Raw genomic sequence first — 55422 nt, 5'->3', positions numbered from 1 at the left:
GCCAGTATGATGCCTTGCAGGCCTTCTACCTGGAAGGCCTGACGTCAGCGGAAGCGGCGCCACGTTTCGGCTACTCGCCGCGGAATGTTAGGCGAATTCCGGTCCGTGGAAATCCAGGCTAGCGTGCTCTGGAATACTGGGTCGCCCGATCGAGTCGGGCGATGACATCGGGTTTGGTTCCGTTGGCATGGTCACGACTTCACCGCGCCGGCGGTCAGGCCGCCGACCATGTAGCGCCTGAAGGCGTAGTAGATCGCGGCCGGCGGCAGCGCGTAGATGAAGCCGGTGGTCATCAACAGTTCCCAGGGCGAATCGTCGGCGGCAAGGAAGTTGCCGAGCGCGACCGGCAGGGTGATGTCCTTGTCGTTTGACAACAGCAGGAAGGCGTAGAGATATTCGTTCCAGGCGAGCAGCAGCGCGTAGGTGCCGATCGCCACCAGCGACGGCATCATCAAGGGGATGTAGACCAGCCGGAACAGTTGCAGCGTGGTCGCGCCATCCATGATGGCCGCCTCGTCAAGTTCGACCGGCAGCTTGTCAGAGGCCTGCTTGAGCACCCAGATCGCATAAGGGGAAGCGATCGTCACCATCGCCAGGATCAGCGCCCATTGGTTGTTGAGCAGGCCGTAATTGCCCATGGTCCGGTACATCGGAACCGCCAGGAAGGCAGCGGGAATAAAGTAGGTAAAGAGCGCCAGATTCATCACCCAGCGGCCGCCGGGAACGCGCAGCCGCGAGATCGAAAACGCCGCCGCGGTGGCAATAAACAGCGTGAGCGCGCCGACCGTGACCGCGATCACGGTCGAATTGAAGAACTGAACCCAGAAATCCCTCAGGAAATAATGCTGCTGGCGAAACACGATTTCGAAATTATGCAGCGTCGGATGATCGGGCCATAATTTGCCGGCGAAGGCATCCTCCTTGGGCGAGATCGCGAACAGGAACATGTGATAGATCGGCAGCATGGTCCAGATCAGCACGGGAAAGCCGATCAGCAGCAGACGCGCTTCGACGGTCGCCTCGCGCAGGGAGGGGAGCTTCATCGCGACAGCCGTTTCATCATGAAATAGACCAGGGGAAGCACCAGCGGCAGCGCGCACACGATCGCCGCCATCGACAGATCGAGCTGGTCGAGCCGGAGGTAGCGGATGCCCAGCGTCGCCAGCACATGGGTGAGGTCGGCGGGTCCGCCGCCGGTCAGGAGGTAGACGCTGTTGAAGTCGCCGAGCGTCCAGATCATCGAGAGCAGCGTGCAGGTGACATAGAGCATCTGCACCGAGGGCCAGGTGATGAAGCGGAATTTCTGCCACCAGCTGGCGCCGTCGACGTCGGCCGCCTCGAACAGATCGCCTGGGATCGCCAGCCGCCCGGTCATCAGGATCAGGGTCCAGAACGGCAGCGATTTCCAGATATGCACACCGATCGCCATGGTCAGCGCGACGGCGGGATCGTTGAGCCAGTTCGGACCATCTTCGCCGGTCAGCTTGAAGATGGTCTGGTTGACCATGCCCCATTCGGGATTGAACATGAAGCGCACCGACAGGATGGTCGGGATCGAGGGTACCGCCCAGGGCAGGATGAACAGTACCGACAGCCATTTGATCCAGCGGCGTTCCTGGATGAAGAAGCCGGACAGGAACAGCGCCACCACCATCTTGAAATTGATGCCGACCAAGAGGAAGATCAGCGTATTGACCGCCGCGCGCGCGAAAATCGGATCGTGGTAGAGCGCGACATAGCTTGCGGGATGGCGCGCCAGCCACAGCCCGTAGCCGACCGGATAGATCACGAAGGCCGCGAACACGAGCATATAGGGCAAAAGTAGCGCGATGCCCCAGACCTGCGGCGTCGTCAGACGCGTCGACAGCGGCCCGCGGGGGACTGCTTCCTCAGCTGTTGTGACCGTCACCGTTGCCATGGCGCGCCCTCGTTCGACCTCATCCTGAGTTCCCCATCGGCGGCGGCGACCCTCTGCGCATGAAAGTCAGCTCCCATTACGGCGCAGAATTTGAATTTCAATTTCACTTTTGCATTAGAGTCATCTTCTCCCCTCCCCCCGCGAAGCGGTTGGGGGGGTCGGGGGTGGGGGGTGGGGGGTCTATCGGCAGGAACCGCTGCTTCGGCGAACGCCGCGCCACCCCCCACCCCCGACCCCTCCCCACCACGCGCGATGCGCGTGGGGGGAGGGGAGATTATGACTTCATGCTGAGTTACCACCGGCAGCGCCGAGTTGGAATCTCATTCTCACTTTCGTATTAGTTCGCCACTGGCCTTTGGCCGACCCCCTGCCGGCATCGTTGACGTCAACCCGCGACCTGCTTGATGCGGGCAATCAATTCGTCGACCGCCTGATCCACCGGCACCTTCTCGCTCACCACGCGGTTCATGGCCTTGGCCCAGACGTTCTCGTTGTTCAGGACCGTGAATTTGTAGTTCTTGGTGAAGTCGAACGGCTGCGTGCCGCCCGTGAACTGCGCATAAACCGCGCGGCGATGGCGGTCGGCCTGCCAGAACGGGCTCTGCTGTCCGGCTGTCGTGACCGGGAACCAGCGGCCGAGCGCGCCTTCGACGTAAGGCTGCAGGTTTTCCTCCTGCAGCAGGAACTTTACAAATTCCTTGGCCTGCGCCTTGTTTTTCGCGGCGGTGAAGATCACGCCGGTCTTGACGTCGGAGCGATACTTGATCGGCGTGCCATCCGGCTTGTTGGGGAAGGAAGCGGTGATGATGTCTTCCTCATAGGCCTTCTTGCCGGCGGCGCGCTGTTCCGGGGTCAGCGCCGGATTGGTGGAATCCTCGAACCACTTCGCCGCGATCGAGATGGTGAAGTTGTGGGTCATCACAATCGTCTTGTTGTGGAAGGCGACGTTGTTGTCCGGGTCCTTCCAGGTCGTCGAGGACGGCGGCGTGCAGCCCCGGATGTAGATGTCGGTGTAGTCCTTCAGCGCATGGATCAGGCCGTCCCGGACCTTGGGATCGTCGACCAGAAGCTTGCCGTCGTCGTCGACGAGCTTGACGTTGTAGGCATCCATGAAGGTGTAGAACGACTGGAACGAATCGGTCGATTCCACGCCCATCGGCTGGCCGATGCCGTAGATGCGCTGGCCGGTGGCCTTGCGAATCCCCGGCTGCACCTTGTCGCACCAGAACGACCAGTAGTCGGCCCACCCCGTCGGGATGTCGCTGACCTTGAAGCCGGCCTTTTCCAGCATGTCCTTCCAGATCTGGACGTGCATGCTCTGCTGCTTCAACGGGAAGCCGTAATAGGCCTTCTTCTTGGTCTGATCGTTATAGAGCAGCGCGGTCTCCAGCGTGTTCGGCGCGAACGCCGATTTCATCGGCGTCAGGATATCAGTGAGATCCTCGAGCTTGCCCTCGAACGCCCATTTGCCGGCGGCCTGTACGTCGTAGCTGTCGGAATAGGCGACGTCCGGCACCGTGCCGGAGTCCAGCGCCGCCACCGTTTTCGGGATCATGTCCTGGATGGCATATTGCGACAGCTCGACCTTGATGCCGGTCTTGGCCTCGAACTTCCTGATCGCCTCCAGCAGCGCGTCGTCCTCGGACTTGTAGAAGCCCTTGCCGAACCAGACCGTAATCTTATCCTGCGCCATTGCCGGCGCGGCCGCGTGGCACAGCCCAATCGCGGCGGCGAGCACGACGGCGAGCGCCCGTATTCCCCTTGATGTCACGTCATTCTCCCTGATGCGCCGATTTTTTTAACCAGCTGGGTAAAAGCCTACTGCATTCCGGCGGGCCGATCCAGACGGCGCATTCATCTATTCGGTGCGCGAAGGGTCATCGTACAGACCAGGCCGTCCGGCCGGTAGTCGAGATCAACCGTGCCTTCCGGTTCGTGGGCCAAACCGCGCTCGATCACCCGCGAGCCAAATCCTTTGTGTGCCGGGGGCGTGACGGGCGGCCCGCCCTTCTCTCGCCAGCGCAAGAGAAGCCGAACCCCCACCGGCGCCGGCTCCGCCGTCCACTCGATCAGGATTGATCCCGCTCCGCTGGAAAATGCACCGTACTTCACGGCATTGGTCGCAAGCTCATTGAATACAATGCCAAGCGCCAAGGCTGCTTGTGGCGCGAGACGGATGTTCTCGCCCATAACGACAATTCGCTCCGCCCGGCCGTCTGCGACAGCGAAAGGCTCCATGGCATCGTTGATCACATCGCACAACCCTGCACTGTGCCAATTTTCTCGCGTTAACAGGTCGTGCGACCGGGACAGCGCAAACAACCGGGACTCGATCGATTCCCGGATCATCCTGGGATCGGAAGCGGTTCGCAAAGTCTGCCAGACGATCGATTGCACCGTCGAAAGGATGTTCTTCACGCGATGGTTCAGCTCGCCGATAAGCATCCTGGACTGAGCTTCGTCCTCCTTGTGTCTGGTGAGGTCAACGAACGACGCAAAATTCTGAACGACAATACCGTTCTCGTCCCGAACCGGGCTGACGAAGATAGTGGCCCAGAATTCGCTGTTATCCTTCCGGCGGTAACGAATTTCCGATCCACCGTCCGTATTGCCCTTAAACTCGGCGGCAATATGCGCCAGCGCCTCCGTATCGGCAGGCTGCGCCATCAGGAAATTAAAGCTTTGGCCGAGCACCTCTTCCCGGCCGTATCCCGTCAAGGAAAGAAAGCTGTCATTGGCAAAGATGATAGGATTGCCGAATTCCTTTGCATCCGTAAACACCATCGCCATTCGCGTGGTTTCGGCGGCAACGACGAACGGGCCAAGGTTCTTCCGAAAGCCGTCGACTGCGGCTTCGGCGACTTTCTGCTCGTTGGACTTGTTTGCTGTCTCAGACACAGAGTTCGATCCGGTTATTGGCAGCCACGCGACACGAATCTTACCGTGTTGCTCGGCGGCAACCAGCGCTGCTTTGCCCTGCGATATCGGCATTCAGTTCGTCCCCGCGCCGGGGCGGTTTTTTGGGTTCGGAAAGCTTTGCGATGGAAGAACGAGGGAACGGACCGATTGAACATGACGCTTCCCTTGATGCGGCGGGAGCGCAACGCTCCCAGTCACCGCCGGGACGGGCGGTGATCGATCCAGCATGACGTTTCGGGTCCCGACTGGTTGGCCAATATAGCTCATTCTCAAAAATTTAAAGCTGCCACCAAACCAGGCGACCGATTCCGTCGGCATGATCTTTTCCAATGTGATCGCCTTTCTATAAGCTGTCTAGCTTCAACCCGGTCCGAAAAGCTGCAATTGCTCTTGGTACTAAAATAAGGTTTCCACCCGCCGCCTACACTCTAAGATTGCAAGAACCTTCGATTCGATCTGAGGGGAGGGAACTCGTGGGGAAGCCCGCCAAGGACATGTTCGACCCCAAGGTCTTCCTCGCCAAAGTTGGGATGGGGAAGGCGATTCTGGGATACCGGAAGAATAAAATTATTTTCGCGCAGGGAGAGGTCGCGGAATCGGTTTTTTACGTTCAAAAAGGCAGGGTCAAGCTCACTGTCATATCCGAGCAAGGCAAGGAAGCGGTGGTCGGAATTCTAGAGCCCGGACAATTCTTCGGCGAAGGGTGCCTGAATGGCCGTCCGCTTCGGATCGGCACCTCGATGGCGATGGAGGACTGCGTCATCACATCGATTACCAAGGACGCGATGAACGCCGTCCTTGATGGCGAGCCGAAATTCTCCGAGCTGTTCATGGCGTATCTCCTGACCCGGAATGGTCGGATCGAAGAGGATTTGGTCGACCAGCTGTTCAATTCCAGCGAAAAGCGGCTAGCGCGTCTGCTGCTGTTGCTCGCCCATTTCGGAAAAGATGGCCCGCCGCGACCTGTTCTTGCCGCGATCAGTCAGGAAACACTGGCGGAGATGATCGGCACCACCCGATCCCGCGTGAGTTTTTTCATGAACAAATTCCGGAAGCTGGGCTTGATCGACTACAACGGAACAATAAAGGTCCATAACTCGCTGTTAAACGCCGTTCTGCACGACAAGCCGCACATTGCAGCCGACCGGGCGGTCGACAGGGAATAGTGCATGAAGGCGGAAACGGCGGGCTGTTCAGCCCATCCGGCCAGCCCTGCTCTTGCTTCGTCCCCTGCCTCCTTGACCAATTCGACGGCAAGCGTCCGCAGGAGCGGGTCGTCTCGACAATCAGGATGACCGGCGCAGGTCTGTCCCCACCGCGTCCATCATGTCAATGAAGCAAATAATTGGGGGGTGCGGGGTCATCGGACAGCCCCGGAACCACTTGATCAGTCCAAGCACCTGCCATCCGAAGGCAATGCGCCTTGAAATCCGGGTTTAGGGTTTCTCGGGAGAGTTGCAGCAAGTCCGACGCCAGACGCAGGCACTCTAATTCACGCTTTTGCTCGTCGTTGGACTCAGACACGGCGCACCTCCTTGGCAGGGGTGAGTTGTCGCACGCCGTGCGGCGCCTTGTCTGTGGTGCACGCCACAGAGCACCAGGCAAGAGTTTGCCCGAATTCATCTGCAGTCGCATAGCGCCTGCCGCAATGGACGTCTCCCGCCGTTGAGCGCCGACGGTCTGGCGAGCTCACCAAGAGCATACCGCTAGCTTTCGGACCCCGGGGACGCAGCCCGGCGGCAAGAGCCCCGCAGCGCGTCTGGGACACCAGCCTGCCTTACACGTTTCATCCGAGCGGACCTTCGGGGGCTTGCCAGGCACGTCCGGCCAAGCGACACTTTGCTTCGATCGGACGCCATCAGCTGGTGCACGGTCTCGCTCGGACGCCAAGATCCGAAAATCAGGGAGGCCAGAGAAATGCTCTCATCCGTTCGCTTGCCCGGTTTTACCGTCGCCGCAACGCTGCTTCTCGGCATTCCCTTTGCGTTCAGCCAGGAACAAAACCTCGCCAAGCCGAGCGAAGTTGGCTTCGCCAGCGCAGGCCTTGCCCGCATCGACGCCTATATCAAGAACGAGATCGCCGCAAACAAGATTCCGGGTGCGATCATGATGATCCAGCGCAACGGAAAGACCGCCTACTTCGAAAGCTTCGGCGTTCGGGACCCCGGCACCAAGGAGCCCATGACGCCCGACACCATCTTCCGCATCTACTCGATGTCCAAACCGATCACGACGGTGGCCGCGATGATGCTGGTCGAAGAGGGCAGGCTGCAGCTCGACGATCCCCTGTCGAAATACATCCCGGCATTCGCGAATGCCAAAGTGGGCATCGAGAAGGCGGAGGATGGAACGACCACCCTGGACATGGTCCCGGCCAGGCGTCCCATCACCATCCAGGACCTGATGCGACACACTTCCGGTATCACCTACGGCTTCTTCGGCGAGGGCATGGTCAAGAAGGCCTACGTCGACGCTCACCTGTTTGCCGGCGACGTCGACAATGCCGCCTTCGCGGAACGTATCGCCAGCTTGCCCCTGGCCTATCAGCCGGGCACGACCTGGGACTACAGTCACTCGACCGATGTCCTGGGCCGGGTGATCGAAGTAGTCTCCGGGAAATCGCTCTACCAGTTCGAAAAAGAACGGCTGCTCGATCCGCTCGGCATGAAGGACACGAGCTTCTACGTCACCGATGCCGCCAAGAAGGCGCTGGTGGCGGAGCCCTTCCCGAACGATCGGAAGATCGGCAACGATGCCGAAATGGATGATCCGCGCGTCGCGAAGAAGTGGGAGTCAGGCGGCGGAGGCATGGTGTCCACGATCCCTGACTATGCGCGTTTCGCGCAGATGGTACTCAATGGCGGCACGTTGGACGGCAAGCGATATCTGAGCCCGAAGACGATCGCCTACATGGGATCGAACCATATCGGCCCCGGCTCCGGCGTGATTCCCGGCCCCTACTATTTGCCGGGGGCGGGCTTCGGGTTCGGACTGGGCTTTGCCGTCCGCACCGAGGCCGGTGTGAGCCCGGCGGAAGGCTCGATCGGCGAGATGAACTGGTCCGGCGCGGGCGGCACGACTTTCTGGATCGACCGCAAGGAAAACATGTTCGTGGTCTTCATGGCGCAGACGGTCTCGCAGCGAACGAGGATCAGAGTGGCTCTGAAGAACCTCGTGTACGGAGCCTTTGACGAGTAAGTCATGACCGCGGGCGCCGGGCGCGACAGGGGGCGCTCACAAAGAAGTGAGGCGGCATGGGGAGCCAGCGTGTCGCCTTTCGCGCCTTCTCATTCGTCCTGTGTCCAGAGAGCTGGAACGGAGACATGGAATGAACAATTCTCGCTATCGCTGGGTCATTGTGGCGGCCGGCGGCCTGTTGGGCTGTGTTGCAATCGGCGGCATGTTTTCGCTGCCCGTTTTGCTGCAGCCGATGGCGCGGGATACCGGCTGGTCGGTCGCCGGTGTATCCAGTGCCATGACGATCGGCTTTCTTGCGATGGCCTCCACGAGCATGATCTGGGGGACGTTGTCGGATCGGGTCGGGGCGCTCCCGGTGGTGCTGACCGGCTCAATCGTCATCGCGGCAAGCCTGGCGCTGGCGAGCCGTGCGACCTCATTGATCGAATTTCAGCTGCTCTTCGGCCTGCTTTTGGGAGCGGCGACTGCCGCCATCTTCGCGCCGATGATGGCCTGCGTCACCGGCTGGTTCGACACCAATCGCAGCCTTGCGGTGTCGCTGGTGTCGGCCGGCATGGGGATGGCGCCGCTGACCATGTCGCCGCTCGTGGCCTGGCTCGTCTCCAGCCATGACTGGCGAACCACGATGCAGATCCTTGCCGTCGTCGTCGCGGCCTTCATGATTCCGGCCGCGCTGCTGGTGCGCCGCCCGCCCGCGCTCGCGGGCGGTGCCGTTGCGTCAGGCGATGTCCGGCCGCAATCGGAGATGTCGCTCTCGCAGGCTCTCAGGTCGCCGCAGTTCATCATCCTCATCGCGACGAATTTTTTCTGCTGCGCCACGCATTCCGGTCCGATCGTCCACACCGTGAGCTACGCCATCAGTTGCGGCATCCCGATGCTGGCCGCGGTTTCGATCTACAGCGTGGAAGGGCTGGCGGGATTGGGCGGCCGCATCGCCTTCGGCCTGCTCGGCGACCGTTTGGGCGCCAAGCGCGTTCTGGTCGGGGGGCTGCTGGTCCAGGCGTTCGGTGCGCTGGGCTACGTCTTCGTGCGCGAGCTGTCCGCGTTCTATGCGGTCGCCGCGTTGTTCGGCTTCGTCTATGCCGGCGTCATGCCGCTCTACGCGGTGCTGGCGCGGGAAAATTTCCCGTTGAAGATGATGGGCACCGTGATCGGCGGCACCGCGATGGCGGGCAGTCTCGGCATGGCCACGGGACCGATTGCCGGCGGCCTGATCTACGATACCTTCGCGAGCTACGCGTGGCTCTATATCGGCGCGTGGGGCATGGGCCTCGGCGCGTTCCTGATGGCCTTGAGCTTCCGGCCGTTTCCAAATGCGCAGGCTGCGCCAGTGCCGGCGTGATCCGAGCCGGGCCTGGATGACGCATCCGCATGACCTGACTTCGCGCGCCGCCCGGCGCTTCGATCGCAACCCCAATCAAGGAGCCTCCGATGACTGAGCCGTTCATGGTCCGGCAAGAGACCCAGATCGCAGCTTCGCCCGCGACCGTCTTCGCCTTCCTGACCGATCCCGAAAAGATCATCCGCTGGATGGGCACCGACGCGGAGACCGAGATACATCCGGGCGGGCTCTATCTCCTCAAGGGTGTCAACAACCGCCGCGTGGCGCGCGGCACGTTCCGCGAGGTCGTGCCGGTGCACCGGCTAGCCTACAGCTTTGGTTGGGACGGCGATGAGGAGGTGCCGCCGGGATCGGGTCTGATCGAGATTGACCTGATCGATCGGGACGGCGGCACTTTGCTGCGCATGACCCATAGCGGTCTTCCCAACGCGGCGCAGCGCGCCGGCCACGCCAAGGGTTGGGCGCATTACGTTGGCAGGCTGGGGATCGCGGCCGCAGGCGGAAATCCCGGCGCCGATCCTGGCCCAGGGAAGGGCGAAGCGTAGCGCGACATCCGATCGGCGGCTGCGTGAATGCGCCGGTCTGCGGCCGTCCGCCGGGCAGCGGAGCCGTCGACACCAGCAATCACGCGGCCGCGGCCATCGGCCAGCGCGTGCCGGTGTCGGCGGGCTTGCGCGGTTGCCGGTCGTATGCGGGAGCGTCGCAGAGCGCGAAGTAGGCTTCGAGCTCCCTCAGGGCGAGATGCTCCCACGCCTCGGCCTGCTCCAATAGAGTGCGGCTCTGATGCGGACGAAAGGCCGCGGTTTGACGGTACAGCGAAGCGATCGCGCGATATCGGCGGACGTTTTCGTGGATGGCTTTTCCACTCACAGCCATGACATTTTCCCCAGTCCCAGTCTGCAGTGATCGGAAGTCTCGATTCAACGTTTTTCCATTTCGTTAGCGCGCCCGGCAAAAGACGAAAATGGTTTCCGAATGATTGACGAGCGATTCCGTGAAACCTATCGATTCAGGCCAGGGGCGTTGTGCTCTCACTCCCTCTCCCGCTCTTCGCGGGGGAGGGTGGGGTGGGGGCGCTACTCGGGGACTGCCGACTTGTCCGCCGAAGCCTCTGGCGAAGGCGGATGTGGCTTTCCCCCACCCCAGCCCTCCCCCGCGAAGAGCGGGAGAGGGGGCGCAGCATCGCGAGCATTTTACATTGGCGGCATGATCAGAACATCAAAATCACTGCACTGGAGGCATCAATATGATTTTGTCCAACTTGAACACGGTGCAACTGCTATGACCAAAGCCGGCCTCTCCGATATCTACCGAAACTACATTGCCTGCCTGAACAAACAGGACTGGCCGAATCTGGGGCAGTTCGTTCATGAGCAAGTTCGTTACAACGGCGAGCGGATCGGGTTATCAGGCTATCGCGAGATGCTGGAGGGAGATTTTCGTGCGATTCCAGACCTCTATTTTGACATCCGTCTGCTGATTTCCGAACCACCTCGTCTAGCGAGCCGTCTGAGCTTCGACTGCACGCCGAAAGGAATCCTGTTTGGCCTCCCTGTCAACGGCAAGAGAATAGCGTTCACCGAAAACGTATTCTATGAGTTCCGAGATGAACGGATCGAGAAAGTATGGTCGGTCATAGACAAGGCCGCTATCGAATCCCAGCTTTAGTGCTTCTCCCCTCCCTCCGTCCGGCGTTGCGCAGCGAAGCCGGATGGCGGGGAAGGGTCGGGGGTGGGGGCGCCACGAGCACCGCCGCCGGCGAGAGACCCCCCACCCCCGACCCCTCCCCGCCGCTTCGCGGAGGGAGGGGAGCAGAGAGTCTTCGCCCATCACGCTTTTGCCGGCGCCGCGGCCGCTCCGATTTCCGCCAGCGTTGATCAAGTGGTCGTTGAGCGATCGAGCTTCGCGACGAGGCTGTGGAAGATGGCTTCGAAGCCGGGATCATGGTTTTCGGGATGGGCGCGGATCATCTCAATGACCTTTCGATAGCAATCAGCCGCTTTCTGGTTGTCGCCTCTTGCCTGGTAGACCATGCCGAGGCGGTCCCAGCCGTCATGCGCCTCGGGGAAGCGTTCGAGCAGGTGGCGGGCGACCCCCTCGGCTTCGTCGAGCCTGCCCTCGTCGATAAGATCGATGGCGGCATCGGAATTCGCGGTGAGCTCGTCCTCGCCCTCGTCCTCGGCATCGTCGGTGTCGATGTCGAATTCGTCGAAGCTGTTGACGATGTCGACGTCGACGATGGGGCGCCATGCGGCAGCGGCAAGGCGTTCGCGCTCAAGATCGGCCGCCACATCCTTGTCGAGGCAGCAGCGTTTGTACTTCTTGCCGCTGCCGCAGGGGCAGGGATTATTGCGTCCGGGCTTGGCCATCACGGTCTCCCCTTCGACAGCAAGGAGGCATCCGATCCGCCTTACGGCTTACGAACGCGCAACGTAATCGTCAATCCGGCTTCGCCGCGCCCACCGCCGCCGGCTCACTCGCCGGCGCCGCCGCCGCATCCGGCACCGCCGCCGGCTTCGCCCCGCCCCCCGTAAACCGCTCCAGCACCGAGCGCACCGCATCGCGCGTCTTGCGGTCCTTGAGCGCGTCGAGCAAGGGCGCGGACGCCGGCGAGCGCCGTATCAGGCTTTCCGGATCCGGGAAGATCAGGGGATCGTCCCACGGGCCCTGCACCACGAACGGCAGATCGAAAGTTTGCCCGCCTGATGGCGCCGACGTCAGGCTGGCGATGCCCTTGAGGTCGTATTCGCGCGCCGGCACCGAGGAGGTGCCGGTCAGGGTGATGCGCGTCGCCGGGCCTTCGACGCGGACATCCTGGGCGGTGGCGATCCCGTCTGCGAATTTCACCGCGATGGTCATGGTGTCGTAGGGCGTCGCGCCGCCGCGAAAACTGCCGGTGCCGGACAGCGGCTGGCGTTGCAGCCGCCGCAGCAACTGCTCGACATTGAAGCCTGCGATGGCGCCGTCATGGCCGGTCAGCGTGGCGGTGCCGTCGAGCGATTGCGCCAGGCCGAACGGGCTCGCCCCCGAGGCGGTCAGCGCGAGGTTGAGGTTGCCGTGGCCGGTCAAGTTGTTGATGCCGAACAATTCGCCGGCGCAGGATTGCAGATCGACGTCGGTGAACTGCAGCTGCGCCTTGATGTCGGCGACCGCATCCGAGCGCGCTATTCCGAACGAGCCCTTGGCGACCCCGCCATACACCTGCGCCTCGCCGACGGAGAGCGCCAGCGCGCCGCCGCGCATATTGGCGCCGACCGCGGTGCGGCCGAGTTTGGTCGAGCCGACCGTCACCCGCGCCGCCGACAGGCGCATGTCGAGGTCAGTGGATGACAGTGCGTTGACATCGAACAGCTGCCGGTTCCAGTCGTGGGCGCCACCGGCGAGCAGGCGGAAGGTCGAGATGTAGGGCGTGAAGTCGAGCGCGTCGGCGGCCAGCGTCGCCTGCAGCGTCTGGCGGCCATTATTGGCGAAAGTGATCACGCCTTCGGCGACGTTGCCGTCGAGTTCGACATTGACGTTGGTCAGCGCGATCGACGGGCCGACGACGTTGGCGCGCGCCTTCAGCGCGAAGCGGCCGAACCCCCCGCTGCCTGGTTGGGCCTGGCCGGTCCAGCGCAGGGCGTCGCGCAGGGACGGGCTGTCGATGGTCAGCGTGCCTTCCATCATCATGCTGGTGCGATCGGCGATGGCGCCGTCGAAAGCCAGTTTTACGGGCGCGCTGGCGAGCCGCGCCTTCAGGCCGGAGCGCTCGCCCGACAGCGCTGCGATGAAGTCGGCGATGCTGATCGAGCCATCGACGCGCTCGCCGCGCCAATTGAATTGCCCGGTCGCCGCGAACGAACGCGAGATCGAGGGCCAGGCCAGGGAAAGGTCGATATCGTCAAGCTTTTCGGAGGCGTGATGGGCGGCGTCCTGGTAGCTCATCACCCCGTCCTGGACTCTGATTTCCGAGAACGACACCTGGCTGTCGGCGCCCGGTGTCATGGTGCGCGCGATGGTCTCGAGGAATGGCGTCCAGTTGCTGTCGCCATTGGCCTCGCGGATGACGTGGATCTGCGGGCGCAGCATCATGACGTCGGCGATCTCGAAACGCTGCAGCAACAGCGGCAGCAAGCGCAGATTGGCGGTCAGAACGTCGACGTTGAGCGCAGGCGCCAAGGTGCCGCCGCCCTTCAGGCCGACGTCGTGGAAGGACACGTAGCTTCCGGGAAAGACCGACACATCGATATTGCCCTTGACCACGAGATCGAGGCCGGTCACGGCCCGGATTTGCGCCTCGACGGCCTGGCGCAGGGCGTCCCGATTGAGCAACCAGGAGGTCGCGATCAGGCCAACCAACACCACGCCGAGAAAGGCCGCGATCGGCGTCCCCAGGCGTTTCATTCCTTGGGCCATCGTCAATGACATAATCCTGGTCGGGTTGATGTCGTCGGGTTGTTGCTTGAAAAAACGGGCGAGCCGGCTAGGCCCATGCCACCCGGCGCAACTTGAGGGCTTTTCTTGACGCTTTCAAGGCCATGCCCCACGTTACCCGCTGGCGCCCATGCCCGTCATTGACGCATTGCGAAGATTTCGCCTAATAATCCCAGGTAGCATCCTCTCGCGGCGCCTTTCCTCCATTCAGGTCGCATTTTCATGAACAAGGTCTACCCCGACGCCAAATCGGCACTCGACGGCATTCTCAGAGACGGCATGATGATCATGTCCGGCGGTTTCGGTCTTTGCGGGATCGCCGAAGCGCTGTCAGAGGCGATCCGGGACTCCGGGGTGAAGAACCTGACCGTGGTCTCCAACAACGCCGGCGTCGACGGTATCGGGTTAAGCCGGCTGCTGGAGACGCGGCAGATCAAGAAGATGATTTCGTCCTATGTCGGCGAGAACAAGCTGTTCGCCCATCTGTTCCTCGCCGGGGAACTTGAGCTTGAATTCGCTCCGCAGGGCACGCTGGCCGAGCGTATCCGCGCCGGTGGCGCCGGCATTCCGGCCTTCTATACCAAGACCGGCGTCGGTACCCTGGTGGCCGAGGGCAAGGAAGTGAAGGAATTCGACGGCGAGAAATACCTGATGGAGCGCGGCCTGTTCGCCGACCTCGCCATCGTCCACGCCTGGAAGGGCGATACAGCAGGCAATCTGGTCTACCGCAAGACCGCGCGCAATTTTAATCCGATGATGGCCACGGCTGCGAAAATCACCGTGGCCGAGGTCGAGCACCTGTTGCCCGCCGGCCAGATCGATCCCGATCAAATCCATACCCCCGGCATCTTCGTCAAGCGCATCATTCGGGTCGGAACCGGCCTGAAACGCATCGAGCAGCGCACCACGCGCAAGCGCGAGGCCGCGGCTGCCGCAACCGGAGAGGAAGTCTGATGGCCTGGACCCGCGATCAAATGGCTGCCCGCGCCGCGAGGGAATTGCGCGACGGCTATTACGTCAATCTCGGCATCGGCATTCCGACGCTGGTTTCCAACTATATTCCGGCGGGCGTCGACGTGCAGCTGCAGAGCGAGAACGGAATGCTCGGCATGGGGCCTTTTCCCTATGAGGGCGAGGAAGACCCCGATCTGATCAACGCCGGCAAGCAGACCGTGACCGAATTGCCGACGACCAGCTATTTCTCCTCGGCCGATTCCTTCGGCATGGTGCGCGGCGGCCATATCGACCTGTCGATATTGGGCGCGATGCAGGTGGCGCAGAACGGCGATCTCGCCAACTGGATGATCCCCGGCAAGGTGGTCAAGGGCATGGGCGGCGCCATGGACCTGGTCGCCGGCGTCAAGCGCGTGGTGGTGGTGATGGAGCATTCCGCCAAGGACGGCGCCAAACTCCTCAAGCAATGCAACCTGCCGCTAACGGGCGAGCGGGTGGTGGACATGGTGGTGACCGATCTCGCCGTATTCACCATCGACAAGCACGGCCAAAGCGGCATGGCCCTGATCGAACTCGCCGACGGCGTCACGCTGGACGAAGTCAAGGCCAAGACCGAAGCCGAATTCCGGGTGGCGCTGGCGAATACCTGACTTGTTCACAGCTGCTTGAGATATTCGATCAGCGCCCAGCGGTCGTCGTCCGACAGCGCCGTGCCGTAGTCGTGCCCGGAATTGCTGTTGCCGGGCGCGGCGCTTGCGCCGACCACCAGCGTGCCGTCCTTATAGGGCGAGCTGTCCGTGACATAGCCGACATTCACGGGATCATAGGTCTTGCTGCCGACCATGAAAGACGGTTTCCTTTGGGCCGGCGGCGTCAGCAATTCCCAGAGGTTCGGCACCGAGCCGTTGTGAAGGTACGGAGCGGTCGCCCAGATGCCATGCAGTACCCGCGATTCATAGGCCGGCGCCTGGTCCGGTGCCGGCAGCCTGAACATGTTGGCAAGCCGCTCTGCAATGTGGGCCTTCAGGTTTGCGCGCGCGGCGGGGTCCAGCAGCAGCAACGCCGAATCAGCATTTTGTGAAATCTGCAGCAGCTCCAACTGATCTTTTCGGATCGCCTGCCAGACACCGCCATTGGGGTTGGCAAGCCTGGGCGGCAACGGGAAGGCCTCGTCGATCAATGCTCCCACCACGGCGGTTGCTAGGATATCGACCGTCAGTGCGGGATTTGCCAGCGTCGATCCCGGGGGATTGGGCGACAGCGCGCCGGCCAGTACGCCGGATTGCGACGACCTCCCGGCACCGCTGAATGCCTTGGGGTCGGTCCCGACCGCGTTGACCGGCGTCAACCATCTGTCGTGAGGCAAGGGCTTCTCGGCGTGACATCCGCTGCAATATTGCGCGAACAGCCCTTGGCCGCGGTCAACCAGATCCTGCTTGAGCGCGAACGGCCAGGGCGGAGGCTTCAGGATTGCGATCTTTTCCTCGAGATGTTGCAGCCCGGCGAATTTTACCGAGTTCCGGCTGTAGTCGACCAGGGGCGCCGCCGGCAGCTTCCTTGGGCTGAAGTCGGCAAACACGCCGAACACTTCCCCTGTGTTTCGTCCCAGCGCGTTGACGAAGAGGCCGTTGGGAACGCCGCCATTCCACTGCGTCCTGTCCTGCCGCGACGCGTTCCACAGGAACGGATAGCTGACGGGCGCGTCTGCGACCTTGAAATTGGCGTCGATGCCGAGATCCTTGCCGGCGACCCGGTTGAAGATCATGCCGAATGCGTCGAGGCGCCCCGGCCCCCATGGCGATGCCGGCAGGCTTTTGTCCATGAAGGCGCCGAATTGATCGGCCCAACCGGCGAAGTCGGTCTTGAGTGCGTCGGCCCGCGCCAAGGAGAAGCGCGAGCCCAGGACGGCCCGGGCGAATTGCTGGAAGCGATTGGAGTCCTGCAGCGTCGCCTTGGCAGCGGCCGAAAGCTCGGTCAGGAAAAGCTGGAAATCGGCCGTGGCCGGTGCGCCATCGATGCGAAGCCGTTGCGTGACGGCGCCGGTTTGATACGCGATCTCCGCGGTGTGGCACGCCGCGCAGGTCATGCCGAGGAAACCGGATGCGGCGTCGCCGTCGATGACGAATCCGACCGGCAGCGCTTCCGGATTGGCCGCGGATTTATCATTTCCGAGATATCCGTAGCGTTGCAGATGATCGCCGCCGAACGGCGCGTCGGCATCCAGACGGCGCAGCGCCTTGAACCAGGCATAGGGCATCATGTGCGATCCCTGGCTGGTCGTGTAGAAGACCTGCCGGTCCTCCGCCGTCCAGCCCTGCCGGGCATATTGCAGAGCGGGAGTCTCTGCGGGTTCGGCCAAAGCCGGAGCGGCAATCCCCATCATCGCCGCCAGCGAAAACATCAAAATCCTGAAAAATGCCTTCATGAAACCGCCTCGAAATATCCGAAAAAGCCAAACGTTGGCGTGCTGAGTTCTGTGGGCAGGCGAGAAACTACCAGAAGTAGTGCAATGCTGAAATCGATCTTTTCTGATTGAATCAGAACCGAGACTAATGATGATTGCGCGCAATCGGCGTTACCATCACCAAGGAGGCAAGGCGGTGGACGTCCTCGGCGTGACAAAGTTCGGTCCCGGGATTGAGCAGCGCTGCGGAACCGCCGGCAACGCCGTAGCGCAGGGCCATACCGAGATCCCGATTGTTCGCAAGGCTCCATAGCATGGCCCCCAGAAAGCTGTCGCCGGCACCGGATACGCTAAGCGGCGCGATAGGCAGGGCATTGGCACGGAGGGCCAGGTCGCGAGTCATGAGAAGGGCGCCTTCTGGCCCCATCGAGAGAGCAATGACCTCGATGCGATAGCGATCGAACAGACGGCGTCCCGCTTCGAGGAGCGTGGCTTCATCGGTGGAGGTAATTCCTGCCAGTTCCCGAAATTCGCGAAGGTTGGGCTTCATGAGATAGAGGCCTGCTTCCAGGGCGGCCTCCAGGAAAGGGCCGGACGTATCCACGATGGTCTTGCTATGGGCTTTCGACGCCAAAGCGACCCTGCCAAAAAAATCATGCGGGACGCCAGCAGGCAGGCTGCCACTGGCAATCACATACGCAGGCCGAGGCGTGATACGCGCAATCGATTCCAGACATTCTTGCCATTCAATATCGCTCAGCCTTGCACCCGGGAAGACAAGGCGAAATTGCTCCCGGGTTGTTTCGTCGAACAGCGTAATATCCTCCCGCGTGTCGTTCGACATTGGGATTGCAATGCTGCGCACGCCTTCGCGCTCAACCAGCGTCACAAGTAACTGTCCGGTAGCGCCACCGGCCGGGTAAATTGCGGTCGCGTCGATGCCGAGCCGTTTGAGCACCCGTGCCACGTTGATGCCGCCTCCCCCTGGATCACGCAGCGCCGGCGCGCAGCGCATTTTGGAAAACGGCACCATTTTTCTCACCGACGTCGAGACGTCGACGGCGGGGTTCATGGTGAGGGTGACGATCCGGGCCGGCGGGATTTCAGCCAACGCCCTCGACCTCCGCCAAAGCCTTCAGGCCGACGAAAGCGGCGTCCTCGTCCAGAATGAGATAGGCCGGGATCGGCGCGAGGTATTTGCGGAACCGCCCTTTTTCCTCAAAGCGCGCACGAAATGCGGAGCCGGCCAAATATTGGGGGATGCGCTGCAGGATGCCTCCGGCGATGAATACTCCGCCCCTTGAACTGAGCGTGAGCGCGAGATTGCCGGCGACAGTCCCAAGCATCGCGCAAAACATGTCGATGGCAGCGCGGCTCGTCGGACAGGTGCCCTCGATCCCGGCCTGGGTAATCTCGGCGGCACGGCGCCGTGGCAGCATCAGATTGTCCAGGGCAGCGAGAGCCTCGTGGAGATTTTCGAGCCCATTGCCCGAAAGAACCCGTTCAGCCGAAACATGTCCAAACCGTTGCCGCAGATAGCCGATGACGGCGTCCTCCCGTGGCGAGCAACCGGCCAGTGTGACGTGGCCGCCTTCGCCGGGAAGCACGAGGTGACCCGTTGCATGCGGTATGTTGGCTCCGACGCCGAGGCCAGTGCCGGGACCAACCGCCGCCAGAGGTGCCCCCACGACCGGCTGCCCGCCGCCTAACTGCAGGAGCTTGTCGCGTGAAAGGCGGGGGAGGGACCAAGCCACCGCTTCAAAATCATTGATCAGGCGCACGGTGGAAAATCCGCAGGAGGTGCGCAACTCCGCGGCATCGATGACCCAGGGACTGTTGGTAAGGACACAGCGGCCGTTCTCGACCGTGCCGGCAACGGCAAGAAATGCGGCGCGGATCGTGCCAGCCTCCGGCATCCTGCCCAGATAGACGCTGAGTGCCTCGCCAAAGCTGCCGTAGGCGCTGACAGCCATATGAGCAACTGTGCCCACAGTTCCCTCAGCCAACAGCGCGAAGCGCGCGTTGGTCCCGCCGATGTCTGCAAGCAGCACCGTCTGGCTGGATCGTCCTGGGGAGGCTGTAGAGGCTGTATTCATCGCTGGCGTGCCCTCTTGATCAGATCGGCGTACCAGCGAAACGAGGATTTGGGAATACGCCGCAGCGACGAATCATCAGGCCCAGGCAGCGCGCTGCGAGCGATAGCCGATCTGGCCACCGGGGGCAGGACCACTTGCGGTGCTACATCCTTCAGGTTCCGACACCGCAAACGGAGGAATGAAAAAGAGATTGATCGTGAACGGGTCCGCATCCCAGCAATTGCGTCTCCATGCACCGCCGCCATTGGCGCCAACGTAGAAGTTGCTCCAGTCATAAACTGCGGCAACCGCCGGGGGTGCCTTCGTGTAAGTACGGGCCGCAAGATCGGCAGCAGAAGCACTGACGCCAAGCGTGCAAACAGCAAAAGCAAATTTATTCATGAACGCGCCCCATCTGGGTGACCACCTTCGTCGCGATCGGGAACCGATCGGTCGAGGCGGCTTCACTCAAGCCGGGCGATCTTGCGTGGCTGCGCCACGTCCGGCCTGTCAGGGCGACACGGTGCTGGCCCGGATCCTGCTTTGACAGGGTGGTCCTAACCTGATCCATTTCCGATCGCTCTGGCCTTCGCGACGGCAAGGGCACCGGGGGACGAGAATTCAAGCACCCAGCGAGGAGCCTAATCGATGCAAGAATCGATGCAAGAGTCGATGAAAGAACGGGAACTTCGAGGCCTGATTGCAGAGGTCAAGACCGGTCGACTGTCGCGGCGTGCCTTCGTCCAGCGGATGGTCGCCGTCGGCCTGACGGCGCCGATGGCCGGCATGATGCTGAGCCAGGCCGGGGTGGCGATGGCCGAGACCGCGATCTCCTATAAGCCGACCAAGGCCGGCGGAGGCGGCGCGCTGAAGCTTTTGTTTTGGCAGGCGGTGACCTTGCTCAACCCGCATTTCGCCGTCGGCACCAAGGACCAGGAAGGCTCGCGGATCTTCTACGAGCCGCTGGCGGGTTGGGACAATGATGGCAATCTGATTCCGATCCTTGCCGCCGAGATTCCGAGCAAAGAGAACGATGGTCTCACCGAGGACGGCCTCTCGGTCGTCTGGAAGCTGAAGCGAGGCGTCAAATGGCATGACGGCATGCCGTTCACGGCGGACGATGTCGTATTCAACTGGGAATATGCGCGAACGCCCGAGACCGCGGCGGTCTCGATCGGCAGCTACAGGGATATCAAGGTCGAAAAAATCGACGATTTCACCGTTCGCGTGAGCTTCGCCAAGCCGACGCCGTTCTGGGCCGACGCCTTTGTCGGCTCGTACGGCATGATCATCCCGAAGCACCTGTTTGCGGATTACATCGGCGGCAAGTCACGCGACGCGCCGGCCAACCTGAAACCGGTGGGCACCGGCCCCTACCTTTTCGTCGATTTCAAGCCGGGCGATGTCGTCCGCGCCAAACTCAATCCCGACTACCACGTCCCCAACCGGCCCTATTTCGATACGGTGGAACTCAAGGGTGGCGGCGATGCGGTGTCGGCCGCGCGCGCGGTGCTGCAGACCGGCGAATATGATTATGCCTGGAACATGCAGGTGGAGGATGAAATTCTGAAAAGACTCGAGGGCGGCGGCCGAGGCAGAGTGAGCATTGTTCGCGGCGGCAATGTCGAGTTCATCATGCTCAACGTGACCGATCCGGCGGTCGAGGTTGACGGCGAACGCGCGAGCCTGAAGACCACGCATCCGCTGTTCAGCGACCCGGCGGTGCGCGAGGCCATTAACCTGTTGATCGATCGCGGCTCGATCGAAAAATTCATCTACGGCCGTACCGCCATCGCCTCGGCGAACTTCCTCAACAACCCGGAACGCTTCCGGTCGAAAAACACCAAATTCGAATTCAACATCGAGAAGGCCAATCAGGTTCTTGAAACCGCCGGCTGGAAAAAGGGCGCGGACGGCATTCGTGGCAAGGACGGCAAATCGCTGAGGTTTGTGTTCCAGACTTCCATCAATGCGCCCCGACAAAAGACCCAGGCCATCGTCAAGCAGGCGTGCCAGAAAGCGGGCATCGACATCGAGCTCAAGTCGGTCGTGGGATCGGTGTTTTTCTCGTCCGACACGGCCAACCCAGATACCTACGGGCATTTCTACTGCGACGCGCAGATGTACCAGACCACCATGACGCAGCCTGATCCGCAGTTCTTCATGAATCAGTGCGTGTCATGGGAAGTGGCGACCAAGGCCAACAAATGGCAGGGGCGCAATATCTCCCGCTGGCAAAACAAGGACTACGACGAGGTCTTTCATCAGGCCGACCGCGAGCTCGACGCGGTGAAGCGGGCGGCGATGTACATCAAACTCAACGACCTGGCGGTCGGTGACCAATATATCCTTCCTGTCGCCAACCGGCTCAATGTCACGGCCCTGAACGCCAATCTGGCCGCGCCCATCAGCGGCTGGGACAACGACCTCTGGCAGATCGCGAACTGGTACCGGGAAGCGTGAGACCCGATGTGAGATTTGCGCTGCGAACAACCTGAACAGGCGGTGGCGGGTCGACGATGGGAAAATACATTGTCAGGCGTCTGCTCATCGCTGTTCCCAGCCTGCTCGGCATCAGTCTCATTCTCTTTGTCCTGCTGGCGCTGGCGCCGGGAGATCCGTTCGGCGAACTCGCCACCAACACCAATATTCCACCCGAAGTCCGGGCGGCGCTGCGGGTGAAATTCGGGATCGACGATCCCATTCTGGTTCGCTATCTGCGCTGGCTGGTGGCGATGCTGCACGGCGACTGGGGCTTTTCGTTCGCAAGCCGCATCGACGTCGACAAGTTGATCCTGCAGCGCGTCCCGACCACCTTGTTCGTGGTCGGCTCGTCGCAGCTTCTGGCATTGGCGATTGCGCTCCCGGTCGGCGTTTATGCCGCGATGCGGCCCTATTCGATCTTCGATCAGATCGCCAACACGCTGGCCTTTGTCGGGTTTTCGCTGCCGACATTCTTCACCGGGCTGCTGCTGATCCTGATCTTCAGCGTCAATCTTGGCTGGCTGCCCTTCGTCTATCGCGTCGATATCGCCGCTACCGGCTGGCACTGGTATTTCGAATATTTCAGGCAGGCCATCATGCCGGTCGCGGTACTCGGCCTGTTTCAGGCCGCATCCTACACCCGTTACGTGCGCTCGGCCGTGCTTGATGTCATTGGCCTCGACTATGTCACGACGGCGCGCGCGAAGGGCCTCAATGAAGGCAGGGTCATCATCAAGCACGTGGTTCGCAACGCCCTGATTCCCGTGGTGACGCTGGTCGCGCTGCAAATGCCAGCCGTGTTCGGCGGCGCCATCATCACCGAGCAGATCTTCCGCATCCCGGGCATCGGTTCGCTGCTGATCACGGCGATCCTCGCCAATGACACACCTGTCATCATGGCGGTGACGTTCGTGTTCGCCTGTCTCGTTGTCGTCTTCAACCTCTTGGCCGATATCATCTATGGCTGGCTTGACCCACGCATCTCCTACCGTTGACATGGCCGTCCCGCCCGGGGGTCGAAAGCGCCACCTCTCGCCCGGCTTTGAGGCGTGGCGAAAGTTTCGCCGCCATCGCATGGCCGTCGTGAGCGTGGTGATCCTGACCATGCTGACGTCGGCCGTGGTGCTCGGGCCGCTGGTCTGGCGCGTGCCGATCAACGAAATCGATTTTACCGCGCGGCTCAGTACGCCGAACTGGCAGCACCCGTTCGGCACCGACGATCTCGGCCAGGACCTGTTGGCGCGCATGCTGTACGGCGGACGCATTTCGCTCGCGGTCGGTTTCGCGGCCATGGCCGTCGCCATCACCGCCGGTACGCTGATCGGCGCGATATCGGGCATCTCCAGGGGCAGCGTCGATGCCGTGCTGATGTGGATCACCGACCTGTTCCTGGCGTTGCCGCAACTGCCACTTTTGTTGCTGGTGATCTATCTGTTCCGGGATTTCCTGAAGAATCTGGTCGGCCCGGAAGGCGGGCTCTTCATTCTGATCGTCCTGGTGATCGGAGCCTTTCGCTGGATGCCGGTGGCGCGCCTGGTGCGGGCGCAGTTCCTGTCCTTGCGCGAGAAGGAATTCGTCGAGGCGGCCCGCGCGCTCGGCGCCACCACGCCGCGCCTGGTGATCAGGCATATCCTGCCGAATTCGCTCGGACCGGTGATCGTCGCCGGCACCATCGACGTCGCGGCGGCGATCATTGCGGAATCGACGCTGTCATTCCTGGGCCTCGGCTTTCCGCCGGATATTCCGACCTGGGGCCGTCTGTTGTTCGATGCCAAGGATTATCTGGACATCGCGCCGCATTGGGCGCTGTTCGCTGGCGCCGCGATTTTCCTGACCGTGCTGGCCATCAATTTCATCGGCGACGGATTGCGCGACGCGCTTGATCCCAGGAAGGTCATGTGATGTTGCCTGTGGAGCGAGCGTCGATCCGCGACGAGAAGCCGTCGGGCGAACCCGCGCTCTTGGATATCAGGGGATTGAAGACCCATTTCGCCACCGACGACGGCGTCGTGCAGGCGGTGGATGGCGTCGATCTCACCGTCGAGCGCGGCGAGACCGTCTGCGTCGTCGGCGAGTCCGGCTGCGGCAAGACCGTCACCGCGCTGTCCGTCCTCAAGCTCATCGCGATGCCGCCTGGACGCATCGTCGGCGGACAGATCCTGTGGCAAGGCCGCGACATCGTTCCGCTGCCGGCGGACGAGATGAACCGGATCCGGGCCAGAGAAATCGCGATCGTGTTCCAGGAGCCGATGACCTCGCTCAATCCGGTCTATACCATCGGCGATCAGATCGGCGAGGTCATCGCGCTGCATGAAGGACTGGGGCGTCGCGCCGTGCTGGAGCGAACCATCGACATGCTGGCGCTGGTTCAGATCCCGAATCCGAAAGCCCGCGTCAACGACTATCCGCACCAATTTTCGGGGGGAATGCGGCAGCGCGTGATGATTGCGATGGCGCTGTCGTGCCATCCAAAACTCTTGATTGCCGACGAACCGACCACCGCGCTTGACGTCACGATTCAGGCGCAGATCCTGGACTTGCTGGAGGACATGAAATCCCGCTTCGGCATGTCGATCATGCTGATCACCCACGCCATGGGTGTCGTCGCCGAGGTAGCGCAGCGTGTCGTGGTAATGTATGCGGGAAAGGTCGTGGAGCAAGCCTCGGTCGAGCAGTTGTTTGCAAACCCCCGCCATCCCTATACCCAGGGTTTGATCCGCTCGATCCCGCGCATCGATATGGCGGCCGTCCACAAGGTTCGCCTGCAGACCATCGCCGGCGCCGTGCCGAAGCTGATAAACCCGCCGGCCGGCTGCCGCTTCGCCCCGCGTTGCGGTTTTGCGACGGATCAGTGCAGGCACACGCAACCGGCCTTGCGCGAGCTCGAGCCGGGTCACGAGGTTGCGTGTATCCATGCCGAAGAGACGGTTGTGCCATGAGTGAGCCGTTGCTCAGGGTCTCAGATCTGACCAAGGAATTTCCGCTCAAGGGCGGCTGGTTCGGCCGTCAGGCTGGCAGCGTCCATGCGGTCGACGGTGTCGATTTTCACATCGACCGCGGCGAAACCCTCGGGCTGGTCGGCGAGTCCGGTTGCGGTAAATCGACCACCGGGCGTTGCGTGCTTCGCCTCATCGAACCGACCTCGGGCGAGATCCATTTTGCAGGCAAGAATGTCGGATCGCTCGATGCAGCCGCGCTTCGCATCCTGCGCCGTGACATCCAGATCATCTTTCAAGACCCTTATGCGTCGCTCGATCCGCGCATGAATGTGGGCGCGATCGTCGGCGAGGCCCTGATCATTCACCAGTTGACGAAAACCAGACGGCAGTTTGAAGAGCGTGTCGTGGATCTGCTCGAAACCGTCGGCCTGCAGGCCGATCACATGGGACGCTATCCGAACGAGTTTTCCGGCGGTCAACGCCAGCGCATCGGTATCGCCCGCGCGCTCGCCGTCGAACCCAAGCTCATTGTCTGCGATGAGCCGGTGTCGGCACTGGATGTCTCGATCCAGGCCCAGGTCATCAATTTGCTGGAGGACCTGCAGCAGAAATTCGGGCTCGCTTACCTCTTCATCGCCCACGATCTGTCGGTCGTCGAGCATATCAGCAGGCGCGTGGCGGTGATGTATCTCGGCCGCATCGTCGAGACCGCGCCCGCGCGCGAGCTTTATACCTCGCCGCTGCATCCCTATACCGAAGCGCTGTTGTCGGCGGTTCCGATTCCGGATCCAAAAGTGAAGCGGCAGCGCATCCGATTGCAAGGCGAGGTTCCCAGTCCAATTCAGCCGCCCTCCGGCTGCCATTTTCACACCCGCTGCCCGATCGCCAAGTTTCCGTTATGCAGCAGCGAGACCCCGGCCCTCAAGCCAAGTTCCGATGGACATTGGGTCGCCTGCCATTTCCGCTGAAGGTCTGCGGCAGGTCGCGGCCGTTTGACCGCGACCTGCCGTGAGTGGCTTTGTTTGCCTGTCTTTCGGCGGTTCAGTCGATGTCGCCTCTTCCGAAGACGGCGATGCATCCGGTCAGGCAATTCGGATACGCATTATTTGCACCCAGCGGAATAAACACGTGGTTGTTGCCGGCATTGGCGGCAACCGAATGGGCGGTGCTCGCGGCATGCGCGCCGGGGGCCGTGGTGACCGCGGGCACGTTGAAGGTGGGCACCAGTTGTGTGAGGACCTGATCGCGTGCATCGATCACGCCGAGAACCGCGGCACCCTGAGCTGTCAGCGGCGGGCCGCTGATGACCTCGGTCGGGCGCAACGGGCTGGCCGAGGAGGCCGTGTAGTAATTGCCGTCGCCTGGATTGAACCATGCCTCGTCGCCAGCACCGACGCCGGGCACGATGGTGTCAATGTGACCCGTCCGGGCGTCGAGAATGACCTGGATCGGCGCCGCGGTCACGTTCATCGTCGGATCCCAGACATTGCCCGCGGTGTCAAAAACCGTGCTGCAGTTCGCGAGCAGATCGAGGTTGGGGCCGAGGGTCAGGCCTGCCGGCTGGCAGAACTCGATCGGATATTGTGCTTCCACCGTGCCGGCCGTCGATATCCGGATGACGGCCCCATCCTTGGCATTGGGGCCAATCTGCGGGATCGACAGATAGAACTTGCCCGTCACCGGCTCCCACACCGATTGTTCGGCGCCATTGGTCGCGTCGACCCCGGTGTGCGCGATATCAAAAGTCACGCGCTTGACGACGGTCAGGGCGCCGGTCGTCCGGTTGACGCTGATCAGCGTTCCAAAGGGTGGCGTGTCGGCGTTGTTGACGGCAAACAGCAGTCCATCTCTGGGATCATATGAAAGTTCGTCCGCGCGGAAGCCCGCTGCGCCGCCGGTCGACACTTCGCCCACCGTATGGCCGTTGCGCAGATCGATCGCGACCACGCGGCTGTTGGCGTCGCCCGCAAAGAGCCACGGAAAGGCCGCCGCAACACCGTTCGGCCCCGAGGTGGCGTTGTTCCCGCTAAATCCCCTGAATGGCGGCGTGGCACTGATCTGGGAGATCAGCTGGCTGGTTCGTGCATTGACGACATCTATGACGGCGTTGGATCGATCGGCAAGATAATAGGTCTGCGTCGCCTGATCGACGAAGCTGATATCGAACACGTACATATTGCCGGCCGTCGTGTTCGCCGCGGTTCCAGGAATGGGAACCGTCGTCAGCAGACGGACCGCCCCGTCCCCTTGCCCGCCTTCTATTGCGTATGCGTCGGTTACAAGCATCGCCGCTGCCAAGATGCCGACTGCGGTGCGCAACCGTGTCCGGTTTCTGGTCATTGCACTCCTCCCCTGTGTTTCGTCGAGCCGGTGCTCTCGGCTCTCCAATACCATTTACCGTTTTGGCTAAGGTTGCAAGACAATGGCATGTTACTTAGAGGTTGTGCGCGTCTACGACATCGCCAGCGCCTCCCACGTCGTTCTGGGCAAGGCCATTATCATTCACCCGCGGCGGAGAATCGTTTATGGAGCAATCCGGTGCCATGAGCCGTCAATCGCCATGGCCCCAAGGCCATGGCCGGTCGCTCAAAGCAGTTGAATCGTGAGCCAGACGGCCGTCCAAAGCGCCAGCAGCAGCAACGCGGCGGCCAAGAAGCCCACTGCCAGCACCCGTAGCGGCGTGCGGTTGGCGGCAGCTGACGAACGGCCCCGGCCAGCGCCGAAATCGCTGCCTCGGGAGATATGGCCGCCGATGCCGAACATCCAGGCCACGAGGTTCGAAAGGTACAGACTCATACGCCGGCTCCGATGATTACGCGACGAGTCAGCATCGCCCAGAACCGGACGCCGTACTTTGCGCGAGCGCAAATCATGGCGCGCGGGTGCTGGTTTTTGCCGCCTGCGGCCTTATGCCCCCGCCAGCGCGTGGGAAAATACCACCTCGATCAGGGTGCCGGAATGCGGGGCCGTCTTGATGTGGAACTGCGCGCGGTTGGCCTCGACCAGCGCCTTGGTCAGCGACAGATTGACGGCGGCGCCGTCGGTGGTCTGATCCGGCGGCGCCTGGGTCCGGAACGGCTCCAACGCGGCCGCGACTTCCCGGTCGTTGAGCCCATGGCCGGTATCGCGGACCCGCAACACGACTTCGCCAAAATCCGACAAGGCGGTGGAGACGATGACCTGGCCGCCGGCATTGGCAAGATGGATCGAGTTGCCGATCAGGTTCAAGGCGATCTGGCGCAACGCTGGCGCATCGGCGACGACGGGCGGCAGCATGTGCGCCAGCGAGGTCCTGATGATGATGCGTTCGCGGTTGGCCTGGGGCTGCATCACCGCCACGCATTGTTCGACCAGATCGTTGAGGTTCTGGTTGGCAAAGGCGAGGTCCAGCCTGCCGGTCTCGACCCTTGAGAGATCGAGCAGGTCGGAGATGATGGCGATCACGCGCTCGCCGGAGGCGCGGATATCCTTCATGTATTCGACGTAGCGCGCGTTGCCGAGCGCGCCGAACCGTTCGCTGATCATCACTTCGGCAAAACCGATGATGGCGTTGAGCGGGGTGCGGACCTCGTGGCTGATCCGCGCCAGCAAGTCCGTCTTGGCGTTCGCGGCGCGATCCGCCAGCCGCCGCATTTGCTGCAGTTCGCTCTCGTTCTTTTTGCTCTGCGACAGATCGCGAAACACCGCGAAGAAATTCGGACCATCGGGCCGGGTCCGTCCCATGGTCAGCGACAGCGGGATCAGGCCGCCCTGCCGTACCCGGCCCAAAAGTTCCCGGCCGTGTTCGAGCAGGCTGGAAATATTCGCGCCCTTGATGCTCTCCAGATAGTCGCGGGCCAGGCATTGGCTCTCGGGCGCGAACAGCTCGGAGAGATTGCATTGCGCAAGCTCGTTGCCGTCATAGCCGAACAGCGCTTCGGCGCTGCGATTGCATGAATGGATGTTGCCCTCGGCGTCGAAGATCACGATGCCTTCGGCTGTGGTGTCGAGGATGGTGCCGAGTTCCTCGGCATCGGCGTGGCCGGCGGCCGGCGGAGCGGCCGCCGGGACCGGATTCGGCAACGCGGCGGCGACCACGCCTTCCGCTCCGGTTCCAGAGAAAATCAGGGCCAGCGCGGAATCGCCGTCCCATGAAATCGTATAGAGACGGGCGGCGGCCGGCGCCGGGGCGGTGTTTTCCGGCGAAGCCTGGCTGGCAGAAATCGTCACCGGCGTGCCGGTGTCCGAGGTGCTGCTTGCGGTTGAGACGCCGGGCTCGACATAGAGGGCGTCGAGACCGCCGGCCTGTTCCAGCGCATGCAGGCTGCCATGGCCCATCCGCGCCAGAAACGCAGGGTTGGCATAGAGCAGCCGGTCAAGCCGATAAATCAGGACGCCCAGCGGCAAGAGATCGAGCAGCGTCCGGTCGCGCCCGGTTTCCCCGCGCGCGGGCGGCTCGGGCTGCACCAGCCAGGCCGGTTGCGTGCTGGCCGGTTGGGGCGTTGGCGGCTGCTCGACAATGGCATCGGTCGCGTCAGGCGTTGGCGGCGGCGTGGCAGCGCTGTCGCCATCGAGCCGCTCCGACAATTGCCGGGCGAGCTCGTTGAAGGCGTTGTTTTCGACCGCCGTCAGTACAGGCTGCCTTGATTCACCGGGCGGCCGAAACGGCAGCACGTTCTTGGGGGTTTCCACGGATGTTTCCATATCGGTTGGCAGGGAAGGCTCGGGAGCAACCGGGTCAAGCGCTTCAGGCATACTGGACGACGTTGCAGTTGGTGTTGCGGGCTGGTCCGCGACCAGCGGCGGATGCGGGGCAAGCTCTGACTGACCCGCATGGTCACCCAGAACAATGTCGGCCGAGAGAGTCCGCGGTGCCGGCGGGCTGACGAATAATTCAAAACGGCGCAGCGCGGCAAGCCGGGTCAGGCTGTCAAGATCGCGGCAAACGCCAAAACCTCGGTAGCCGGCAAAATTCCGCACCCGGTCGTAGATCGGCAAACCGGATAGTTCAACCGGCAGCCGGCCGCCGCCATCGACGGGCCAGTACAGGGTGATCCCGCTCCAGGTGTTGCGGGTGGCGACCGCAGCAGTGACCCTGCCGTCGGGATCGAGCCCGAACGCCGTGGCGATTTCGTTCCACAGCCGGCCGAAGCCCGCCGCGGTACGCGCGCCGATCAGGCGGGCGAATTCATCGGAGCCGAGCGAGAAGCGGCCTTCGGGATCCATCTGCCACATGAAGCGCAGCGGGTGCCGGCGCAGGTTCGGCGAGGGCGGGTCGAGCCCGGATGGCGCCTTCGCGGACAGCGGCACCATCGTGGATGAGGCCAATATCTCGGCCTCGAGTTGCGGCTCCGCGGCGGACGGCGAAGTTGGTTCATCGGCCGTGGCCTCGATGTAGGGCGAAGGCTCATTGGCAGGCGCTTCGCTTGCAGCCGCCGCGGTTTCCGGCGATATGTTGACGGGGGCTTCCTCGCCGGGCGGGTCAATCGGCGACGCCGCCTGCCGTTCAAGCTCAGGCGGCTGGACCGCGATGGGTTCTCCGGTGGCCGCCTCCGCAGGCGCTTCTGTGAACTCGTCGAACAATGCAAACGCGGCCGGCGCCTCGCCCGACGTCGCGGGCAGCTCGTAGTCAGATGTCGGCCGCTCCGCCACCGGCTCGCGCGCTGGTTCGACCGCATCCGCTTGCCGCCAGGCGAACGCGTTCTGCCGAATCTCCACGGCCGGCACCGGGCGGATCAGCGCAACCAGACCGACATCCGCGCCGCGACCTACGCGCTGCAGCACCATGTGGCCGATGCCGACCGGTATTTCGACGCGGCCCTGCTTCAGCGCGTCAATGCGCGCCTGGTCGAGGCCGGCCTCGGAGAGAGAGCGAAAGCCGAGCAGCGGACGCGCGGCGGCGTTGGCGCCGACAAACAGGCCGTCACGCGCGAACGCGGCGATCGGCGCTTCGATGCCATCAACCAGGCGCTGCAGCCGCTCGAGCAGCGGCATCGCTCGTCCCGTGGCCTGGGTGGCCGCAACCAGAATGCCGCTCTTGCCGTCGGCAAAATCAAGCCGGGAACAGCTGCAGGTTGCAAGCATGCCGGGGGGCGCGCCGAAGCCGCGCAGCCGCTCGAGCCGGATGGCGCCTGAAGGTGGCAGCCTCCCTGCAAGGTGCGCCACCTGCCGCCGCTGCGGGTCCGCCGGACTGAAAATCCTTTCGGCGAGACACGCGCCATTGGTCGCGCCGAACACCCCGGCGCCGACCGGATTGGCCCACAACATCCGCGCGCCGTCGACCGACCATAGCCACGCGGGCAGGGCGCTGGTCGCATGCTCCGCCAGTCGCGGATCGCCGACGCCCCGCAACTGGGATTCCACCTTATTCATAGGGATGACATGACCGAGCCGTATCCCAATCCCGAAATTCGCTTTGTTCTGGCGGTACCCTTCGACACCAAGGTCGGAATCAGAGGGGCCATCCAGAGAAACGTTTTCATGGCAGTGCGGTTGCTGATTTGAAAGTCCCCTCAACGCGTGTGCGGCCTGCCGAGCAGGAACGGCCAATCTATTCGCACAGGTTTGGCGCTTGTTCGACGATGGCGTGGCGGCCAGGCGATCACAACCTTGACGCACCCGCGAGTATCGCCCGCGGCAGGGAGCAGGTCCACGGCCTGGCAGCCGCTTGGCGATCCAAAGCCACGATAACCTTAACCCTGCTGAACCTTGATAGGCCGTTTGGCGTTGGGTTGTTGCAAATGACGATCAAAGGTTCACGATAGCGAATGTGCGAGCGGCCGCGTCACACCGTCGAAGTCTTTTGTCGATAGTTCTGGTTGGGCGGAGGTGGGCGATGACCCCGGCGTAACAGCAACAGGAGTGGGATCATGAGTGAAGATGGACATGACCGTTTTGAGATTCCCAAGGAAATGCGCTCAGCGGCGGAGGCGAGCTTCGAGCAGGCGCGCAAAGCCTTCGAGAAGTTCCTGGCCGGCGCGCAGCAGACCGCGGGGGTGATCGAGGAGCGGGGGGCGACGGTTCGCGCCAGCGCCAAGGACATCAGCAGCAAGGCGATCTCCTATGCCGAAAAGAACGTACAGGCATCATTGGACTATGCCCAGTCGCTGCTGCACGCCAAGGACCTGACCGAAGTGATGCGGCTGCACAGCGAATACGTGCAATCGCAGATGCGCTCACTGGCGGAACAGGCCAGCGAAATCGGCCAAGCGGTCAGCTTGGCGGCGATGGAAGCGGCCAAGCCGAAAAGCTGAGCTTTATCAAATAATTATATCTCAAACGCGGGACCGTATCACAACCTGCGAGGGTGTTCACGCGCGTCTCCACCAGATCTGCCATGCGGCATTGCACCTTAAATTGCATTGCATTGCACAAAGCAGCCGCTATATAAATGTGCAGTGTTGGACGGGCGACGTCGGGTGTCCGATCGAGTGCGTTCCCACTGAAGTGATCCAAGTTCGTGATCCAGGTTGACGTTTTCCGGCATGTGGGGTGCAGGGCGCGCAACCGGTCACATCGATTCACCCCCGGCTGCGAAGGATGTTTGCCATGGCCAATCCAACCGATCCGTTTTCTGCCTCGATCATTCCGTTCGAGGTTCCCGAGCAAGTGCGTGCGTTCGCCGAGAAGGGCGTTTCGCAGGCCCGTGATCAATACGCCAAGTTCAAGGATGCCGCCGAGACCCATAACGGCACTGTCGAAGCTGTGTTCACCACCGCCAGCAAGGGCGCCAGCGAATACACGGCCAAGTTGATGGAAATGATGAAAGCCAATGCCACGGCGAGTCTCGACTTCGCGCAGCAGCTGTTCAGCGTCAAGTCGCCCTCCGAGGCGATGGAATTGTGGACCTCTCACGCCCGCAAGCAGTTCGAGACCTTGACCGCCCAGACCAAGCAGCTCGCCGAATTGAGCCAGAAGGTAACGACCGATACCGTCGAGCCGATCAAGGCCAGTGCGTCGAAGCTGTTCAAGCCGGCGGCTTAAGCCAAGCCAGCCTCGCTTGCGAGAGCAAGCTTTAGTTGAATAGACGAAAGCGTTGCCATTTTTTTGAGAGCCCGGGCCATCAGCCCGGGCTTTTGACTTTTGACTACCGCCGGCCGCATGGACTTCGATGCACGACGAAATGGCGCTCTCGCCGCGAAACCTGGGACCCCATTGATTGTGAGGTCGGGGCAGGGCTTTCCCCGCCCGCGATGGCAGGCATCCGGACCTGCCGTGCGGCGCGGAAATCGACGCCGCGCTGGCCATTCGCAGGCCATCCCGCGGCCTTGCCAAAGCTTGCCGTTGCACCTAGTTTCCGCCCGTTCGGTGCTCCCTATGGGTTGCCCGAGGATGCAGTTGTAGCTCAGTTGGTTAGAGCGCCTGTCTGTGGAACAGGAGGTCGGTGGTTCGAGCCCACCCAACTGTACCAGCGCAACCAATATATCAGCTTTAAATCGTCGCCTCGCCAGTGGTCGGGTTTACGATCCGCCGCTTCCGCTCATACATTTCAAATGACAATCCGATTTTCCTCGCGGGCCACGCGGGGATTTGCGAGGGCAACCGCTTAGCAGGGTACCGGAGGGAGCTACGCTGTTCCCTCGGGCTTAACTCTCCTTTTACCAACACTGTTGATAGTCCTAGCGGTGGTCGCCCGAAGAGGATCTTGAACTACATGGCGCAGCGCTATCTGAGGGCATTGGCGGACAGGGGCGAGGACGTCCCAAGCTTTGCTCGGCGATCCACACCCGCTGGCGGTGAGACAGCTCTCAATCTCGTATATCAAGCCGCCGAGGTTTTCCGCGGGATCGAGGATCAAGCCCAAGAGACCGAGGCGCGCGCCCTGGCGCTGTGCAAGAGCGCCTTGGAAAGATTGAAGCTTGTCGAAACTCGAATCGAAGCTGTCGAGCGGGCGCGACGTGAACTGATCACGGAGGCCGAGTGCAAGCTGCAGGACGCGTCTCGAGCCTTAACGCAGGCTCAATCGCGTATCGAAGCCGCCGAAGATAGGCTGACGGCGGTGGAGTTCCGTGCGCAAGCGGCCGAAGCCGACGCACGTGAGGCCAAGCAAGCGCTCGCGCTCGTTGAGGAAGCCATCCGTCGGCGCCTCCTTTGTCCAACTCCAGACGCTGTCGGCAAGCTCACCGCTGCTGCCTGAGGACCCTCCGATTACCTTTGGTCTTTGAGGGCCCTCGCGGTCGGCATTCCGGTTGCATGTTACCAGCATAATCGGCGGTTCACCGCTGCGGCTGCTCGCGCATATGTGCCAATCATTTTGCGGTGCACAATTCTCTGGTCTGAGGCACCGCTCACACCTATAGGTTGGGTACCGACGGGAATGGCCCGTGGCTAACATAAGGAGTTCCAATGGTTGATTTTTCCGGCATCCAGCAGCACCTGACTGCAATCACGACCGCCCAGACCGACTATGCGAAGTCGTCGTTTGAGAGCAGCAAGGCGTATTTTGAAAAGCTCGCTGGCGTGAAGTCGCCGGAGAAGTTCTTGGAACTGACGACTGAGCACACCAAGTCGGCGTTCGAGACATTCGCGGCTCAGGCGACCAAGATTGGCGAGCTCTACAAGAATTTCGCAACTGAAGCCTTCTCGTCGATTAAGGCAAAATCCTAAGCCAGTCGAGGCTCTGTCATCGCAGTCGATACGAGTAGCCCGCCTTTGAAGGCGGGTTTTTCATGGTCGAAAATGCGGCCCAGGGCCCACACCATTTGCTGCTCGTTGAGATGTAAAACGGGACTTTCTTGATACGTGATCGTATTGTGACCGCAAGCTCGAACCACGAGCGCGAGGTGCCTCGGCATGAGGGCGCGACAGAATCGGCCGCGAGCCAGTGCGGGACCCGGACAACGGCGGCGGGTTGAACCTTTCGCGGCCTCGGGGGTTGGTTATCACCGCCATTAACCTTTTGACCTTGCAGTTGAGGCTCACGTTAAAGTTCCATGGAAGTAGAAAATAAATATGGAAGCGCAGGTACGCGACGGCGCGACGAATGCAGTTCCAGTTCCACCAGGTTGCGCAGAGCCCTTTGAAATATCCGAGCTGCCAGTCTGGGACGCCGGACATTTGCGCCTGGCAATCGCGGCAGCGGGCGTCGCCCTCTGGTCATGGAATGTCGACAGCAACAGATTTACCATGGACGAGCGCGCCTTCCGGCTTTGGGGCGTGCCTCTCAGCGCCTACGTGACGTTCGATGACCTCTCGGCCCATGTTCATCCCGCGGATCGTGATCGGGTAAAGGCGGCGTTTGTCGCTACGCGCGCCCTCGTCGGCGCATATGAAATCGACTTCCGCATCACGGTTAGTGATGAGGTCCGCTGGGTATCGGCTCGGGGTCAGGGAAATGATGCAGACATTGTCGGTCGCATCATGTTTGGTATCTTCATCGACGTCACCGGACGCAAGCTGGCCGAGGAAGGGCATGAGTTGCTTGCCGGTGAAATGAGCCATCGGGTCAAGAACCTGTTGGCGATCGCATCCGGCCTCACCGCAATCACATCGCGGTCTGCAAAGACCACTGCCGGCATGGCCCAGGAACTCACGCACCGGCTGACCGCGCTGGGGCGCGCGCACGATCTTGTCCTTCCCGTTCCGGGCCAAGGCGAAAAGGCGGCGCTGCTTGGTGATCTATTCACGGTGTTGCTTGCGCCTTATGACGACGTGGGGGCGTTCAGTGGCCGCGTCCGTGTCGCGGTGCCGCGCATGGCGGTCGGCGAGAAGGCCGCGACGATGCTCGCGCTCGTCGTGCATGAGCTTGCGACCAACTCCCTCAAATATGGCGCGTTATCGTCGCCGTCCGGCGCGCTCGACATCTCATCCGCAGCCCATGACACCGACGTGGTGGTGGTCTGGACCGAGCGCGGCGGACCACTTGTTACCGCTCCCGCCGATGACGGAGGATACGGTAGCAAGCTTCTCAACCGCGGCATGACGATCGAGCTTGGCGGCTCGATTGCCTGCGACTGGAGCAGTGAGGGCGTCATCGTCACGCTTCGGATGACCAAAGAGCGGCTAATGGGATAAGCTCGTAACCGGGGCAAATTTCCGGGCGCCCTTGTTTGACCTTATGAAGCGGCGGGACGGATACGGCGAGGTGCGGGATCTGGTTGCCGGGCAGGTCCAGACGCGGGTCTAAGAATTCGTAGACCCCTTCGCGAGGCGTGGCCTTACGCAGCAACGGAGAGCCTAAGCCCGAGAGCTTTCAGGACTCTGGCAACGGTTGCGAACTCCGGGTTGCCATCCGGCGATAGTGCCTTATAGAGATTGGCGCGGCCGAGGCCCGCGGCTTGCGCAATCTCGGTCATGCCCTTGGCGCGGGCGATATCGCCGAGTGCGGCCTTGAGCAAATCGGGGTCGCCATCCTCAAGAACGGCATCGAGATAGGCGGCGATGTCCTCCTTGGTTTCCAGGGTCTCGGCAGCATCCCAACGGCTAGTTTTACGAGCCATGTCGTCCTCTCTAAACCTCCTGCGCGAGTTCGAGGGCACGCGCGATGTCGCGATTCTGGTGCCGTTTGTCACCGCCGCAGAGCAGGACGACCACCATGTCGCCGCGTCCGACGAAATACACCCGATAGCCAGGGCCGTGGTCGATCCGCATCTCCGACACGCCGCTGCCCACCGGCCTTACGTCACCGGGATTACCGAGCGAGAGGCGTCGGATGCGAACAGTGATTCGAGAACGCGCTTCGCGATCCCGCAGCCCTGCAAACTACTCGGTAAAGACGTCGGTCTGTCGAACTTCTATCATGCTATTGTCTCTTATAACGGACATCTTGTCAAGATGCCGCTGTTCTCTCTCCGCTGCCCCTCCATTTCATTTCATTCTGGCGAAGGCCGGAGAAAAAGTTGCGGTACATCATGGGCGCGCTAGCACGCCGCATTCGGGGCATGAGCAAGGTTGTCTGATTGCCGATCGACAGGCTCTAGCTTAGCTGTAGCTAGCGCGTCCGCCCGGCGTGCCAACAATCGAGAAGCGGGTTGAGCTTTCGGCTTCGATGCGCCTTACGGGCTGCCGGAAGCGATGGAGCGCGAAGAGCTTTGCGTCACTCACGACGATCTCCACTCTCTCGCAGGTATTGTCCCGTCAGGATTTCCCGTTTTCATCCGTTCCATGAACGATGCGGCGTCAACACCGATGCCGCACGTAGTCAAATCCCACAAAAGTGCCGGAAGTCGGGTCATACGAACGATGCCGCCCTGCGCAATCGCTCCTGTCATACCGCGATCTGGCGTCCGCTTGCGGGATACCATCGAAAGGGTGCGATGGCGTGCTGCCGAACAGTCCGGCGGCTCCGATTGCGGCGCCAAAGGGATCGGCGGCGAAATCGCCGGGGAAGAAGCCGTTGGTCGGGAAGTCCCTGGTGTCGTCGCGGCCATCGAAAAACCAGATGATGCGAGGCGGGCCGCTGCGGGTAATGGCGGGCTGGCTTACGCTGGCGGACCCGCCATTGCCAAGGTCCGCGGCCGAGACCGGCATCGGGCTCGTTGCCAAGATCGCTACGGCCGCCAGCAATAATCCGGGCTTGCTCATGATCGCGTCCTCAATGGCAGCAGGGCCGATTGGCGCCCCAATCGCCCTTCCAACCCTGCAGCCTGCCGCGGCGGAATTGCAGATAGAGCGCATCATTCCGATCCGACAACGCCGCGCCTTTCACATTGGGCAAAGCGAGATAGAGTTCGTCGCCAGGACGGCCGCGGACATAGTTCAATGGAGTTCCCAAAGCCCGCGACACCTCGTCGGCGTTCATGCCGAACGACAACGGCGTATTGTTCGGTGCGGGCTGCGCGGAAGCGGCCGAAAGCGCCGCGCCCGACATTATAACCAGCAAGAGCGCCCCGCGAAAAGCCATCGTTCTCATCAGCCATTCCTCGATGTCGTTGCATCCAGCCTGTCGTCGGAAACATCTCGCTCAGTTCTGACCTTGCGGTTGCAGGGAGGCCAGCGTTCCCTGCGGCGTCCATCCGCCGCCCAGCGCCTGGAACAGGCTGCTGGCCGCCTGCAGTTTCGACAGCCGCACCAGCACCAAAGTGTTTTCCGCCGTAAAGAGTGTCTGCTCTGTCTGCAGAACGGTGAGCAGGTTGACTGTACCGCCACGATATTGAGTTTCCGACACGTCGAAAGCCTTGCGGGAAGCGGTCACGACGTCGGTTTGCAGCTTCTCCTGGCGGGTGAATTGCGCAAGCGCAACCAGCGCTTTTTCGACATCGGCGAATGCCGACAGTACCGCCTTGCGGTAAGCCTGCAGATTTTGCAGTTGCACACCTTTCGCCTGCTTCAGTTGGCTCTCCAGCAGGAAGCCGTCAAACAGCGGCTGCGTCAGTCCCGCGGACAAGGTATAAAACCAGGCGCCCGGCCCGAACAGCGACGCCAGCGCCGCGCTCTGGACCCCGGTCTGGGCGGTCAACTGGATCTGCGGGAAGAACGCCGCGCGCGCGGCTTCGACACTGAAATTGGAGGCTGCGAGTTGCGCTTCGGCCTGACGGACGTCCGGCCTCTGATAGAGCAATTCCGAAGGCAAGCCCGGCGTGACCCTGGGAACCGCGATTTGCGTCGTTGTCCCGCCGTTCACGTCGAAATTCGCCGGCGCGCGAGCGACCAGCAGCGCCAGGGCGGCGATATTCTGCCGCAACGTCACTTCAAGCGGGGGTATCGAGGCGCGCTGGGTCGCCACCAGCGCTTCCTGTTGCGACAGGTCGAGCTGTGACGCGGTTCCGCCGGTAAACTGCTGCTTGATGAGCATAAGGATGCGTTCAGCCGCGGCGAGATCGCGGCGTGCGACGCGCAGCTGATCCTGCGCGGCCAGGATCTGGAAATACGTGTTGGCAACGGTCACGATCGTGGTGAGCGTCACCACTTCACGATTGTACCGGGCGACACTTGCGTTCTCCTCAGCGGAATACAGTGTAGCGCGGTTCTTGCCCCAAAAATCGACCATGTAGCTTGCGGTGAGCCCAAGATTGTATTGGGAGAACGTCGTCGGGGGGGTGGACCCGCCGGCGACCGAGGAGGCCGCCTCGTGCATCTGTTCGGCCGTTCCGGTTCCGGTGATGGAAGGCAGCAAGGGCGCGCCCGATACCCCGACCTGGGCATCCGCCTGGACGATCTCCGCAACGGCGACCGCAATGTCGAGATTATAGATCTGGGCCGCCTGCATCAGATCAGTCAGTTCGCTGCAGCGGAAGCCGCGCCACCAGTCCACGGCCGGAAGCGCCATGTCGGGCGCGCCGCGGGATTGGCGGGATTCCTCGCGATAGGTCGCGGGAATCTCGAGATTGAGGTCGGGCCGCTCGGACCCGAGAATGCAACCCGACAAAGAAAGGCCGAGCAGGAGCGCCGCGGCGTTCCGAATCCTTTCGTCTAGTCTTGCGGCAGCAGAAATCGACTTCGGCACAAACCCTACCCAATTGTTACAGCGGCCTGCAAGATTGACACCTACTCGCCCGGTTGCAGCGTGGTGTCGGGCGCAAGCGAAGCGGTATTACCGTCCCGGAGACGCCGGCTCCAAGACTGGAACCGATCCATATACAAGTAAATGACCGGCGTCGAATAAAGCGTCAGGACCTGGCTCAGGATCAGGCCTCCGACGATGGCGATACCGAGCGGCTGGCGAAGCTCGCCACCTTCTCCGAAGCCGATGGCCAAAGGGAGCGCACCGAGCATGGCAGCCATGGTCGTCATCATGATCGGCCTGAAGCGGAGCAGGCAAGCCTCGTGGATGGCATCCCGAGGACTGAGTCCATTCTTACGTTCGGCTTCAAGCGCAAAATCGATCATCATGATCGCGTTCTTCTTGACGATGCCGATCAAGAGGATGACGCCGATCAGCGCCATGATGCTGAACTCGGTGTGGAACGCGATCAGCGCCAGCAGCGCGCCGACGCCGGCCGAAGGCAGGGTGGACAGAATGGTCAGGGGGTGAACGTAGCTTTCATACAGCACGCCGAGTACGATGTAGATCGCGACCAAGGCCGCCAGAATGAGGTAGGGCTCGCTTGCGAGCGAGTCCTGGAAGGCTTTCGCCGTACCCTGGAAGGTGCCGCGTATGGTTGCGGGCACGCCGATCCGGTTCATGGCGGTCTCGATCGTGGTGACGGCGGTGCTGAGCGACACATTCGGCGCCAGATTGAACGAAATGGTGTTGGCGACCAACAGGCCCTGGTGATTGACCGCGAGCGGGGTCGCGCCTTGGGTAAAATGCGCGACGGCGGACAGCGGGATCATGGTCTCGATGGCGGTACTGACCGCGGATCCGGTCGAGGCCGCGCCCTTGCCGGTGGCGCCGATCGAGTTGGTGGCGAGATTGCGGGCGGCTTGGGCGTTGGCGGCAGCGAGCGCCGAAGACGTTCCGGTCGCCACGATGGTCCCGGCGACCGCATTGGTGGCCTGCGAGCCGCCGACCGCGCCGCCCGAGGTGCTGACATAGACATCCCTGAGCGTCAGCGGATTTTGCCAGTAGCGCGGTGCCACCTCCATGATCACATGATACTGGTTGCGGGCCACATAGATGGTCGAAACCTGGCGCTGGCCGAACGCATCGTAGAGCGTGTTGTCGATCTGACTGACGGTGATTCCCAGTTGGGCCGCGGCGTCGCGGTCGATCACCAGGTCGGATTCCAGTCCCTTGTTCTGCTGGTCGCTGTTGACGTCGGTAAGGTTGGGATCGGTCTGCAGGGCGGCTGCGATCTTCGGCGTCCATTCATTGAGCTCCTCAAATGTGGAGCCCTGAAGGGTGAATTGATACTGCGCATTGCTGGCCCGGCCGCCGACGCGAATATCCTGCACCGCCTGCAGGAACAGGGTCGCGCCGGGAACAACGGCCATTTTCCGCCGCAGCCGTCCGATCACCTGATCGACGGGCAATTTGCGTTCGCTGAGCGGCTTCAACGACACGAACATGAAACCGGAATTGGTTTGACCGCCGCCGGTGAACCCGACGACGGTCTGGACCGCGGGATCGTCCTTGATGATGGTGACGAACTGCGTCAGCTTCTGCTGCATCAGCTGAAACGAAATGCTTTGATCGGCCTGAATGCTGCCGATCATCCCCCCAGTATCCTGCTGCGGGAAAAAGCCCTTGGGGATAATGATGTACAGGTAGACATTGAGTCCCAGCACCACGGCGAGGACCACCATGATGCCTGCCGGATGCCGAAGCGCGACCGCAAGTGTGCGCCGATAGAAGTTCAGCATCGCGTCAAAGAAGCGCTCGCTCGCCTGATAAAGCCGGCCATGTCTGACGCCGGATTCGCTGCGCAGCAGCACGGCGCACATCATCGGCGTGGTCGCTAGCGAAATCGCCAGCGAAATCATGATCGCGATCGAGATCGTCATGGCGAATTCGCGGAACAGGCGGCCGACAATACCGCCCATCAGAAGGATCGGAATGAAGACGGCAATCAGCGAGATGCTCATCGACAGCACGGTGAAGCCGACCTCGTTGGCTCCCTTGAGCGCGGCTTGCAGCGGTGACAGTCCATTTTCGATATAGCGGGTGATGTTCTCCAGCACGACGATGGCATCATCGACGACAAAGCCGGTCGCGACCGTCAGCGCCATCAGCGAGAGATTGTCCAGGCTGTAGCCGAACAGGTACATGGCGGCGAAGGTGGCGATCAAGGATGCCGAGACCGCCACCACGGGGACCAGCGTGGCGCGCGGGCTGCGCAGGAAGGCGAAAACCACGACGATCACCAGCAGCACGGCCAGGATCAACGTCCGCTCGACGTCCCGCAATGAGGTGCGGATCGTCGTCGAGCGGTCGACGCCCACTCCGATATCGATGGCCGGCGAAATCGAGGCCCGCAATTGGGGCAGCAGCCCTTTCACCAGATCGACGGTCGAGATGATGTTGGCGCCGGGCTGCCGGTAGAGGATGATCAGGACGGCGGGCTTGGCGTTGGCGAGACCGGCATTGCGCAGGTTTTCGACCGCATCGGTGACCTCGCCGAGATCTGAAAGATGGACCGCCGCGCCATTGCGATAGGCCACGATCAACGGCTGGTAATCGGCGGCCTTGTTGGCCTGGTCGTTGGCATAGATCTGATAGCGCTGGTCGCCGACGTCGATCCCGCCCTTCGGGCTGTGGGCGTTGGCGCTGGCGAGCGCGGCGCGTACGTCTTCAAGACCGATGCCGTATTTGAAGAGCGCCTGCGGAATGAGTTCGACTCGCACCGCCGGCAGTGCACTGCCGCTGACCGCGACCTCACCGATGCCGTCGACTTGCGACAGCTTCTGCGCCAGCACGGTCGAAGCCGCATCATACATATCGCCGCGGGTCAGCGTGTCGGAAGTCAAGGTCAGGATCAGGATCGGCGCATCGGCGGGATTGACCTTGCGGTAGGTCGGATTGGTGCGCAGGCTGGTCGGCAGGTCGGCGCGGGCGGCATTGATGGCCGCCTGCACGTCGCGCGCCGCGCCGTTGATATCCCGGTTAAGTCCGAACTGCAGGGTGATGCGGGTCGATCCCACCGTGCTCGAGGAAGTCATCTCGGTGACATCGGCGATCTGCCCGAGATGGCGCTCGAGCGGGCTCGCGACGGTGGTGGCGACATCCTCCGGGCTGGCGCCCGGCAGGGTCGCCTGCACGGAAATGGTCGGAAAATCCACCTGCGGCAGCGGCGACACCGGCAGCTTGAAAAATGCCACAGCCCCGGCCGCCGCCAGGCCGAAGGTCAATAGCGTGGTTGCGACCGGTCGGCGAATGAAGGGGGTTGACGGGTCCATTTCTTACATGACTCAGTTCAGCTCGTTCGCCACGCCACCGGCGCGGCCGGCAAACCGCGCTGCCAGGCGATCGAACCAGAGGTAGATCACCGGCGTGGTGAACAGGGTCAGCAGTTGACTGACCAGGAGGCCACCGACAATGGAAATACCAAGCGGGTGCCGCAATTCGGAACCCGCGCCGGTCCCGAGCATCAACGGCAAGGCGCCCAGGATCGCCGCCATCGTCGTCATCAGGATGGGGCGGAATCGCAGCAGACAGGCCTGGTAGATGGCTTCGCGCGGCGGTTTGCCCTCGTTTCGCTCGGCGTCGAGCGCGAAGTCGATCATCATGATCGCGTTCTTTTTGACGATGCCGATCAGAAGAATAATGCCGATGATGGCGACGATGGTCAGATCGTCGCCGGCGACCATCAGCGCCAGCAGCGCGCCGATGCCGGCCGACGGCAGCGTCGAGAGGATGGTAAGCGGATGGATGAAGCTCTCATAAAGTACGCCGAGCACGATATAGACGGTGACGACCGCCGCCAGGATCAGGAACAGCTGATTTGAAAGCGATGACTGGAACGCCAGCGCGGCACCCTGAAAGCTCGAGATGACGCTGAGCGGCAGCCCAATGTCGATCTCGGCCTGCTTGATCGCCGTCACCGCCTCGCCGAGCGATGCGCCGGGCGCCAGGTTGAAGGATACGGTGGATGCGGGAAACTGGCCGAGATGCGAGACCTGCAGCGGCGCCGTTTCCTGTCGCATCTTGGCCATCACCGCCAGCGGCACCGGCGCGCCGCCCACCGACGAGGGCAGATAGATGTCCGACAGGGATTGCAGGGAGGTTTGCAAGGAGGGATCGGCTTCGAGGATGACGCGGTACTGGTTCGAATTGGTGAAGATGGTGGAGACGATGCGCTGGCCGTAGGAATCGTAAAGCGCGTTGTCGACCGTCGCAGGTGTAATTCCAAAACGGGCGGCCTGGTCGCGGTCGATCTCGACGAAGACGGATAGCCCCTGATTCGAGATGTCGCTGGTGACGTCGGCAAGCTGCGGAAGCTGGCTAAGCTTGTCGACCAGTTTGGGCGTCCATTCGGCAAGTTGCGCCGGATCCGCATCCTGAAGGATGAATTGGTATTGCGTCCGGCTGACGGTGCCCTCGATCGTCAGGTCCTGAACCGGCTGCATGAAAAGGGTGACACCTGTCAGGGACGCGGTACGGTCCTTGAGGCGCCGCATCACACTTGTGATGTCGGATTTGCGCTGGTCGTGCGGTTTGAGATTGATCAGGATGCGGCCGCTGTTGAGCGTCGTGTTGGTGCCGTCGACGCCGATGAACGAGGAAAGACTTTCGACGTCGGGATCCCTGAGAATGGCGGCGGCCAATTGCTGTTGCCGCTCCGCCATCGCGGCGTAGGACACCGACTGCGGCGCCTCGGATATGGCCTGAATGACGCCGGTATCCTGAAGCGGGAAGAAGCCCTTGGGGATGACAACGTAGAGCAGGGCGGTCAGCGCGAAGGTAGCCAAGGCAATCAAGAGAACAAAAGTCTGACGATCGAGTACCCAGTTGAGCGCATCCCCATAGACCGCGATGATCCGGTCGAACCCTTCGCGGAAATAACGCTGAAAGGCGTTCTCGTGGGACTCGGTCTCCGGCTTGAGCAGCTTGGCGCAGGCCATCGGCACCAGGGTCAGCGATACCACGGCGGAAATCAGGATGGTGACCGAAAGCGTGATGGCAAATTCCCGGAATAGCCGGCCCACCACGTCGCCCATGAACAGCAGCGGAATCAGCACCGCGATCAGCGACACCGTCAGCGAAATAATGGTGAAGCCGATCTGTTCGGAGCCGCGCAACGCCGCGCGCAGCGGCGACTCGCCCTCTTCGATATAACGGGAGATGTTTTCAATCACCACGATGGCGTCGTCGACCACGAAGCCGGTGGCGATGGTCAGCGCCATCAGGGACAGATTGTTGAGGCTGAAGCCGAACAGGTACATCGCGCCAAGCGTACCGACCAGCGACAGCGGCACCGACAGGCTCGGGATCAGGGTCGCCCGTGCGTTGCGCAGGAACACGAAGATCACCAGCACCACCAGGATGACGGCGAGCGCCAGTTCGTATTCCACATCCTGCACCGAAGCGCGGATGGTCACGGTCCGGTCGGTCAGAATGTTGAGATCGATCGCGGCAGGCAGCGCGGCCTGCAATTGCGGTAACAGCGCCTTGATGCCCTCGACGACTGCAATGACGTTGGCGCCGGGCTGGCGCTGGATGTTCAGGATGATTGCCGGCACCTGGTTCATCCAGGCGCCAAGCTTGTCGTTCTGGGCGCCGTCGACGACGTCGCCGACGTCGCTGAGCCGAACCGGCGAACCGTTTTTGTAGGCCACTATCAGTGCCCGATAGTCGCTGGCATTTCTGATCTGGTCGTTGGCATTGATGGTGTAGGCACGCATCGCGCCGTCGAAATTTCCCTTCGGCGTGTTGATGTTGGCATTGCCGAGGGTGGTGCGGAGATCATCAATGTTCAATCCGTAGGCGGCGAGTTTGCGGATATCGGCACGAATCCGCACCGCGGGTCGCTGACCGCCAGAAATGCTGACAAGTCCGACGCCGGGAAGCTGGGAGATCTTTTGCGCGAGCCGGGTATCCGCGAAATCTTCCACCTGCGTCAGCGGCAAGGTTTTCGACGTCAACCCCAGCGTCAGGATCGGCGCGTCGGCCGGGTTGACCTTGGCGTAAATCGGCGGCGCCGGCAGATCGGAAGGCAGGAGATTGCCGGCGGCATTGATGGCGGCCTGCACTTCCTGTTCGGCAACATCGAGGGAGATGGTGAGTCCGAACTGCAGGGTGATGACCGACGCACCGGCGGAACTTACCGAACTCATCTGGTTGAGATTCGGCATTTGGCCGAATTGCACCTCCAAGGGCGCGGTAACCGACGATGTCATCACGTCCGGACTGGCGCCGGGATAGAAAGTCTGCACCTGGATGGTCGGATAGTCGACTTCAGGCAGAGCGGCGACCGGCAGGAATCTGAACGCCAGGATGCCCGTAAGCATGATGGCTATCATCAGCAACGTGGTGGCCACCGGCCGTAAAATGAACGGCTGCGACGGGTTCACTGTTTTTGCCCGTCGTCCGAACGTCGCTTCTTGCCGCCCGATTTATCCGGGCCCGGCGCCGACGGCGGCGGCGCGGCGGCGTCATTCTCCGTCCGGATGTTGACCTTCGCACCTTCGCGCAGCTTGTCGGCGCCATCGATGACGATGCGATCGCCTGGCGCCAGCCCGGAGCGAACCTCCGCCCGATCGCCGTCGGTCGCGCCGAGCTGCACCGGGCGAACCGATACGGTGTTGTCGGCATTGATCAGATAGACAAAGGTGCCGGGGACGCCGCGCTGGATTCCCGCGGTCGACATCGTCGTCACGTCCTTGTGGGTGTCGATCAGCAACCGGATATTCACGAACTGATTGGGATAGAGCGTCCGCGATTCGTTCGGGAACAGCCCCCGCAGCTTGATGGTTCCGGTGGTCGGATCGATCTGGCTGTCGAAGGTCGAGAGGGTCCCGTCGGCGAGCTTGTTGGCGCCGCTGCGATCATAGGCGGTCGCGGGCAGCATGGCGCCTTGCTGCAGCCGCTTCGAAATCGCCTGCAAATTATCCTCCGGCACCGTGAACAGCACGCTGATCGGCTGCAACTGCGTGATGACGACGAGGCCGTTGGTGTCGCCTGGAGTCACATAGTTGCCCTGATCGACCTGGCGCAGCCCGACGCGGCCGTCCAGCGGCGACAGGATACGGCAATATTGCAGGTTGACCTCGGCCGACTTGACCGTTCCGCGGTCGGCTTCGACCGTGCCCTGGTCCTGTCCAACCAGCGCGACCTGGGTGTCCAGTGTCTGATGCGGCACGGCATTCTGCGCCGCCAGGCCCTGATAGCGCGTGAGATCGACCTGGGCGCCTTTCAGCATCGCTTCGTCGCGCGCCAACTGGCCTTTGGCTTGCGCGAGGGTTGCCTCGTAGGGCCGCGAATCGATTTCCGCGAGCAGGTCGCCCTTCTTGACTTCCTGCCCTTCCGTGAAATCGATCTTGATCAGATAGCCGCTGATCTGGGTCCTGACCGTGACCGTGGCAAGCGAGGTCACCGTGCCCAGCGCATTGAGGTTGATGCCGATATCGCCCTTGGCGACCGTCTCGGGCACGATCGACATTGGCGCGGCATTTCGGCCCGCACCGCCTGGCTGTGGCGCGGTCTGCTGCCGGCTCCACCAGACGACGCCGGCGACAATCAGTATCGCAAGTACGGAGAGCAACAGCATGCGCCCGACACGCCGGCGCGGCCCCCGCGGGGTGGCCGGCGAAGGCCCAATCGGAGGAAAATCAACGAAGGGTTTTACGGGTTGGTCCATCAGCCAGAGCCATCGATCAGGTTATCGGCAGTTCAACAATGTATCACAACTTGGCGGTTGGCGACCTCTGAGCATCCGCTCGGCAGCCATATTTGATCGGTTCCAGCAGGGCTTGTCGCGTTAACAATCGGAAAGAATTGCATTGCTACGATCTTTGACCAACAAGGGTCCCGGTTAAGATCCGGGCCCGTAAAATTACCGGCTCAATGCTTGTTCTGCGCAAACGCAGGATCGATCGCGCGCTCGATTGATAGCTCAGCCTTTCCCGCGGCTCTCGTCGCCGCGCCGTCCGCCGCATCACATGCATTGGGTTGCCGTAGTACTACCGATCGCAAGCTTAACTGCTCATAACATCGGCCGGAGTATTTATCCAGCTGAACTCGCTCATCACGGTTCGAGATTTTCGAAGCTACGTGGCTTTTTCGAAATTGCATGCGGCCGGCTCGGTCCATGACAACGTCAGGATTCTCTTGTGGAAAAGACTGCGTTCCAAAACCGTGGCGATGGCGAGCGGGAGGCCGCGGCAACCGCCGTCATCGCGCTGCCCAGCAGGCTCGATCTCGCCTTTGCCAACGATCTCTTGACCGGCATTCTGACGCGCAGCGGCGATCCGATACTGACCCTCGATGGATCTGACGTCGACTACGCCGCCACGCCCTGCGTACAGATCCTTCTGGCGGCCGGCCGCAAGCGCGACGCGACAAATTGTTCTTTGGTCATCAGGCATGCAAGCGACGCGTTCCGCCGCGCCATAGACGACTTCGGCTTACAACCCGACTTCAGCAAGTGGATGGTTTAGATGGCGCCAAGAAAGATCCTCGCCGTGGATGACTCCAAGACCATGCGAGACATGGTTACGTTCACGCTGCGCAAGGCCGGCTTCGAAGTGATGGAAGCCAGCGACGGCCAAAACGCGCTCGACGTGATGCGCGGAACCAGGTTCGACCTGATCATCACCGACATCAACATGCCGATCATGGACGGCATCACGCTGATCAAGAACGTCCGCAGCGCGTCGGACCACCGCGGCGTTCCGATATTGATTCTCACCACCGAAAGCGACGACGCCAAAAAGGCGGCCGGCAAGTCGGCGGGCGCCACCGGCTGGCTGGTGAAGCCGTTCAGCCCTGACAAGCTCGTCGACCTGGTCCATCGCGTATGTCCTTGACCGTGGAACAGGACGCGCTCGCCCAATTCCGAAAAACCTATTTCGAGGAATGCGCGGAATTGCTCGACGCGTTGCAATCCAACCTCGACCGGCTGTCCAATGGCGGCGCGGAAGAGGAGACCCTGCACGCGATATTCAGGTCGGTTCACTCCATCAAGGGCGGCGCCGGCGCCTTCGGGTTCGCTTCGCTGGTTGCGTTTTCGCATGTGTTCGAGAGCCTGCTCGATGCCATCAGGGAGCGCAAGGTTGCCGCGACCGCCGACGTGGTCGCGCTGTTGCTCCGCGCCAGCGATGCCTTGACCGATATCGTGAACGCGGCGCGGGACGGGCAAGCGCTTCCGGCCGGCTTTGGCGCTGATATCTCGGCCATGATGGAGGAAGCGCTCGGCGGCGCAAGCGATACCGCGCCGTCGGATGGCGCAACCGCGGCCGTTGCAAGCGATGTGCCGGGCGAGCATCGCTACGATATCGTATTCACGCCGCATACCGAACTCTTGAAAAAGGCCAACGAACCGCTGTTGCTGATCCGGCAGTTGCGCCGGCTCGGCGGGCTGCGGGTCGAGGTCGATAGCTCGCGCCTGCCGGCGCTCGAAGCGATCGATCCGGAAGCGGCCTATCTGGGCTGGCGCTTCACGCTCGACAGCGGTGTTCCCAAAAGCGTCGTGCAGGAAGTATTCGAGTTCGTGGAGGACGACTGCGAACTCGCCATTCGGGCCGAACAGCCGGCGCCGCAGATCGAATCCCAACCGGCGATTGCCGGGGCCGGCAAGGTGGAGACGGTGACGAAGACCGCCGAAGCCGCCGCGGCGGCTCCCTCGCAATCGATCCGGGTCGATGTCGACAAGGTCGATCGCCTTGTCAACCTTGTGGGTGAACTCGTGATCACCCAGGCGATGTTGACCGAACAGAGCACGCTGCTGCCACCGGATCAATATACGACGCTGATTCAGGGCATCGAGGCGCTGGCGCAAAGCGCGCGCGAGCTGCAGGAAAGCGTCATGGCGATCCGGGCCCAGCCGGTCAAATCGGTTTTCGCGCGGATGCCCCGGGTGGTGCGCGATCTGGCCGCGACGCTCGGCAAAGAGGTGCGCATCGTCACCTCGGGCGAAGCCACCGAAATCGACAAGACCGTGATCGAGCAGTTGAACGATCCGCTCACGCACATGATCCGCAATGCGCTGGACCACGGCATCGAGGATCCCGCAACCCGCATGGCCGCCGGCAAACCGCGACAGGGCACCATCCGGCTTTCCGCCGCGCAGCGTTCTGGCCGCATCATTATCGAGATCGCCGACGATGGCCGCGGCATCAATCGGGAAAAGATCCTCGCCAAGGCCCAGGACCGCGGCCTGGTTGCCGCCGGCGCCTCCTTGAGCGAAGAGGAGATCGACAACTTGATCTTTCTGCCGGCATTTTCCACGGCCGAGGTGGTCTCCAACATTTCAGGCCGCGGCGTCGGCATGGACGTGGTGAGGCGGAACGTGCAGTCGCTCGGAGGTCGCATCCAGGTGCAGTCGCGCTACGGCGAAGGCTCGCGCTTCACGCTGTCGCTGCCGCTGACGCTCGCGGTACTGGATGGCATGGTGGTTTCCGTGGCCGGGGAGACCTTCATCATTCCGCTGACCGCCATCATTGAGAGCCTGCGGCCCAAAGCCTCCGACATCCATCCCGTGGTCGGACGCGGCGACGTTCTGGCGCTGCGCGGGGAATACGTGCCGTTGATACCGCTGTACCGGTGCTTTTCGATATCAGGCGCCATCAAGGATCCGTGCCGGGGCATCGTCATCATTGTGGAAAGCGAGAATGCCGGCCGCATCGGCGTCATGGTCGATGATCTCTTGGGCCAGCAGCAGGTCGTCGTGAAGAGCCTGGAATCGAATTATGGCTCCGTCGACGGCGTCAGCGGCGCCACCATTCTCGGCAACGGCCGGGTGGCGCTGATTCTCGATATCGAGCGGCTGCGTATCGCCGCCGACCATCCCGGTTCACAGCCGCTCGCCGGGACGGGCGACGTGGCTGACGTCGTTTCAACCATCTCGCGTGAGGACATCACCTATGCAGCCTGAACATCGCGCCAAAGCCAGTTCCCTTGGCTACGACAGTCTGGATCGCTCAGCGGTCGGCGAGAACACCCAGCAGTTCATCACCTTTACGCTCGGCGCCGAGGAATACGGCATCGACATCATGGTGGTGCGCGAGATCAAGGGCTGGACCGACACCACGATGATCCCGAACGCCCCCGCGCATGTGCGCGGCGTCATCAACCTGCGTGGGGTGATTGTCCCGATCTTCGACCTGCGCGCACGTTTCAACATGGGCCTGACGGTCACGACCGCGATGCATGTCGTCATCATCGTGGCTAGCGGCGCCCGAACCATCGGACTGTTGGTCGACACGGTATCCGACATCATCTCGGTCGATCCGAAGGCGATCCGTGCCGTGCCCGAGATGGGCCTGCCCGCCCAGGACCAGTTCATCGACGGCCTCGTCGCCATGGAAGACCGCATGGTGACGTTGGTGTCGCTGGCGGGGCTGTTCGACAATCCGGCCCGTGAGCCGGCAACCCGCAGCGTCCCGGACCAGGCCGCTGCGACCATCGCGGCGTAATCGAGTTCATCCATCCATCGGAATGATTATCAACGGCCCTTCAGGAGGCGACCATGAGCCAAGACAACAATGACGAGATGATGCACGAATTCGACCCTGCCAGCGCCGAAGCCGTCATCGCGGCGCGTTCGAAGAAATCCGCCAAGAAGAAGCCGGCAGCGATGAAAGCGGTTAGCCGCCCTGCCGTCAGGCATGCGGTCGATCCGCGGCTGGCGGACCTCAGCCGCAAGCTGCGCGGCGTCGTTGATGGCGTCTCGAGCGCGGTGATGCTGGTCGATGCCGATCTGAAGATCACCTATCTCAACGACAGCTCGAAGGCGCTGTTCCGGCAGCATCTCGACGAATTCCGCAAGATCTGGCCGAACTTCGATCCCAACGCCATGATCGGCACCTGCATCGACACCTTTCACAGGAATCCGGCGCATCAGCGCCGGCTGCTGGCCAATCCGGCCAATATGCCGTTCAACACCGATATTCCCGTCGGGCCACTGAAGATTTCGCTGAACGTCAATGCGACGCTGAACGCCGCCGGTCAGCCTGAAGGCTTCGTGCTGGAATGGGCCGATGTCACTACGATTCGCACGCAATCCTCGCAGCTTGCGGCGATCGACCGCACGCAGGCGATGATCGAGTTCATGCTGGACGGCACGATCGTCAACGCCAACGCCAACTTTCTGGCAGCGGTCGGTTACACGATCGACGAGATCAAAGGCAAGCACCATTCGATCTTCGTCGAGGCGAACTATCGGAGCAGCGCCGAGTATCGGGCGTTCTGGGACAAGCTCGGCCGCGGCGAATACGACTCCGGCGAGTACAAGCGAATTGCCAAGGGTGGCAGGGAAATCTGGATCCAGGGAAGTTACAATCCCATCCTCGATCAGGGCGGAAAAGCCTTCAAGGTCGTCAAGTACGCCACCGACATCACCGCGCAGGTCATGAAGAACGCGGATTTCAGCGGCCAGATCGATGCCATCAACAAGGCCCAGGCGGTGATCGAGTTCAGTCTCGACGGCAAGGTTCTGCGCGCCAACGATAACTTCTGCAACACGCTCGGCTATCTAGCCGGCGAAATCGTCGGCCAGCATCATCAGATCTTTGTCGAGCCGGCCTATCGCCAGAGTTCGGACTACCGGATGTTCTGGGACAAGCTCGGCCGCGGCGAATACGATGCCGGACAGTACAAGCGGATCGGCAAGGGCGGCAAGGAAGTCTGGATCCAGGCCAGCTACAACCCGATCATGGGCCCCGACGGCAAGCCGTTCAAGGTGGTGAAATACGCCACCGATATCACCGCGCAGGTGCGGGCGTCGGAAGCCCTGCAGGACGCGGTGCGGCAGACCCAGGACGTCGTCAACGCGGCAAAGGAGAACGACCTCAGCCACCGCGTGCCGCTCGAGGACAAAAGCGGCGATATCGCCCAGCTGTGCGGTGGCGTCAACGGCCTGCTCGACACCATGTCGACGATGGTGAGCGAAATCGCCGACACCTCGCAGACGCTGACCAATGCGGCCCGCGAGATCGCGACCGGCAACTTCGATCTGTCGCAGCGCACCGAGGAGCAGGCCGCCAGTCTCGAAGAGACCGCCGCCAGCATGGAGGAACTGACCCAAACGGTTCGCCAGAACGCCGAGAATGCCCAGCAGGCCAACAAGCTGGCCTCGTCGGCTTCCGACGTCGCGATCAAGGGTGGCGAAGTCGTATCCGAAGTGGTCGGGACCATGCAGGGCATTACCCAGGCCAGCCGCAAGATCGCCGACATCATCGGCGTGATCGACGAAATCGCGTTCCAGACCAACATCCTCGCCCTCAACGCCGCGGTGGAAGCGGCGCGGGCCGGCGATCAGGGACGCGGCTTCGCCGTGGTGGCGGCCGAAGTTCGCAACCTCGCCCAGCGCAGCGCCAATGCGGCCAAGGAGATCAAGGGGTTGATTTCGGACTCCGTCTCCAAGGTCGAATCCGGCTCGCGGCTGGTCGACACCGCCGGCAAGACCATGGAGGAGATCGTCCAGTCGGTCAAACGCGTCACCGACATCATGGCGGAAATCTCGGCGGCCTCGCAGGAGCAGCGCGCCGGCATCGAGCAGGTCAACAACGCCGTGACCCAGATGGACAAGGTGACCCAGCAGAATGCGGCGCTGGTGGAAGAAGCCGCCGCCGCGGCCAAATCGATGGAGGAGCAGACCGCCTCGATGGCCGCGATGGTCGCGCAATTCGTCGTCTCCGACGAATTTGCCGCGCCGGCGCCGGCCAGGGGGATCAAGTCGACGGGCAATCCGGTGGTCGACCGCACACTGCGCTCGGCCAAGCCGTCAGCCGCGGCTCGCCCGGAACCGCAGCCGGCAGCCCCCCGTACGGCTGCAAGACCGCCGAAGGAGGCCGCCGAGCCGGTGGCCGCCCGTCGTGCGGCGGCTGGAGCCGGCAACGTCGACTGGAAGCAGTTCTGAAACAACAACAACGTCGCGCCGGCCTGGCAGGCCGGTGCGCCCAACTCTTCTCACAGTGAGGGCCGCCGGTGCCACAAGAGTACATTCTTCAGGAAGGAGACTTTCGCAAGATATCCGCGCTGGTGATGAGTACGACCGGCATCGTCATCAGCGACAAAAAGCGCGCGTTCCTGCAAGGCCGGCTGTCGCGCCGCCTGCGGGCGTTGGGCATGGCCGGGTTCGAAGAATATACCGCGATGCTGTCCAGTACGGCCGGCGCCGCCGAGCAGCAGATGCTGGTGAACGCCGTCACCACCAATCACACCAATTTTTTTCGCGAGCCGCATCACTTCGAATTTTTGAGCCGCACCGTGTTCCCGACGCTGGTGGAGCGTCAGGTCAGAGGCCCCGGCCGGCTGCGAATCTGGTCGGCCGGCTGCTCGACCGGGGAAGAGCCCTATACGCTGGCGATGACGTTGCTGGATTACGCGCCGCTGGCCCAATGGGACCGCAAGATACTGGCCACCGACCTCGATACTAACGTGGTCAACCACGCCGCGGCGGGCCTCTACGATGCCGAGCGGCTGCAGTCGATTCCGCCGAAATACCAGAAGCGCGACGTCACGATTGGGCCGGACGGCCGCATCGCGATGGCCGACGCCTTGCGATCGCTGATCTCGTTCGCACCGCTCAATCTGCTCGAAGCCTGGCCCATGAAGGGACCGTTCGACGTGATTTTCTGCCGCAACGTGGTGATCTATTTCGACAAGCCCACCCAATCACGGCTGTTTGACCGATACGCCGACCTGCTGAAGCCTGAGGGGTGGCTGGTGGTCGGGCATTCCGAAAACCTGCAAAACATCACCGACCGGTTCAAGCTGGTCGATCACACCGTCTACAGCAGGGTCAAATGAGCCAGCTCCGCAGGCGTGTTCGCGACGCCAGGTTTGGCCCCGCCGCCGATCTCGGCGCCAGCACCTTCCGTTACACCGATCCGGATTTCAGCGAGATCGCGGTCAAGGTATTTCCGGGGGAGCATCACGTCACGCAGGACGGCCGCGAAATGCTGGTGACCATTCTCGGTTCGTGTGTGTCGGCATGTATCCGCGACGCCTATGCCGGGGTCGGGGGCATGAACCACTTCATGTTGCCGGAAGCCGGCAATTCGGCAAATTCCGGATGGAACACCGTGTCCGCCGGCATGCGCTACGGCAACGTCGCCATGGAACGCCTGATCAACGACATCCTGGTCCGCGGCGGCAGGCGCGAGCGTCTCGAGATCAAGGTGTTCGGCGGCGGCAATGTGATGAAGGCAAGCAGCAATATCGGCCATCTCAACGCCGATTTCGTTGAAGCCTACCTCGCGGCCGAAGGTCTTCCGATCGCCGCCGCGCATCTGCGCGGCAATCTGGCCCGCCGGGTCCATTACTTCCCGGCGACCGGCAAGATCATGATGCTGGAACTGCAGCCTCTCGAAGAGATCGCCGCGCTTCAGTCCGAAACGCTCTACAAGGCCAAGCTTGAAACCGAACCCGTAGCCGGCTCGGCCGAGCTTTTTTGAGGTCCCACCGTGCCACACACCCGCGTTCTCATTGTCGACGACTCGGCCCTGGTCAGGCAAATGCTGACCCAGATACTGGGATCGGATCCCACGATTACAGTCGTGGGGGCTGCGCCGGATCCGATCGTCGCCCGGGACATGATCAAGTCCCTCAATCCCGACGTCATCACGCTTGACATCGAGATGCCGCGCATGGACGGCCTCGTGTTTCTCGAAAAGATCATGACGTTGCGGCCGATGCCGGTGGTGATGATCTCATCGCTGACGCAGAAGGGCGCCGAGGTCACGTTGCGCGCGCTGGAAATGGGAGCCGTGGATTACGTCGCGAAGCCGACCATTGGTCTGAGCGAGGGCTTCGCCCTGCTGCGCGCCGAGATCATCACCAAGGTCAAGGCGGCGGCCAAGGCCCATGTCCGGCCGTTGCCGCAGGACCGGCCCAGGGTTGTGGCGCCCTCCGGCGCCGGCTACAGCTCATCGGAGAAACTGATTGCGGTGGGGGCGTCGACCGGAGGCGTCGAAGCACTTCATACCCTGCTCGGCGCATTCCCGGCGGATGCTCCGGCCATCCTCGTCACCCAGCACATGCCTGAAGCGTTCACGGCGGCCTTCGCAGGCCGGCTCGACCAGCGCTGCGCCGTGACGGTGACACAGGCCAAGGACGGCGAGCGGGTGCTGCCAGGGCACGTCTACGTCGCGCCGGGCGGACAGCATCTCGAACTGGCGCGCTCCGGCGCCAATTATATCTGCCGCTTGAACCAGCAGGCCGCGGTATCCGGCCATCGTCCCTCGGTCGACGTGTTGTTTCGATCGGTCGCCCGTGCGGCGGGGAGCAATTCAGTCGGAATTATTCTGACCGGGATGGGCAAGGACGGTGCCGCCGGACTGCTTGAAATGCGCCAGGCCGGCGCATCGACGATCGGCCA

Annotated in this window: 48 protein-coding genes, 1 tRNA gene and 1 pseudogene; 26 read left to right on the top strand and 24 right to left on the bottom strand. The window is 62.2% G+C overall.

The annotated features are described in order from the left end of the window. Positions 1 to 191: 191 nt before the first annotated feature. The 4 genes from ABSG20_RS00250 to ABSG20_RS00235 all read right to left on the bottom strand — a co-directional run bounded on the left by ABSG20_RS00250 (position 192) and on the right by ABSG20_RS00235 (position 4909). Positions 192 to 1043, bottom strand: coding sequence for a carbohydrate ABC transporter permease (locus tag ABSG20_RS00250; protein ID WP_423862456.1), 852 nt, complete (start codon positions 1041 to 1043; stop codon positions 192 to 194). Beyond that, positions 1040 to 1918 carry a carbohydrate ABC transporter permease gene (locus ABSG20_RS00245; RefSeq protein ID WP_423862455.1) on the bottom strand — a complete coding sequence of 293 codons (879 nt, stop codon included), beginning with the start codon at positions 1916 to 1918 and terminating at the stop codon, positions 1040 to 1042. The genes ABSG20_RS00250 and ABSG20_RS00245 overlap by 4 nt, the downstream gene beginning before the upstream one ends. 385 nt (positions 1919 to 2303) lie before the next feature. Then, the gene (locus ABSG20_RS00240; RefSeq protein ID WP_423862454.1) at positions 2304 to 3689 is read right to left on the bottom strand and encodes an ABC transporter substrate-binding protein; all 1386 of its coding nucleotides are present in this window, start codon (positions 3687 to 3689) and stop codon (positions 2304 to 2306) included. Positions 3690 to 3772: 83 nt separating this feature from the next. Next, the gene (locus tag ABSG20_RS00235; protein ID WP_423862453.1) at positions 3773 to 4909 is read right to left on the bottom strand and encodes an HWE histidine kinase domain-containing protein; all 1137 of its coding nucleotides are present in this window, start codon (positions 4907 to 4909) and stop codon (positions 3773 to 3775) included. Positions 4910 to 5310: 401 nt separating this feature from the next. On the opposite strand from ABSG20_RS00235, the gene ABSG20_RS00230 reads away from it, so the two are divergent. Further along, positions 5311 to 6003 carry a Crp/Fnr family transcriptional regulator gene (locus ABSG20_RS00230; protein WP_423862452.1) on the top strand — a complete coding sequence of 231 codons (693 nt, stop codon included), beginning with the start codon at positions 5311 to 5313 and terminating at the stop codon, positions 6001 to 6003. Between the two features lie 163 nt (positions 6004 to 6166). On the opposite strand, the gene ABSG20_RS00225 is transcribed toward ABSG20_RS00230, so the two are convergent. Beyond that, positions 6167 to 6361, bottom strand: a complete 195-nt coding sequence (locus ABSG20_RS00225; protein ID WP_423862451.1) for a hypothetical protein — start codon at positions 6359 to 6361, stop codon at positions 6167 to 6169. 393 nt (positions 6362 to 6754) lie between these two features. On the opposite strand from ABSG20_RS00225, the gene ABSG20_RS00220 reads away from it, so the two are divergent. The 3 genes from ABSG20_RS00220 (at position 6755) to ABSG20_RS00210 (ending at position 9922) form a co-directional block, all read left to right on the top strand. Continuing rightward, positions 6755 to 8035, top strand: a complete 1281-nt coding sequence (locus tag ABSG20_RS00220) for a serine hydrolase domain-containing protein (RefSeq protein WP_423862450.1) — start codon at positions 6755 to 6757, stop codon at positions 8033 to 8035. Positions 8036 to 8165: 130 nt separating this feature from the next. Continuing rightward, the gene (locus ABSG20_RS00215; RefSeq protein ID WP_423862449.1) at positions 8166 to 9377 is read left to right on the top strand and encodes an MFS transporter; all 1212 of its coding nucleotides are present in this window, start codon (positions 8166 to 8168) and stop codon (positions 9375 to 9377) included. 89 nt (positions 9378 to 9466) lie between these two features. Next, the gene (locus tag ABSG20_RS00210; RefSeq protein WP_423862448.1) at positions 9467 to 9922 is read left to right on the top strand and encodes an SRPBCC family protein; all 456 of its coding nucleotides are present in this window, start codon (positions 9467 to 9469) and stop codon (positions 9920 to 9922) included. A gap of 79 nt (positions 9923 to 10001) precedes the next feature. Here the strand turns inward: ABSG20_RS00210 and ABSG20_RS00205 are convergent, their stop codons facing one another. Next, positions 10002 to 10253, bottom strand: a complete 252-nt coding sequence (locus ABSG20_RS00205; RefSeq protein ID WP_423862447.1) for a hypothetical protein — start codon at positions 10251 to 10253, stop codon at positions 10002 to 10004. A gap of 405 nt (positions 10254 to 10658) precedes the next feature. Here ABSG20_RS00205 and ABSG20_RS00200 point away from each other — a divergent pair, with 405 nt between their 5' ends. Next, entirely contained in the window at positions 10659 to 11045 is a 387-nt protein-coding gene (locus ABSG20_RS00200) for an ester cyclase (protein ID WP_423862463.1), read from the top strand. A 209-nt stretch (positions 11046 to 11254) separates the two neighbouring features. On the opposite strand, the gene ABSG20_RS00195 is transcribed toward ABSG20_RS00200, so the two are convergent. From ABSG20_RS00195 to ABSG20_RS00185, 3 genes and pseudogenes are all read right to left on the bottom strand, one after another. Next, entirely contained in the window at positions 11255 to 11668 is a 414-nt protein-coding gene (locus ABSG20_RS00195; protein WP_423862462.1) for a tetratricopeptide repeat protein, read from the bottom strand. Between the two features lie 9 nt (positions 11669 to 11677). Beyond that, a pseudogene (locus tag ABSG20_RS00190) lies at positions 11678 to 11746 on the bottom strand (SEC-C metal-binding domain-containing protein); the annotation flags it as partial. 70 nt (positions 11747 to 11816) lie between these two features. Next, on the bottom strand, positions 11817 to 13772 hold the full coding sequence (locus ABSG20_RS00185) for an AsmA family protein (protein WP_423862461.1): 1956 nt from the start codon (positions 13770 to 13772) through the stop codon (positions 11817 to 11819). Positions 13773 to 14012: 240 nt separating this feature from the next. On the opposite strand from ABSG20_RS00185, the gene ABSG20_RS00180 reads away from it, so the two are divergent. Both ABSG20_RS00180 and ABSG20_RS00175 read left to right on the top strand, forming a co-directional pair. Continuing rightward, entirely contained in the window at positions 14013 to 14744 is a 732-nt protein-coding gene (locus tag ABSG20_RS00180; protein WP_423862446.1) for a CoA transferase subunit A, read from the top strand. Further along, on the top strand, positions 14744 to 15394 hold the full coding sequence (locus tag ABSG20_RS00175; RefSeq protein WP_423862445.1) for a 3-oxoacid CoA-transferase subunit B: 651 nt from the start codon (positions 14744 to 14746) through the stop codon (positions 15392 to 15394). The genes ABSG20_RS00180 and ABSG20_RS00175 overlap by 1 nt, the downstream gene beginning before the upstream one ends. 5 nt (positions 15395 to 15399) lie before the next feature. On the opposite strand, the gene ABSG20_RS00170 is transcribed toward ABSG20_RS00175, so the two are convergent. The 4 genes from ABSG20_RS00170 to ABSG20_RS00155 all read right to left on the bottom strand — a co-directional run bounded on the left by ABSG20_RS00170 (position 15400) and on the right by ABSG20_RS00155 (position 19625). Then, a complete protein-coding gene (locus ABSG20_RS00170) occupies positions 15400 to 17169 on the bottom strand; it encodes a di-heme-cytochrome C peroxidase (RefSeq protein ID WP_423862444.1) in 1770 nt (589 codons plus the stop codon). Between the two features lie 124 nt (positions 17170 to 17293). Beyond that, complete coding sequence (locus ABSG20_RS00165) at positions 17294 to 18259, bottom strand: 1-phosphofructokinase family hexose kinase (protein WP_423862443.1); 966 nt, start codon at positions 18257 to 18259, stop codon at positions 17294 to 17296. Continuing rightward, positions 18252 to 19244 carry a glucokinase gene (gene glk, locus ABSG20_RS00160; protein ID WP_423862442.1) on the bottom strand — a complete coding sequence of 331 codons (993 nt, stop codon included), beginning with the start codon at positions 19242 to 19244 and terminating at the stop codon, positions 18252 to 18254. The genes ABSG20_RS00165 and glk overlap by 8 nt, the downstream gene beginning before the upstream one ends. A gap of 75 nt (positions 19245 to 19319) precedes the next feature. Continuing rightward, positions 19320 to 19625, bottom strand: a complete 306-nt coding sequence (locus ABSG20_RS00155; RefSeq protein ID WP_423862441.1) for a hypothetical protein — start codon at positions 19623 to 19625, stop codon at positions 19320 to 19322. Positions 19626 to 19895: 270 nt separating this feature from the next. Between ABSG20_RS00155 and ABSG20_RS00150 the strand changes: the two genes are divergently transcribed. The 5 genes from ABSG20_RS00150 to ABSG20_RS00130 are packed head-to-tail and all read left to right on the top strand — an operon-like array spanning position 19896 to position 25614. Continuing rightward, on the top strand, positions 19896 to 21686 hold the full coding sequence (locus ABSG20_RS00150; protein WP_423862460.1) for a peptide ABC transporter substrate-binding protein: 1791 nt from the start codon (positions 19896 to 19898) through the stop codon (positions 21684 to 21686). A gap of 56 nt (positions 21687 to 21742) precedes the next feature. After that, the gene (locus ABSG20_RS00145; protein ID WP_423862440.1) at positions 21743 to 22702 is read left to right on the top strand and encodes an ABC transporter permease; all 960 of its coding nucleotides are present in this window, start codon (positions 21743 to 21745) and stop codon (positions 22700 to 22702) included. Beyond that, positions 22668 to 23609, top strand: a complete 942-nt coding sequence (locus ABSG20_RS00140; RefSeq protein ID WP_423862439.1) for an ABC transporter permease — start codon at positions 22668 to 22670, stop codon at positions 23607 to 23609. The genes ABSG20_RS00145 and ABSG20_RS00140 overlap by 35 nt, the downstream gene beginning before the upstream one ends. Then, positions 23609 to 24646: an ABC transporter ATP-binding protein gene (locus tag ABSG20_RS00135; protein WP_423862459.1), complete on the top strand. Its 1038-nt coding sequence runs from the start codon at positions 23609 to 23611 to the stop codon at positions 24644 to 24646. The genes ABSG20_RS00140 and ABSG20_RS00135 overlap by 1 nt, the downstream gene beginning before the upstream one ends. Next, entirely contained in the window at positions 24643 to 25614 is a 972-nt protein-coding gene (locus ABSG20_RS00130; RefSeq protein ID WP_423862438.1) for an ABC transporter ATP-binding protein, read from the top strand. Before ABSG20_RS00135 ends, ABSG20_RS00130 begins: the two co-directional genes overlap by 4 nt. Before the next feature lie 73 nt (positions 25615 to 25687). Here ABSG20_RS00130 and ABSG20_RS00125 read toward each other — a convergent pair whose 3' ends face one another. The 3 genes from ABSG20_RS00125 to ABSG20_RS00115 form a co-directional block, all read right to left on the bottom strand. After that, positions 25688 to 26986, bottom strand: a complete 1299-nt coding sequence (locus ABSG20_RS00125) for a hypothetical protein (RefSeq protein WP_423862437.1) — start codon at positions 26984 to 26986, stop codon at positions 25688 to 25690. 246 nt (positions 26987 to 27232) lie between these two features. Next, positions 27233 to 27442: a hypothetical protein gene (locus ABSG20_RS00120; protein ID WP_423862436.1), complete on the bottom strand. Its 210-nt coding sequence runs from the start codon at positions 27440 to 27442 to the stop codon at positions 27233 to 27235. 111 nt (positions 27443 to 27553) lie between these two features. Beyond that, positions 27554 to 30997, bottom strand: coding sequence for a PAS domain-containing protein (locus tag ABSG20_RS00115; protein WP_423862435.1), 3444 nt, complete (start codon positions 30995 to 30997; stop codon positions 27554 to 27556). 497 nt (positions 30998 to 31494) lie between these two features. Here ABSG20_RS00115 and ABSG20_RS00110 point away from each other — a divergent pair, with 497 nt between their 5' ends. The 6 genes from ABSG20_RS00110 (at position 31495) to ABSG20_RS00085 (ending at position 35638) form a co-directional block, all read left to right on the top strand. Continuing rightward, on the top strand, positions 31495 to 31878 hold the full coding sequence (locus ABSG20_RS00110) for a phasin family protein (protein ID WP_423862434.1): 384 nt from the start codon (positions 31495 to 31497) through the stop codon (positions 31876 to 31878). Positions 31879 to 32173: 295 nt separating this feature from the next. Continuing rightward, a complete protein-coding gene (locus ABSG20_RS00105) occupies positions 32174 to 32608 on the top strand; it encodes a phasin (RefSeq protein ID WP_423862433.1) in 435 nt (144 codons plus the stop codon). Between the two features lie 350 nt (positions 32609 to 32958). Beyond that, positions 32959 to 33035, top strand: a tRNA-His gene (locus ABSG20_RS00100). Between the two features lie 243 nt (positions 33036 to 33278). Continuing rightward, the gene (locus ABSG20_RS00095; RefSeq protein ID WP_423862458.1) at positions 33279 to 33761 is read left to right on the top strand and encodes a hypothetical protein; all 483 of its coding nucleotides are present in this window, start codon (positions 33279 to 33281) and stop codon (positions 33759 to 33761) included. Between the two features lie 209 nt (positions 33762 to 33970). Then, the gene (locus ABSG20_RS00090) at positions 33971 to 34231 is read left to right on the top strand and encodes a phasin family protein (RefSeq protein WP_423862432.1); all 261 of its coding nucleotides are present in this window, start codon (positions 33971 to 33973) and stop codon (positions 34229 to 34231) included. A 519-nt stretch (positions 34232 to 34750) separates the two neighbouring features. Then, positions 34751 to 35638 (top strand): sensor histidine kinase, encoded by an 888-nt coding sequence (locus ABSG20_RS00085; protein WP_423862431.1) that lies wholly within the window; start codon positions 34751 to 34753, stop codon positions 35636 to 35638. 143 nt (positions 35639 to 35781) lie between these two features. Here the strand turns inward: ABSG20_RS00085 and ABSG20_RS00080 are convergent, their stop codons facing one another. From ABSG20_RS00080 to ABSG20_RS00045, 8 genes are all read right to left on the bottom strand, one after another. After that, positions 35782 to 36063, bottom strand: a complete 282-nt coding sequence (locus ABSG20_RS00080; protein ID WP_423862430.1) for an addiction module antidote protein — start codon at positions 36061 to 36063, stop codon at positions 35782 to 35784. Positions 36064 to 36073: 10 nt separating this feature from the next. Next, positions 36074 to 36316 carry a type II toxin-antitoxin system RelE/ParE family toxin gene (locus ABSG20_RS00075; RefSeq protein ID WP_423862457.1) on the bottom strand — a complete coding sequence of 81 codons (243 nt, stop codon included), beginning with the start codon at positions 36314 to 36316 and terminating at the stop codon, positions 36074 to 36076. Positions 36317 to 36742: 426 nt separating this feature from the next. After that, on the bottom strand, positions 36743 to 37147 hold the full coding sequence (locus tag ABSG20_RS00070; RefSeq protein WP_423862429.1) for a BA14K family protein: 405 nt from the start codon (positions 37145 to 37147) through the stop codon (positions 36743 to 36745). Between the two features lie 10 nt (positions 37148 to 37157). Further along, entirely contained in the window at positions 37158 to 37475 is a 318-nt protein-coding gene (locus ABSG20_RS00065; RefSeq protein ID WP_423862428.1) for a hypothetical protein, read from the bottom strand. Between the two features lie 51 nt (positions 37476 to 37526). Further along, positions 37527 to 39008, bottom strand: a complete 1482-nt coding sequence (locus ABSG20_RS00060) for an efflux transporter outer membrane subunit (protein WP_423862427.1) — start codon at positions 39006 to 39008, stop codon at positions 37527 to 37529. 41 nt (positions 39009 to 39049) lie between these two features. Then, positions 39050 to 42340: an efflux RND transporter permease subunit gene (locus tag ABSG20_RS00055; RefSeq protein ID WP_423862426.1), complete on the bottom strand. Its 3291-nt coding sequence runs from the start codon at positions 42338 to 42340 to the stop codon at positions 39050 to 39052. A gap of 12 nt (positions 42341 to 42352) precedes the next feature. Further along, positions 42353 to 45454 carry an MdtB/MuxB family multidrug efflux RND transporter permease subunit gene (locus tag ABSG20_RS00050; RefSeq protein ID WP_423862425.1) on the bottom strand — a complete coding sequence of 1034 codons (3102 nt, stop codon included), beginning with the start codon at positions 45452 to 45454 and terminating at the stop codon, positions 42353 to 42355. Next, positions 45451 to 46650: an MdtA/MuxA family multidrug efflux RND transporter periplasmic adaptor subunit gene (locus tag ABSG20_RS00045; protein ID WP_423862424.1), complete on the bottom strand. Its 1200-nt coding sequence runs from the start codon at positions 46648 to 46650 to the stop codon at positions 45451 to 45453. Before ABSG20_RS00045 ends, ABSG20_RS00050 begins: the two co-directional genes overlap by 4 nt. A 562-nt stretch (positions 46651 to 47212) precedes the next feature. On the opposite strand from ABSG20_RS00045, the gene ABSG20_RS00040 reads away from it, so the two are divergent. The 8 genes from ABSG20_RS00040 to ABSG20_RS00005 all read left to right on the top strand — a co-directional run. Then, positions 47213 to 47539, top strand: a complete 327-nt coding sequence (locus ABSG20_RS00040; protein WP_423862423.1) for an STAS domain-containing protein — start codon at positions 47213 to 47215, stop codon at positions 47537 to 47539. Continuing rightward, positions 47540 to 47908, top strand: a complete 369-nt coding sequence (locus ABSG20_RS00035; RefSeq protein WP_423862422.1) for a response regulator — start codon at positions 47540 to 47542, stop codon at positions 47906 to 47908. Beyond that, on the top strand, positions 47899 to 49974 hold the full coding sequence (locus ABSG20_RS00030; protein WP_423862421.1) for a chemotaxis protein CheA: 2076 nt from the start codon (positions 47899 to 47901) through the stop codon (positions 49972 to 49974). The genes ABSG20_RS00035 and ABSG20_RS00030 overlap by 10 nt, the downstream gene beginning before the upstream one ends. After that, the gene (locus ABSG20_RS00025) at positions 49964 to 50515 is read left to right on the top strand and encodes a chemotaxis protein CheW (protein ID WP_423862420.1); all 552 of its coding nucleotides are present in this window, start codon (positions 49964 to 49966) and stop codon (positions 50513 to 50515) included. Before ABSG20_RS00030 ends, ABSG20_RS00025 begins: the two co-directional genes overlap by 11 nt. A 53-nt stretch (positions 50516 to 50568) precedes the next feature. After that, positions 50569 to 52959, top strand: a complete 2391-nt coding sequence (locus ABSG20_RS00020) for a methyl-accepting chemotaxis protein (RefSeq protein WP_423862419.1) — start codon at positions 50569 to 50571, stop codon at positions 52957 to 52959. Positions 52960 to 53027: 68 nt separating this feature from the next. After that, positions 53028 to 53852 (top strand): CheR family methyltransferase, encoded by an 825-nt coding sequence (locus ABSG20_RS00015; protein WP_423862418.1) that lies wholly within the window; start codon positions 53028 to 53030, stop codon positions 53850 to 53852. Next, positions 53849 to 54499 (top strand): chemoreceptor glutamine deamidase CheD, encoded by a 651-nt coding sequence (locus ABSG20_RS00010; RefSeq protein WP_423862417.1) that lies wholly within the window; start codon positions 53849 to 53851, stop codon positions 54497 to 54499. The genes ABSG20_RS00015 and ABSG20_RS00010 overlap by 4 nt, the downstream gene beginning before the upstream one ends. Positions 54500 to 54508: 9 nt before the next feature. Continuing rightward, positions 54509 to 55422 (top strand): protein-glutamate methylesterase/protein-glutamine glutaminase (locus ABSG20_RS00005; protein WP_423862416.1); only part of this gene is annotated, 914 nt, incomplete at its 3' end.

The sequence above is a fragment of the Bradyrhizobium sp. genome (assembly GCF_049512235.1).
Taxonomy (GTDB): Bacteria; Pseudomonadota; Alphaproteobacteria; order Rhizobiales; family Xanthobacteraceae; genus Bradyrhizobium.
Note: the sequence above shows the minus strand (reverse complement) of the source record. Positions and strands in the feature narration are given on the sequence as shown.

Excerpts from the sequence above, each read along its gene's own strand:
- ABSG20_RS00250 (WP_423862456.1), bottom strand. The coding sequence starts at position 1,043 with ATGAAGCTCCCCTCCCTGCGCGAGGCGACCGTCGAAGCGCGTCTGCTG.
- ABSG20_RS00245 (WP_423862455.1), bottom strand. The coding sequence starts at position 1,918 with ATGGCAACGGTGACGGTCACAACAGCTGAGGAAGCAGTCCCCCGCGGG.
- ABSG20_RS00235 (WP_423862453.1), bottom strand. The coding sequence starts at position 4,909 with ATGCCGATATCGCAGGGCAAAGCAGCGCTGGTTGCCGCCGAGCAACAC.
- ABSG20_RS00220 (WP_423862450.1), top strand. The coding sequence starts at position 6,755 with ATGCTCTCATCCGTTCGCTTGCCCGGTTTTACCGTCGCCGCAACGCTG.
- ABSG20_RS00215 (WP_423862449.1), top strand. The coding sequence starts at position 8,166 with ATGAACAATTCTCGCTATCGCTGGGTCATTGTGGCGGCCGGCGGCCTG.
- ABSG20_RS00210 (WP_423862448.1), top strand. The coding sequence starts at position 9,467 with ATGACTGAGCCGTTCATGGTCCGGCAAGAGACCCAGATCGCAGCTTCG.
- ABSG20_RS00205 (WP_423862447.1), bottom strand. The coding sequence starts at position 10,253 with ATGGCTGTGAGTGGAAAAGCCATCCACGAAAACGTCCGCCGATATCGC.
- ABSG20_RS00200 (WP_423862463.1), top strand. The coding sequence starts at position 10,659 with ATGACCAAAGCCGGCCTCTCCGATATCTACCGAAACTACATTGCCTGC.
- ABSG20_RS00185 (WP_423862461.1), bottom strand. The coding sequence starts at position 13,772 with ATGGCCCAAGGAATGAAACGCCTGGGGACGCCGATCGCGGCCTTTCTC.
- ABSG20_RS00180 (WP_423862446.1), top strand. The coding sequence starts at position 14,013 with ATGAACAAGGTCTACCCCGACGCCAAATCGGCACTCGACGGCATTCTC.
- ABSG20_RS00175 (WP_423862445.1), top strand. The coding sequence starts at position 14,744 with ATGGCCTGGACCCGCGATCAAATGGCTGCCCGCGCCGCGAGGGAATTG.
- ABSG20_RS00170 (WP_423862444.1), bottom strand. The coding sequence starts at position 17,169 with ATGAAGGCATTTTTCAGGATTTTGATGTTTTCGCTGGCGGCGATGATG.
- glk (WP_423862442.1), bottom strand. The coding sequence starts at position 19,244 with ATGAATACAGCCTCTACAGCCTCCCCAGGACGATCCAGCCAGACGGTG.
- ABSG20_RS00155 (WP_423862441.1), bottom strand. The coding sequence starts at position 19,625 with ATGAATAAATTTGCTTTTGCTGTTTGCACGCTTGGCGTCAGTGCTTCT.
- ABSG20_RS00150 (WP_423862460.1), top strand. The coding sequence starts at position 19,896 with ATGAAAGAACGGGAACTTCGAGGCCTGATTGCAGAGGTCAAGACCGGT.
- ABSG20_RS00145 (WP_423862440.1), top strand. The coding sequence starts at position 21,743 with ATGGGAAAATACATTGTCAGGCGTCTGCTCATCGCTGTTCCCAGCCTG.
- ABSG20_RS00140 (WP_423862439.1), top strand. The coding sequence starts at position 22,668 with ATGGCTGGCTTGACCCACGCATCTCCTACCGTTGACATGGCCGTCCCG.
- ABSG20_RS00135 (WP_423862459.1), top strand. The coding sequence starts at position 23,609 with ATGTTGCCTGTGGAGCGAGCGTCGATCCGCGACGAGAAGCCGTCGGGC.
- ABSG20_RS00130 (WP_423862438.1), top strand. The coding sequence starts at position 24,643 with ATGAGTGAGCCGTTGCTCAGGGTCTCAGATCTGACCAAGGAATTTCCG.
- ABSG20_RS00125 (WP_423862437.1), bottom strand. The coding sequence starts at position 26,986 with ATGACCAGAAACCGGACACGGTTGCGCACCGCAGTCGGCATCTTGGCA.
- ABSG20_RS00120 (WP_423862436.1), bottom strand. The coding sequence starts at position 27,442 with ATGAGTCTGTACCTTTCGAACCTCGTGGCCTGGATGTTCGGCATCGGC.
- ABSG20_RS00115 (WP_423862435.1), bottom strand. The coding sequence starts at position 30,997 with ATGAATAAGGTGGAATCCCAGTTGCGGGGCGTCGGCGATCCGCGACTG.
- ABSG20_RS00110 (WP_423862434.1), top strand. The coding sequence starts at position 31,495 with ATGAGTGAAGATGGACATGACCGTTTTGAGATTCCCAAGGAAATGCGC.
- ABSG20_RS00105 (WP_423862433.1), top strand. The coding sequence starts at position 32,174 with ATGGCCAATCCAACCGATCCGTTTTCTGCCTCGATCATTCCGTTCGAG.
- ABSG20_RS00095 (WP_423862458.1), top strand. The coding sequence starts at position 33,279 with ATGGCGCAGCGCTATCTGAGGGCATTGGCGGACAGGGGCGAGGACGTC.
- ABSG20_RS00090 (WP_423862432.1), top strand. The coding sequence starts at position 33,971 with ATGGTTGATTTTTCCGGCATCCAGCAGCACCTGACTGCAATCACGACC.
- ABSG20_RS00085 (WP_423862431.1), top strand. The coding sequence starts at position 34,751 with ATGGACGAGCGCGCCTTCCGGCTTTGGGGCGTGCCTCTCAGCGCCTAC.
- ABSG20_RS00080 (WP_423862430.1), bottom strand. The coding sequence starts at position 36,063 with ATGGCTCGTAAAACTAGCCGTTGGGATGCTGCCGAGACCCTGGAAACC.
- ABSG20_RS00070 (WP_423862429.1), bottom strand. The coding sequence starts at position 37,147 with ATGAGCAAGCCCGGATTATTGCTGGCGGCCGTAGCGATCTTGGCAACG.
- ABSG20_RS00065 (WP_423862428.1), bottom strand. The coding sequence starts at position 37,475 with ATGAGAACGATGGCTTTTCGCGGGGCGCTCTTGCTGGTTATAATGTCG.
- ABSG20_RS00055 (WP_423862426.1), bottom strand. The coding sequence starts at position 42,340 with ATGGACCCGTCAACCCCCTTCATTCGCCGACCGGTCGCAACCACGCTA.
- ABSG20_RS00045 (WP_423862424.1), bottom strand. The coding sequence starts at position 46,650 with ATGCTGTTGCTCTCCGTACTTGCGATACTGATTGTCGCCGGCGTCGTC.
- ABSG20_RS00035 (WP_423862422.1), top strand. The coding sequence starts at position 47,540 with ATGGCGCCAAGAAAGATCCTCGCCGTGGATGACTCCAAGACCATGCGA.
- ABSG20_RS00030 (WP_423862421.1), top strand. The coding sequence starts at position 47,899 with ATGTCCTTGACCGTGGAACAGGACGCGCTCGCCCAATTCCGAAAAACC.
- ABSG20_RS00025 (WP_423862420.1), top strand. The coding sequence starts at position 49,964 with ATGCAGCCTGAACATCGCGCCAAAGCCAGTTCCCTTGGCTACGACAGT.
- ABSG20_RS00020 (WP_423862419.1), top strand. The coding sequence starts at position 50,569 with ATGAGCCAAGACAACAATGACGAGATGATGCACGAATTCGACCCTGCC.
- ABSG20_RS00010 (WP_423862417.1), top strand. The coding sequence starts at position 53,849 with ATGAGCCAGCTCCGCAGGCGTGTTCGCGACGCCAGGTTTGGCCCCGCC.